This is a genomic window from Loigolactobacillus rennini DSM 20253 (assembly GCF_001436505.1).
Lineage (GTDB): Bacteria > Bacillota > Bacilli > Lactobacillales > Lactobacillaceae > Loigolactobacillus > Loigolactobacillus rennini.
In genome coordinates this window covers 1-57,671 of sequence record NZ_AYYI01000003.1, presented here as the reverse complement: position 1 = coordinate 57,671, position 57,671 = coordinate 1, and the positions used below count along the sequence as shown (strand labels likewise).

The 57,671-nt window shown below is 40.2% G+C and carries 57 protein-coding genes, 1 tRNA gene and 1 pseudogene (1 of these 59 running past the window's edge); 51 read left to right on the top strand and 8 right to left on the bottom strand.

Annotated elements, in window-relative coordinates:
* The 5 genes in view from rnz to FC24_RS00520 are tightly spaced (at most 57 nt apart) and all read left to right on the top strand, a layout consistent with a single transcriptional unit that may run on beyond the window.
* Window positions 1-127, top strand: the 3' end of a protein-coding gene (gene rnz / locus FC24_RS00540; RefSeq protein WP_057872919.1) for a ribonuclease Z. It extends 812 nt beyond the left edge of the window; the window shows 127 of its 939 coding nt (coding positions 813-939); its start codon lies off the left edge, out of view; the stop codon is at window positions 125-127.
* Between the two features lie 33 nt (window positions 128-160).
* Window positions 161-955, top strand: coding sequence for an SDR family NAD(P)-dependent oxidoreductase (locus tag FC24_RS00535; protein ID WP_057872918.1), 795 nt, complete (start codon window positions 161-163; stop codon window positions 953-955).
* A gap of 18 nt (window positions 956-973) precedes the next feature.
* Window positions 974-1,348: a LapA family protein gene (locus FC24_RS00530; RefSeq protein WP_083485580.1), complete on the top strand. Its 375-nt coding sequence runs from the start codon at window positions 974-976 to the stop codon at window positions 1,346-1,348.
* A 57-nt stretch (window positions 1,349-1,405) separates the two neighbouring features.
* Entirely contained in the window at window positions 1,406-3,742 is a 2,337-nt protein-coding gene (gene recJ / locus FC24_RS00525) for a single-stranded-DNA-specific exonuclease RecJ (protein ID WP_057872917.1), read from the top strand.
* Entirely contained in the window at window positions 3,732-4,250 is a 519-nt protein-coding gene (locus FC24_RS00520) for an adenine phosphoribosyltransferase (RefSeq protein ID WP_057872916.1), read from the top strand. The genes recJ and FC24_RS00520 overlap by 11 nt, the downstream gene beginning before the upstream one ends.
* Window positions 4,251-4,361: 111 nt before the next feature.
* Here FC24_RS00520 and FC24_RS00515 read toward each other — a convergent pair whose 3' ends face one another.
* Together FC24_RS00515 and FC24_RS00510 are read right to left on the bottom strand one after the other, a co-directional pair.
* Window positions 4,362-5,528: a hydroxymethylglutaryl-CoA synthase gene (locus tag FC24_RS00515; RefSeq protein ID WP_057872915.1), complete on the bottom strand. Its 1,167-nt coding sequence runs from the start codon at window positions 5,526-5,528 to the stop codon at window positions 4,362-4,364.
* 30 nt (window positions 5,529-5,558) lie between these two features.
* Entirely contained in the window at window positions 5,559-5,921 is a 363-nt protein-coding gene (locus FC24_RS00510; protein ID WP_057872914.1) for a hypothetical protein, read from the bottom strand.
* A gap of 162 nt (window positions 5,922-6,083) precedes the next feature.
* Between FC24_RS00510 and FC24_RS00505 the strand changes: the two genes are divergently transcribed.
* The 7 genes from FC24_RS00505 to FC24_RS00475 all read left to right on the top strand — a co-directional run bounded on the left by FC24_RS00505 (window position 6,084) and on the right by FC24_RS00475 (window position 10,521).
* Window positions 6,084-6,320: a cytochrome b5 domain-containing protein gene (locus FC24_RS00505; protein WP_057872913.1), complete on the top strand. Its 237-nt coding sequence runs from the start codon at window positions 6,084-6,086 to the stop codon at window positions 6,318-6,320.
* Window positions 6,321-6,393: 73 nt separating this feature from the next.
* Complete coding sequence (locus FC24_RS00500; RefSeq protein WP_057872912.1) at window positions 6,394-7,188, top strand: metallophosphoesterase; 795 nt, start codon at window positions 6,394-6,396, stop codon at window positions 7,186-7,188.
* On the top strand, window positions 7,172-7,693 hold the full coding sequence (locus FC24_RS00495) for an O-acetyl-ADP-ribose deacetylase (RefSeq protein ID WP_057872911.1): 522 nt from the start codon (window positions 7,172-7,174) through the stop codon (window positions 7,691-7,693). Before FC24_RS00500 ends, FC24_RS00495 begins: the two co-directional genes overlap by 17 nt.
* 128 nt (window positions 7,694-7,821) lie before the next feature.
* Entirely contained in the window at window positions 7,822-8,652 is an 831-nt protein-coding gene (locus FC24_RS00490; protein ID WP_057872910.1) for a glycosyltransferase family 8 protein, read from the top strand.
* 27 nt (window positions 8,653-8,679) lie between these two features.
* Entirely contained in the window at window positions 8,680-9,396 is a 717-nt protein-coding gene (locus FC24_RS00485) for a matrixin family metalloprotease (protein ID WP_235807280.1), read from the top strand.
* Between the two features lie 77 nt (window positions 9,397-9,473).
* Window positions 9,474-9,562 (top strand) — tRNA-Ser (locus FC24_RS00480).
* A 302-nt stretch (window positions 9,563-9,864) separates the two neighbouring features.
* The gene (locus FC24_RS00475; RefSeq protein ID WP_057872909.1) at window positions 9,865-10,521 is read left to right on the top strand and encodes an HAD family hydrolase; all 657 of its coding nucleotides are present in this window, start codon (window positions 9,865-9,867) and stop codon (window positions 10,519-10,521) included.
* Between the two features lie 58 nt (window positions 10,522-10,579).
* Here the strand turns inward: FC24_RS00475 and lexA are convergent, their stop codons facing one another.
* On the bottom strand, window positions 10,580-11,200 hold the full coding sequence (lexA, locus tag FC24_RS00470) for a transcriptional repressor LexA (RefSeq protein ID WP_057872908.1): 621 nt from the start codon (window positions 11,198-11,200) through the stop codon (window positions 10,580-10,582).
* A 143-nt stretch (window positions 11,201-11,343) separates the two neighbouring features.
* On the opposite strand from lexA, the gene FC24_RS00465 reads away from it, so the two are divergent.
* Window positions 11,344-11,583: a DUF896 domain-containing protein gene (locus tag FC24_RS00465; protein WP_057872907.1), complete on the top strand. Its 240-nt coding sequence runs from the start codon at window positions 11,344-11,346 to the stop codon at window positions 11,581-11,583.
* 81 nt (window positions 11,584-11,664) lie between these two features.
* Complete coding sequence (locus tag FC24_RS00460) at window positions 11,665-11,883, top strand: YneF family protein (RefSeq protein WP_057872924.1); 219 nt, start codon at window positions 11,665-11,667, stop codon at window positions 11,881-11,883.
* 21 nt (window positions 11,884-11,904) lie between these two features.
* On the opposite strand, the gene FC24_RS00455 is transcribed toward FC24_RS00460, so the two are convergent.
* Window positions 11,905-12,534 carry a lysophospholipid acyltransferase family protein gene (locus FC24_RS00455; protein WP_057872906.1) on the bottom strand — a complete coding sequence of 210 codons (630 nt, stop codon included), beginning with the start codon at window positions 12,532-12,534 and terminating at the stop codon, window positions 11,905-11,907.
* Window positions 12,535-12,663: 129 nt separating this feature from the next.
* On the opposite strand from FC24_RS00455, the pseudogene FC24_RS00450 reads away from it, so the two are divergent.
* The 33 genes and pseudogenes from FC24_RS00450 (at window position 12,664) to FC24_RS00290 (ending at window position 51,324) form a co-directional block, all read left to right on the top strand.
* Window positions 12,664-13,391, top strand: a pseudogene (locus FC24_RS00450) (tRNA1(Val) (adenine(37)-N6)-methyltransferase).
* On the top strand, window positions 13,378-13,659 hold the full coding sequence (locus tag FC24_RS00445; RefSeq protein ID WP_057872905.1) for a GIY-YIG nuclease family protein: 282 nt from the start codon (window positions 13,378-13,380) through the stop codon (window positions 13,657-13,659). The pseudogene FC24_RS00450 and the gene FC24_RS00445 overlap by 14 nt, the downstream one beginning before the upstream one ends.
* Window positions 13,660-13,752: 93 nt before the next feature.
* A complete protein-coding gene (locus FC24_RS00440) occupies window positions 13,753-14,745 on the top strand; it encodes a D-2-hydroxyacid dehydrogenase (RefSeq protein ID WP_057872904.1) in 993 nt (330 codons plus the stop codon).
* Between the two features lie 228 nt (window positions 14,746-14,973).
* Complete coding sequence (rpsB, locus tag FC24_RS00435; RefSeq protein WP_057872903.1) at window positions 14,974-15,804, top strand: 30S ribosomal protein S2; 831 nt, start codon at window positions 14,974-14,976, stop codon at window positions 15,802-15,804.
* Window positions 15,805-15,919: 115 nt separating this feature from the next.
* Entirely contained in the window at window positions 15,920-16,804 is an 885-nt protein-coding gene (gene tsf / locus FC24_RS00430) for a translation elongation factor Ts (RefSeq protein ID WP_057872902.1), read from the top strand.
* Between the two features lie 235 nt (window positions 16,805-17,039).
* Window positions 17,040-17,765, top strand: a complete 726-nt coding sequence (gene pyrH, locus FC24_RS00425) for a UMP kinase (protein WP_057872901.1) — start codon at window positions 17,040-17,042, stop codon at window positions 17,763-17,765.
* Window positions 17,766-18,326, top strand: a complete 561-nt coding sequence (gene frr / locus FC24_RS00420; RefSeq protein ID WP_057872900.1) for a ribosome recycling factor — start codon at window positions 17,766-17,768, stop codon at window positions 18,324-18,326. It begins immediately after the preceding gene.
* A 198-nt stretch (window positions 18,327-18,524) separates the two neighbouring features.
* Window positions 18,525-19,289: an isoprenyl transferase gene (locus FC24_RS00415; RefSeq protein WP_057872899.1), complete on the top strand. Its 765-nt coding sequence runs from the start codon at window positions 18,525-18,527 to the stop codon at window positions 19,287-19,289.
* Window positions 19,290-19,356: 67 nt separating this feature from the next.
* Window positions 19,357-20,139, top strand: coding sequence for a phosphatidate cytidylyltransferase (locus tag FC24_RS00410; RefSeq protein WP_057872898.1), 783 nt, complete (start codon window positions 19,357-19,359; stop codon window positions 20,137-20,139).
* A gap of 40 nt (window positions 20,140-20,179) precedes the next feature.
* Window positions 20,180-21,454, top strand: coding sequence for an RIP metalloprotease RseP (gene rseP, locus FC24_RS00405; RefSeq protein WP_057872897.1), 1,275 nt, complete (start codon window positions 20,180-20,182; stop codon window positions 21,452-21,454).
* 56 nt (window positions 21,455-21,510) lie between these two features.
* Window positions 21,511-23,220, top strand: a complete 1,710-nt coding sequence (locus tag FC24_RS00400; protein WP_057872896.1) for a proline--tRNA ligase — start codon at window positions 21,511-21,513, stop codon at window positions 23,218-23,220.
* 107 nt (window positions 23,221-23,327) lie between these two features.
* The gene (locus FC24_RS00395; RefSeq protein ID WP_057872895.1) at window positions 23,328-27,677 is read left to right on the top strand and encodes a PolC-type DNA polymerase III; all 4,350 of its coding nucleotides are present in this window, start codon (window positions 23,328-23,330) and stop codon (window positions 27,675-27,677) included.
* A gap of 270 nt (window positions 27,678-27,947) precedes the next feature.
* Window positions 27,948-28,421: a ribosome maturation factor RimP gene (gene rimP / locus FC24_RS00390; RefSeq protein ID WP_057872894.1), complete on the top strand. Its 474-nt coding sequence runs from the start codon at window positions 27,948-27,950 to the stop codon at window positions 28,419-28,421.
* A gap of 22 nt (window positions 28,422-28,443) precedes the next feature.
* Complete coding sequence (gene nusA, locus FC24_RS00385) at window positions 28,444-29,655, top strand: transcription termination factor NusA (protein WP_057872893.1); 1,212 nt, start codon at window positions 28,444-28,446, stop codon at window positions 29,653-29,655.
* Between the two features lie 24 nt (window positions 29,656-29,679).
* Window positions 29,680-29,985, top strand: coding sequence for an RNase P modulator RnpM (rnpM, locus tag FC24_RS00380; protein ID WP_057872892.1), 306 nt, complete (start codon window positions 29,680-29,682; stop codon window positions 29,983-29,985).
* On the top strand, window positions 29,975-30,280 hold the full coding sequence (locus FC24_RS00375) for a L7Ae/L30e/S12e/Gadd45 family ribosomal protein (protein WP_057872891.1): 306 nt from the start codon (window positions 29,975-29,977) through the stop codon (window positions 30,278-30,280). Before rnpM ends, FC24_RS00375 begins: the two co-directional genes overlap by 11 nt.
* Window positions 30,281-30,293: 13 nt before the next feature.
* Complete coding sequence (gene infB / locus FC24_RS00370) at window positions 30,294-32,777, top strand: translation initiation factor IF-2 (protein ID WP_057872890.1); 2,484 nt, start codon at window positions 30,294-30,296, stop codon at window positions 32,775-32,777.
* Window positions 32,778-32,800: 23 nt separating this feature from the next.
* Window positions 32,801-33,154, top strand: a complete 354-nt coding sequence (gene rbfA, locus FC24_RS00365) for a 30S ribosome-binding factor RbfA (protein WP_057872889.1) — start codon at window positions 32,801-32,803, stop codon at window positions 33,152-33,154.
* 224 nt (window positions 33,155-33,378) lie between these two features.
* Window positions 33,379-34,293, top strand: coding sequence for a tRNA pseudouridine(55) synthase TruB (gene truB / locus FC24_RS00360; RefSeq protein WP_057872888.1), 915 nt, complete (start codon window positions 33,379-33,381; stop codon window positions 34,291-34,293).
* 25 nt (window positions 34,294-34,318) lie between these two features.
* The gene (gene ribF / locus FC24_RS00355; RefSeq protein ID WP_057872887.1) at window positions 34,319-35,275 is read left to right on the top strand and encodes a riboflavin biosynthesis protein RibF; all 957 of its coding nucleotides are present in this window, start codon (window positions 34,319-34,321) and stop codon (window positions 35,273-35,275) included.
* Complete coding sequence (hemW, locus tag FC24_RS00350; RefSeq protein WP_057872886.1) at window positions 35,272-36,417, top strand: radical SAM family heme chaperone HemW; 1,146 nt, start codon at window positions 35,272-35,274, stop codon at window positions 36,415-36,417. The genes ribF and hemW overlap by 4 nt, the downstream gene beginning before the upstream one ends.
* Window positions 36,418-36,592: 175 nt before the next feature.
* On the top strand, window positions 36,593-37,636 hold the full coding sequence (gene hrcA, locus FC24_RS00345; RefSeq protein ID WP_057872885.1) for a heat-inducible transcriptional repressor HrcA: 1,044 nt from the start codon (window positions 36,593-36,595) through the stop codon (window positions 37,634-37,636).
* A 92-nt stretch (window positions 37,637-37,728) separates the two neighbouring features.
* Complete coding sequence (grpE, locus tag FC24_RS00340) at window positions 37,729-38,328, top strand: nucleotide exchange factor GrpE (RefSeq protein ID WP_420805243.1); 600 nt, start codon at window positions 37,729-37,731, stop codon at window positions 38,326-38,328.
* Between the two features lie 31 nt (window positions 38,329-38,359).
* Window positions 38,360-40,228 carry a molecular chaperone DnaK gene (dnaK, locus tag FC24_RS00335; RefSeq protein ID WP_057872883.1) on the top strand — a complete coding sequence of 623 codons (1,869 nt, stop codon included), beginning with the start codon at window positions 38,360-38,362 and terminating at the stop codon, window positions 40,226-40,228.
* 144 nt (window positions 40,229-40,372) lie between these two features.
* The gene (gene dnaJ, locus FC24_RS00330; RefSeq protein WP_057872882.1) at window positions 40,373-41,521 is read left to right on the top strand and encodes a molecular chaperone DnaJ; all 1,149 of its coding nucleotides are present in this window, start codon (window positions 40,373-40,375) and stop codon (window positions 41,519-41,521) included.
* 178 nt (window positions 41,522-41,699) lie between these two features.
* Entirely contained in the window at window positions 41,700-43,538 is a 1,839-nt protein-coding gene (lepA, locus tag FC24_RS00325) for a translation elongation factor 4 (RefSeq protein ID WP_057872881.1), read from the top strand.
* 312 nt (window positions 43,539-43,850) lie between these two features.
* Window positions 43,851-44,885 carry a putrescine carbamoyltransferase gene (ptcA, locus tag FC24_RS00320; RefSeq protein WP_057872880.1) on the top strand — a complete coding sequence of 345 codons (1,035 nt, stop codon included), beginning with the start codon at window positions 43,851-43,853 and terminating at the stop codon, window positions 44,883-44,885.
* Between the two features lie 29 nt (window positions 44,886-44,914).
* On the top strand, window positions 44,915-46,285 hold the full coding sequence (locus tag FC24_RS00315) for an APC family permease (RefSeq protein ID WP_268872290.1): 1,371 nt from the start codon (window positions 44,915-44,917) through the stop codon (window positions 46,283-46,285).
* A 5-nt stretch (window positions 46,286-46,290) separates the two neighbouring features.
* The gene (gene aguA, locus FC24_RS00310) at window positions 46,291-47,385 is read left to right on the top strand and encodes an agmatine deiminase (RefSeq protein WP_057872879.1); all 1,095 of its coding nucleotides are present in this window, start codon (window positions 46,291-46,293) and stop codon (window positions 47,383-47,385) included.
* 101 nt (window positions 47,386-47,486) lie between these two features.
* Window positions 47,487-48,428, top strand: coding sequence for a carbamate kinase (gene arcC, locus FC24_RS00305; RefSeq protein WP_057872878.1), 942 nt, complete (start codon window positions 47,487-47,489; stop codon window positions 48,426-48,428).
* A gap of 34 nt (window positions 48,429-48,462) precedes the next feature.
* The gene (gene aguA, locus FC24_RS00300; protein WP_057872877.1) at window positions 48,463-49,551 is read left to right on the top strand and encodes an agmatine deiminase; all 1,089 of its coding nucleotides are present in this window, start codon (window positions 48,463-48,465) and stop codon (window positions 49,549-49,551) included.
* 8 nt (window positions 49,552-49,559) lie between these two features.
* Complete coding sequence (locus FC24_RS00295) at window positions 49,560-50,360, top strand: MurR/RpiR family transcriptional regulator (RefSeq protein ID WP_057872876.1); 801 nt, start codon at window positions 49,560-49,562, stop codon at window positions 50,358-50,360.
* A gap of 172 nt (window positions 50,361-50,532) precedes the next feature.
* On the top strand, window positions 50,533-51,324 hold the full coding sequence (locus FC24_RS00290; RefSeq protein WP_057872875.1) for an SDR family NAD(P)-dependent oxidoreductase: 792 nt from the start codon (window positions 50,533-50,535) through the stop codon (window positions 51,322-51,324).
* A gap of 8 nt (window positions 51,325-51,332) precedes the next feature.
* Here the strand turns inward: FC24_RS00290 and FC24_RS00285 are convergent, their stop codons facing one another.
* Window positions 51,333-51,698: a hypothetical protein gene (locus tag FC24_RS00285; RefSeq protein WP_057872874.1), complete on the bottom strand. Its 366-nt coding sequence runs from the start codon at window positions 51,696-51,698 to the stop codon at window positions 51,333-51,335.
* A 126-nt stretch (window positions 51,699-51,824) separates the two neighbouring features.
* Here FC24_RS00285 and FC24_RS00280 point away from each other — a divergent pair, with 126 nt between their 5' ends.
* The 3 genes from FC24_RS00280 (at window position 51,825) to mutY (ending at window position 54,947) form a co-directional block, all read left to right on the top strand.
* Window positions 51,825-52,697 carry an NAD(P)-dependent oxidoreductase gene (locus FC24_RS00280; RefSeq protein WP_057872873.1) on the top strand — a complete coding sequence of 291 codons (873 nt, stop codon included), beginning with the start codon at window positions 51,825-51,827 and terminating at the stop codon, window positions 52,695-52,697.
* A 157-nt stretch (window positions 52,698-52,854) separates the two neighbouring features.
* The gene (locus FC24_RS00275) at window positions 52,855-53,724 is read left to right on the top strand and encodes a CPBP family intramembrane glutamic endopeptidase (protein ID WP_057872872.1); all 870 of its coding nucleotides are present in this window, start codon (window positions 52,855-52,857) and stop codon (window positions 53,722-53,724) included.
* A 107-nt stretch (window positions 53,725-53,831) separates the two neighbouring features.
* Entirely contained in the window at window positions 53,832-54,947 is a 1,116-nt protein-coding gene (mutY, locus tag FC24_RS00270; RefSeq protein WP_057872871.1) for an A/G-specific adenine glycosylase, read from the top strand.
* A 63-nt stretch (window positions 54,948-55,010) separates the two neighbouring features.
* Here the strand turns inward: mutY and FC24_RS00265 are convergent, their stop codons facing one another.
* A complete protein-coding gene (locus FC24_RS00265) occupies window positions 55,011-55,214 on the bottom strand; it encodes a hypothetical protein (RefSeq protein ID WP_057872870.1) in 204 nt (67 codons plus the stop codon).
* 99 nt (window positions 55,215-55,313) lie between these two features.
* A complete protein-coding gene (gene thiD, locus FC24_RS00260) occupies window positions 55,314-56,120 on the bottom strand; it encodes a bifunctional hydroxymethylpyrimidine kinase/phosphomethylpyrimidine kinase (RefSeq protein ID WP_057872869.1) in 807 nt (268 codons plus the stop codon).
* Between the two features lie 251 nt (window positions 56,121-56,371).
* Between thiD and FC24_RS00255 the strand changes: the two genes are divergently transcribed.
* Window positions 56,372-57,265 carry an RluA family pseudouridine synthase gene (locus FC24_RS00255; protein WP_235807279.1) on the top strand — a complete coding sequence of 298 codons (894 nt, stop codon included), beginning with the start codon at window positions 56,372-56,374 and terminating at the stop codon, window positions 57,263-57,265.
* A gap of 5 nt (window positions 57,266-57,270) precedes the next feature.
* Here the strand turns inward: FC24_RS00255 and FC24_RS00250 are convergent, their stop codons facing one another.
* The gene (locus FC24_RS00250) at window positions 57,271-57,513 is read right to left on the bottom strand and encodes a hypothetical protein (RefSeq protein ID WP_057872868.1); all 243 of its coding nucleotides are present in this window, start codon (window positions 57,511-57,513) and stop codon (window positions 57,271-57,273) included.
* Window positions 57,514-57,671 lie beyond the last annotated feature (158 nt).

Sequence of the window (57,671 nt, the reverse complement as noted above, 5' to 3'; positions counted from 1 at the left end):
TTCTGCTCGCTATGTTGGTCACGCTGCCCATGAACTACAGACTGAAGCGCGGCAGATTTTTCCGCACACTCGCGTGATGAAAGATTTTGAGCAAGTGAACATTCCCTTACCAAATAAGAAAAAGTAATTTAGTATTACCGTGTTGGAAAGGTGATTTTTAATGCAGCATTTAACTAACAAAACAGTTTTAATTACTGGTGCTTCTAGTGGTTTAGGTCAGGCACTGGCTTATGCTGCTGCCGGTCGTGGTGCTAATTTAGTGTTGTGTGCACGCCGACAAGAAAAACTACAGCTGGTTGCAGCGCATGCCCGGGCAATTTCTGGGCGTCACGCTTATGCCGTACGCATTGATTTAACGCAACCAGCACAATTAAATGCCTTAATGGCATTTATAAAACGGCAGGTTGGACCGATTGATGTGTTGATTAATAATGCTGGCATCGGTTATTTTGAGCGGGCGTTAGATTTACCAGCAGCTAAACTAGAGGCGCTCTTTCAGCTAGATGTCATTAGCTTAATTCAATTAACGCAAAAAATTGGGTTAACCATGGCCGGTTTACGGCGGGGAACTATTGTGAATATCGCTTCGCAAGCAGGAAAATTAGTAACACCTAAGGCTAGTGCTTATGCAGCAGCTAAAGCGGCGGTCATTGCGTATTCCAATGGCCTGCGGATGGAGTTGCGCCCCTTGCACATTCACGTCTTAACTGTTAATCCTGGCCCAATTGCAACAGATTTTGCGACCATTGCTGATCCAAGTGGTCAGTACGCACGAGCAGTCGCAAACATTGCACTTGATCCGCATCGTTTGGCTGAACGCATTGTGCAGGCAATTGAACATCAACGCCGTGAGTTGAATGTGCCGTGGCCAATGACAGTTGCTGCGCAATTGCGCCAACTATTTCCTGCTATCGTTGATCGAATAATCATGAATCCCGTTTTTAATCGTAAATAAATTTTGGAGGTTAAATGAATGAAAAATCAATGGCGCTTAGTTATCATTTTATTATTAGCACTGTTAATTGTTATTTTTGCTGTTTTAAATGTCACCCCGGTTACTGTTAATTTTGGTTTTGGAACTGCAAAATGGCCGTTAATTATTGTTATTATCGTATCGCTACTTTTGGGAGCTTTAATTACTGTTTTAGCGTCAACTATGAATGCACTGAGTTTACGTCGTCAAGTTAAAGCTTTGAAAGCAGAACAAAAGCAACAAGAAACAGCGGTTGAACAGGCGGTAGCAGAGCAGACAGCTAAATTGAATTCACAATTAGCAGCAAAAGAAGATCAATTAAATGCATTGCGCCATTCAAATGCGACAACAGCTGCTGGCAGTCAAAAAAACTAGGGCTTTTAATCAGTGATGATTTTGTTATAATAGTTGGGTTGGGAGTGTGAACGTTTAATGAAATCCCGTTATGATTGGGAGTATTTACCAAAGCCCAATGGTACCTTGGTGAATGATTTAGCACAACAATGTCAGTTACAGCCTGAAGTTGTGCGTTTATTAATCAACCGGGGATTAACTGAACAAAAAACAATTGAAAAATTTTTGAATCCGCAAGTGGATCAGCTGCATGATCCACTTTTGTTATTTGATATGACTAAAGCAGTTAAACGTATCCGTCAAGCAATTGCAGAAAATGAGTTGATTGCGGTTTACGGCGACTATGATGCAGACGGGGTTACGAGTACCAGTTTAATGTTAGAAACTTTAGAATCATTAGGAGCGAATGTGACAACTTACATTCCAGATCGGTTTCAGGAAGGTTATGGACCACATGAATCCGCTTTCAAAAAATTGATTGATGCTGGGGTGAAATTAATTATCACTGTTGATAATGGCGTTGGTGGAAAACAGGCAATCACGTACGCCCAATCTCAACAAGTGGATGTGATTGTCACAGACCACCATGAATTGCCGCCAACTTTGCCGCCTGCTTATGCGATTATCCATCCCCGCCATCCTAAAGGACATTATCCGTTTGGAGATTTATCTGGTGTTGGGGTAGCATTTAAAGTCGCTAGTGCTTTGTTAGAAGCACCAGCAACTGATAGCTTTGATCTAGCTGCAATTGGAACTGTCTGTGATCTGGTTTCATTAACAGATGAAAATCGTGTTCTAGTCAGTTTAGGATTACAGCAATTACGACAATCCAGCCGCATTGGTATCGATGCGTTGTGCCAAGTGGCTGGTGTAAAGCAAAATAATCTTGACGAACAAATTATTGGTTTTGTGTTGGGACCACGGTTAAATTCATTAGGCCGTTTAGGTGATGCTAAGCCCGGAATTAAATTATTGACCACTTTTGATCCTGATGAAGCCACTGATTTGGCTAAGTTTGTGCAAACACAAAATAAACGGCGGCAGCAATACGTTCAAGAAATTGCTGCTACTGCCTTGGAAATGGCACAAACTCCAGAAAATCAACAACGACAAACATTGGTTTTGGCACATACTGGTTGGCATGAAGGGGTATTAGGCATTGTTGCTAGCCGTGTTGTAGAAGCAACGGGTAAACCAACTTTAATCTTAACTCAACGTGATGACCAAACGCTTAAGGGATCGGGTCGTAGTGTGACGGCTTTCCATTTATTTAAAGCTTTGGATCATTACCGACAATTGATGACATCGTTTGGTGGTCATCATATGGCGGTAGGCCTGTCTCTACCACAGAAAAATTTAACTGCATTGATGCAAGGACTAGAATTGCAAGCTGAGCAGGTTGATTTGCAGCATCAGAAACAAGCAGCATTAAAGATTGATTTACAATTACCAGTTACAGCCGCAACTAGCGATTTTTTGCATGCTTACCGGCAATTAGCGCCTTTTGGAACAGATAATCCTGCACCACTTTTTGCACTAACACCGCAACAAGTAACTCAGGTTAAAGCAATTGGCGCTGATCATAGTCATTTGAAGTTTAATTTAACTGATCAAGATGCCAAATTAGCGGTAATTGCCTTTCAGATGGGGCGTTATGCGTCCGACCTTCAAGCGGCCCAGCAAGTGACTGTAGTGGGCCAGCTCAATGAGCACGAGTGGCGTGGTAAGCGTCAATTGCAATTACAGTTGCTGGATTTTAAAATTACTGGCAAAATCATTATCGATCAGCGGACGGTACAACTGCACAAACCTTTATTTCAGCATGCAGCCACTTATGTTTTTTTCTCGGATAAGTTAAAACGTCAAATTCAAGGTAATTTATCCACGCAAGGACAAGCAGTAAGTGCAAATGAAGCTTTTAAGATGACTACCGAAACATTGGTGTTAGTTGACTTGCCACCAACGTTGGTAGCTTTAAAGACTTTATTACAGCAACATCAACAAGAATATGATAAACTGGTTACTTGCTTTTATTGTCAGCAGCCGGCTTCCTTGGTGGGAATGCCAACAAGATCGGACTTTATCCGGCTCTTTAAATTTGTTGCGACACATCAAGCTATTAATTTACGTAAGCAATTAACGCAATTAGCAGATTATTTAAATGTTCGACAACCGCTATTAGTTTTTATGGTAAAGGTTTTTGCCGAATTAGGGTTTATTAAAATTGTTGATGGCATGATGCAGCAAGTTACTCACCCAGCCAAGGCGGACTTGAAATCAGCGCCGAGTTACCAGCAACGACAGCAGCAATTACTAGTAGAACAAAAATTAATCCAAAGTGATTATTCAACGCTAAAACAATGGCTACATGCCCAAGTGGATCCAAATAAAGGAGCGAAAAAGAATGTCAGTTAATTTACATGATTATATTGCCAGCGTGCCAGATTTTCCTGAAAAGGGGATTATTTACCGTGATATTTCACCATTAATGGCAGATGGTACTGCATACCGGCAAGCAACGGATGAAATTGTTGCTTACGCTTGGAAAAAAGAAGTTGATATGATTGTTGGCCCTGAAGCTCGTGGCTTTATTGTGGGTTGTCCAGTTGCCTATAAATTAGGGATTGGTTTTGCACCTGCCCGGAAAAAAGGCAAATTACCGCGGCCAACTGTTTCTGCCAGCTATGGATTAGAATATGGTAAATCCACACTTTATTTACATAAAGATGCGATTAAACCAGGTCAAAAAGTTTTGGTAACTGATGATTTGCTAGCAACTGGTGGGACCATTGCAGCTACCATTCAATTAGTTGAAGATTTAGGTGGTATAGTTGTCGGAACCGCGTTTTTAATCGAATTAACAGATCTTAATGGACGTGACAAAATTAAAGGTTATGATATGTTAGCTTTAATGAAGTACTAGACATTTAAACTTTGTTCAATACTGTTTAATAATACTAAGAAAGCGGGCCCCTACATGGTATGTTAGCATGTGGGGACCCGTTTTGATTATTTGTAGTGTTCACTGTTGGAGTTAATGTTGTTGATACTGGCGTTGATGTGCTTTAATGCCAGCTAAAACGAACTTTGCTGGATCTTGGGTAGTATCTAAATCAATGGTGCTGCCATCTCTAGGTAATTGATACTGAAATAGTTTTTCGTAAGCTAAAATACTGACCTTTTGCCGTTGTGTAAGTTTTGTGTGTTGTTGTTTGGTGTGCAACATTGTTTGGAAACCAGCTTGCAAAACGCCACTATAAAATTCACTAACTGCGCCTGAGCCGTAACTGAATAAGCCAATCCGGTCACCTGCTTTTAAATCAGTTGCATTTTCTAACAATGATAACAAGCTTAAATATAATGAGCCCGTGTAAAGATTGCCCACAACTTGATTGTACTGATGGGAGGCGGCAAAATTTGCTGCTAAGCGTTGTTGTGTTTCTGGCTTTCCCTGTGGTAAAACAGATTTTAATGCCTTAAAACCCATTTTTGTGTAGGGAAGATGAAAGGCTAAAGCTGCAAATTGATCAAGCGTTAAGCCGGTTTGCTTACGGTAAGTGGAAAAAACATCATTAAAAAAGTCAACGTACATATGTCCAGAATAATGTCCGTTAACTAGCGCTTCTGTGGCATAATTTGGCCGCCAAAAATCCATAATGTTTTCAGTGTAAACCGCACTATCATCGTCAATCGCCAAAATCCTTGGTGAACGACTGATGATCATTGCGATTGCACCACCGCCTTGAGTTGGCTCACCAGCAGTGTGTAAACCATAGCGGGCAATATCGCTGGCAGTAATTAAGACTTTTTTGTCCGGATGCAAGGCGATGTAACCCCGTGCTAACTGTAGCGCAGCAGTTGCTGAATAGCAGGCTTGTTTAATTTCAACAGCACGAACGTGGGTAGGTAAGTTTAATAAACTTTGCAAATAGACAGCACCAGATTTTGATTGATCAACGCCAGATTCAGACGCAAATAAAATCGTATCGATTTGTTCGCGATTAGTGGGTGTTAAAAGTTGATCTGCTGCATTAGCGGCTAGTGTGACACTGTCTTGTGTCGGCGGCAGCACCGCCATCTTTTTTTGGCCAATACCGATTAAGTATTTACCTGGCGCTTCTTTACGTGCATTAGCCAGTTCAGCCATATCGATATATAAATTAGAAGTTGCAAAACTAATTTGATCAATACCAATTTTCATAAAAATCTCCTTTACTAATAAACAGCGCAATTATGCCTTTGTTTGCTGCACAACTTTTAAAGTTAAAAAAATTGCGCCTAGTAATAATACTACGGGTACTAGTAAAACTGAAGGCAATAACCAAAAAATTAAAAAGGCACCAATGCCTAAAATATTAGCAGTTAGCATTGCCGGAATGTGAAAAGAACGCCAATAAGAAATAATATGTAGCGCTAAGCCAACCCAAGTTAACACGGCTACATGTGATAATAGTGCTGTGCGAACTAACTTAAATTGGCTAAAATCAAGCCAAGGGGTTAAGCAAGCGGCGCCAATAAATAAGAAACTGATCATTAAAAATAAAAGAAATATTATATCGTATAGCCCTGGTAACTTGAGCCAAGAAATTTTCATATCACGTCACCTCGCTTACAGACAATTAATTACCATTTTAGTATAGCAGAGCAGGCGCTAACTTAAAACTGGCTTTAGTCACTTATATAGACGTATTTTAATGCGTAGTTAAGTCTAAATATGTTATACTTATTGTATTAATATTTGAATAGGAGTGAGTGCATGGCTGAAAAAGTATTTTCACAAGCTGAGTTAGCGCAATATGATGGTAGTGATGGTAAAAAAGCTTATGTTGCCATAGATGGCGTCGTCTACGATGTTAGCGATGTTGATGCATGGCAAGGTGGCAAGCATCACGGCCAAACAGCTGGTAAAGATTTATCTCAAATTATTGTCAAAGCACCCCACAAAAAATCTGTTTTAGGCAAATTGCCTGTTGTTGGTAAATACGCAGGCTAGTAAACTTTAAAATCTACGCCATTCAATGGGGTAGATTTTTTATTTTTTAATGTGGGTGTGATCGGAGGCAAACATGAAGACAACATTTATTGGCGATATTCATGCGGCTGCGACTGATTTAGCCGTTTTATTAACGGCACCTAATTTGGCACAGCAACAGTTAGTTTTCTTAGGAAACTACATTGACAGTGCAGTCTCTTCTGCGTCGGCGCCATTGCGCGTTTTAGAGCTTGTCAGACAGCAAGTTATCACCAAACATGCGGTAGCATTGTTAGGCAATCACGATGATTTTTGGGTTCAAACGGCTGCTGGTAATGAGCTTGCATATGAAACTTGGAAGTTAAATCATGGTCGAGCGACTTGGCAGCAATTAGGCATCACGGCCACTGATTTAACCACAGTTCAAGCGCAGTTAAATCAGCCGCCACTAGCTAAGTATACGCAATTTTTAAAGCATTTACCTTTGATGTGGCAAAATCAACATTTTTTGGCTGTACATGCGGGGATTAATTGGCAGCTTACTTTGCAACAGCAAACACGGCATGATCTCACTTGGATCCAAGATAGTTATTTTTTTGATGATCCAGCAAATCCAACAAACTGGCACCGTAATCAATCCAAAAAGATTATGGTCACAGGGCACACACCGGTACAAACTTTAACAACTGGACACCGGCACTATTTAAAAATGCAGGCTGATGCGACAGATTTGCCTCGTTATAATATTGATGCGGGTAGTGGTTCAGATTTGCCTGAAAGTGGCATTCTTGGTTTAACGCTAACTGCTACAGGGGCTGAGTCAGCGTTGGATTTTGTCACTAAAGGACAATTACAGCACCAAGGAGATGGGCATGGTGAGCAAGATTGAAATTAAGCAAGGGGATATCACGCAAGAGCGAGTTGATGCGATTGTTAATGCTGCTAATCCAACCTTACTAGGTGGTGGTGGCGTTGATGGTGCCATTCACCGAGCAGCGGGACCCGAGTTATTGGCGGCTTGCAAAAAGCTAAATGGCTGTCCAACAGGTGAAGCAAAGATAACGCTAGGGTACCAGTTACCAGCCAAATACGTTATTCATACACCAGGACCCGTTTGGCACGGTGGGCAACGGCAAGAAGCACACCTATTACAGAATTCTTATGCTAACAGTTTAACTTTAGCTGCTGAAAAGCATTGCCAAACGATAGCTTTTCCATCAATTAGTACTGGTGTTTATGGCTACCCTTTAGCCCAAGCAGCACCGATTGCGCTAAAGACGACCAGCCATTTTTTAGCAACTGCTTCAAGCATTAAAAATGTTCGGTTTATTTGTTTTGACGTTAAAACATTGGCTGCTTATCAGCAAGCTGCGCAACAATTAGGAATTAGTTAAATTTTAAAAATAAAGTATAGTTGGTGACTAACTAGGTAAGCAAATGAATGCCTAGTTTTTTTATTTCAAGAACGGGCCATGTTAAAATAGGCATAACGCCATTGCTGCATAGGGGAGAATGATACCAGATGAACTTGTTATTTGCATTAGATGATCGTATGACAACGCCACTGCTGACTACATTATATTCAATTGTTCGCAATAGTACGGCAACACGTTATGATATTTATGTTATTCAAAAAAAACAGCTGCAAGAGACAGCTCGGATCACAGCCTTTTGTGCCGCATTAGGCGTACATTATCATCCTTTGATTATCGGTGATACAGTTTTTTCAAAAGCACCGATCACGGATCGTTATCCGGATATCATTTATTACCGGCTGTTAGCACAGCAATATTTACCTACTACCTTAGAGCGAATCTTATATTTAGATGTGGATACTTTGATCATTAATGATCTGCAGCCGCTATACCAATTGGATTTAGGCACTAATTTGTACGCTGCGGCAAGTCACACTGCGATCACTGATAATGTTCGTGATTCATTTAATCAACTACGCTTAGGCAATTATGAAGCAGAAAGTTATTATAATTCCGGCGTATTGCTGTACAATTTACCCTTAATTAGGCAACAGGTTAAGCCTACAGCAATTAAAGATTACATTGCTGCAAAAAAATTAACCTTGCTGTTACCGGACCAAGACATTCTAAATGGTTTATACGGTCATCAGATTAAAAAAATTGCAGATGAGCGCTATAATTTTGATGCGCGGCGCAGCGCAATTTATTTTGCATTGAGTAATGGGGTGTGGGATTTAGATTGGGTAATTACACACACCGTTGTTTTACATTTTTGCGGTCGGGATAAACCTTGGAAAAAAGATTACCATAATCGCTATGCGGGTTTATATAAGCATTATGCACACCGCACACAATTATTATTACAAAGTCAACTTTAACCTCAGGTGAAGAAAGGAAGAGTGGCAGTGCGTTTTTTTAAATGGCTTGTTGAGATTATTCTATTATTGACCGCTGGCTGGTTATTGCTCAACACTTCTTTTATCCAAAGTGCCAGTCAAACTGCAATCAGCTTTTGGCAGCAAGCCACGCCAACGGCAACTTCTAGGAAAAGGACCAGCTCACATTCATCATCTGCGCTGTCATTAAAGATTCCACTAAAAAGTTCAGTTGTGTCGCAACAAGAAACAACAACCAGCACACCGACAGAAAGCAACGTTGCTGGTAAACAGTTAGCAGCGACTTATTATTATCATTTTGCAGCGGATGTGCCAACTTCTGTGAAATCTGTCTTTACTGCCGCGGTAGCCGTTTATAACCAAACGGGAATTGTTCACCTGACCCCCGGAGAAGGTACGGCTAAACAAAATCAAATTACATTTTATGTCTATCAAAAAAAGATGCCAGAAAATCAGCAACAACAGCAATTAATTGAATTAGGCGCAGGTGGCCCTGAAATTATTCAACGTGTGGGTTGGAATGCATTTACGGTAAACCATGCACGTGCTGGTCTCAATGTTACTTACCATCAGGCAATTCAGCGCTCGGTGGCGATTCATGAGCTTGGTCATGCATTAGGCTTGGACCACAGCTCACGGTTAGATTCCGTTATGTACCCGGTTGATCAAGGCAAAACTGTTTTAACACCAGCTGATCGCAAAGGTTTGCGGGAAATTTATCCTTAGTTTGTTTGTCATTTCAGTGGGGTCAAGCGAAAAAAATTTGCAATGCAACTAAGTTTTGCTATAATATATCTTGTTGTGGAGAGTTGGCAGAGTGGTAATGCACCGGACTCGAAATCCGGCGAACCGCCTTATAAGCGGCGCGCAGGTTCAAATCCTGTACTCTCCTTAATAGGTACTATTAAATAATATTTAGCGGACAGAAATACTATTGTGTAGGTATTTCTGTCTTTTTATTTTTAGAAAAAACATTAAAAAAGACTAAAAGAGAAATGATTTTGCACAAATTTTGCACGGCGACCAAGGAATCTGATAATACCAATATTTTAGTGTGTTCACGCTTTATCATTGCGTGTTGATTTTCGATCGGATTTTTTTCATTGTTTGTGGGCTAAGAATATAATGTTTAAGGTAGGCTTATACGGTTATTCAGTCTATAATAGATGTATCAATATTTTAAGGGTGAAGTCAATGCGTTATCAATGCTTAATTTTAGATCATGATGATACCGCGGTGGATAGTACCGGGTACATTCATTATCCGTCATTTGTTCAAGCATTAAAGGAATTGCGGCCAAATGAGCCAGTTTTAACCTTGGAACAGTTTGTTGACTATTGTTTTAATCCGGGTTTTACTGCATTATGTCAGGATATCGAACACTTTAGTCAATCAGAAATGCAACGTCAGCAAACCATTTGGCGACAGTATAACCAGGCGCTAACCGCGCAATTTTTTTCTGGTTTTCCACAGTTAGTCCGTGCGTTTAAACAGCGTGGTGGCAAAGTAACCGTAATTTCACAGTCAGATGCTAGCAAGATCGAATCAGATTACTTAACGACTTGTCACTTTAAGCCGGATATTGTTTATGGCTGGGATGCTGGTCCTGGGAAACGAAAACCTGCTACTTATCCGGTTAAGCAGATTTTACAACGTTTGCAGTTAGCTCCAGAAGCAGCACTAGTAGTAGATGACTTACGTCCAGGTTTAGAAATGGCAGCTAAATGCGGCGTACCGTTTGCGGCGGCTGGCTGGGCGCCTAAAACACCGCGGATTAAAGCTTGGATGCAAAGTCACGCGGATATGTATTTTTCGCAAGTTGATCAATTAGCTGCTTTTTTATTGGCGTAATAAATAACAAAAAAACGCCAACTAAGTAGTTGGCGTTATTGCTTGAATGATTTAATGATTAAATAAAGTTGCGGTACAAGCCAACAACTTTACCTAAAATAGTGACTTGATGTAAGATGATTGGGCTGAAAGTGTCATTTTCTGGTTGTAGGCGAATATGATCGCTTTCCTTAAAGAATCGTTTACAGGTAGCTTCGTTTTCTGCGGTCATTGCAATGACGATATCACCGTTATCTGCGGCGGCCTGTTTACGTACAATGACTTGGTCACCGTTTAAAATGCCAGCCTTGATCATACTTTCGCCACGGATCGTCAACATAAATAAATTATGTTCACTATCATCTAAATCTGGCGGAATCGGGAAAAAGTCGGTGGCTTCTTCAACCGCCAAAATTGGTTCACCGGCAGTGACTGTCCCTAAAACCGGAATTTTTGCTGGTTTAATGCCCAGTGCATTTAAGCCGGCGCGGGTGAGTTCAATTGCGCGGGGTTTGGTCGGATCTTTTTGTAAATAGCCTTTCTTTTCTAGGCGGGCTAAATGACCATGAACCGTAGATGTTGAGGATAGTGAAACTGCTGCACCGATCTCACGGACAGTTGGTGGGTATCCCTTTTCAGCTACGCGTTCATGAATGAAACGTAGAACTTCCAGTTGTTTAGATTCATGCGCTTTAATCATGGTTGACACCTCAGTCATATTAATTATGTTTAGTGTAGCATATTCAATCTATCATTTCAAACAAATGTTCGGTTCAAAAAGCCTAGTTTGAATGGGGTTTAGAACTTATTTTGATCAAAACTTAAATTAAAAGGGAGCCTTAAATGATGGAAAATAAATATTTAAAGCGAATTAACCAATTAGTACGCAAAAGTAAGGCAGACGGATTAAGTGCGGCAGAACAGCAGGAACAAAAGCAGCTACGCCAAGCTTACATCAAAGAATTTCGCAAGGGGTTACGGCAGCAAATTGAACAGACGCAGGTTTTTGATAAGCAAGGACATGAAATTACACCAAAAAAAGTGCGCCACATTCAGCGTAAAAAAGGTTGGCGGCAAGATTAATCTTAAGTAAACTTTTCATTTGGTGTTTATTTGTGTAAAATAAAGTATGAAGTTGTTTTGAAAGGAGAAAAAATCTTGGGAATGTATATTTTGATCTTCGTGATTGGCGCTGCCCTAGGTGTTATCGGTGGTTTCTTCGGCGCACGCCAATACATGAAGAAATATTTACAAGAAAATCCGCCGATTTCTGAAGACATGATGCGCACCATGATGATGCAAATGGGGCAAAAACCATCCGAGAGAAAATTAAATCAGATGATGACCTCAATGAAAGCACAGGCACGTAAAGCAGGTAAATAAAAAAGATCGCCATTTTGGCGGTCATTTTTTATTATCTGGGTTTGGTACATATTTAAAATGTGGGTCAATTTCTTGATCCAGTTGACTAAAAGCACGTTGCATCTGGTCATCTAAAGCTGCCATAGCCGGCTTATCCAATTTTTGGCGGCGGTCAATGTAAATTGGCTGGCCAAAACGCACGGTAACGGGTTTACGCGTGAACAAACGTTTGAAAGTTAGCGGGCCTTGATAAACCGTTGGGACTAAGGGAACACCACTCATTTTGGCAATCACTAAGGCGCCACCTTTTAGTTGGGCTGAATGGCGCGTGCCTGAAGGGAACATAATTAACGAGAGTTCACCCTTTTTCAACGTCTTAACCGGGGTCTTAATTGCCGATGGCCCAGGGTGGGCTCGGTTGACGGGAAAAGCGTTTGAATGTTTTAAAATAAAACGAATGATCGGATTTTTAAACAATTCTTCCTTGGCCATAAACGAAAACTTGCGCGGACTGGCCGCTAATGCGTAGTAAATTGGATCAAACCAAGTTCGGTGCGGTCCAACTAAGATATAAGCGCCCTTTGGGAGTGCCTTTTTATTTTCATAATGTGCATTGCCGTTAATCAGCCAAACTAAACCACGAACAACGGCGCGAATAAACGTATAAAACATGGTATAATTCCTTTCCGTATGATAACTTATTCTTATTATAGCAAATCATGTAAAATACGGGTATTTTTCTTGTATTTTTAAATTTGGCTGTTTAGCCTAGTGAGAGAAAGAAGTGAAAGTGTGTTAAAAATGGGTGAACGGGTTGATCAGCTTTATAGCCAGTCCGTTAAAATTATTCAAAGCGCACAAGTTTTTTCCTTTTCTTTAGATGCGGTACTGCTAGCTGATTTTGCTATGGTCCATCGGCGTAGTAAAGTCGTCGACCTGTGTGCAGGCAACGGTGCAGTGGGACTTTTTTAAGTGCTAAAACAACTGGTCCCATTGCGGCAGTTGAATTACAGCCGCGGCTGGCTGATATGGCACAACGCTCAGTTATTTTAAACCATTTGCAGCAACAAATGACTGTTTATCAACTAGATTTAAAACAAACATTTACACAAATTGCTAAAGATAGTGTTGATGTTGTCGTCTGTAATCCACCATATTTTCCAGGTCACACTGCCAGCAAGAAAAATCCCAATCCATACCTTGCAGTTGCACGCCATGAAATTACGACTTCATTAGCAGAAGTTTTAAAAGTGGCAAGTGGGTTACTTAAAATGAACGGAAAAGCTTTTTTTGTCTATCGGCCTGACCGGCTCAGTGAATTTATTATGAAAGCTACAGCTTTGCGATTACAGGTTAAGCGTATTCGGTTTGTTTATCCTAAAGCCGGCCGTGAGGCGAATATGGTGTTAATTGAATTGATTAAAGACGGCCGTCCCGGCGGGCAACGAATTTTACCGCCTTTAACAGTCTATGATCAAAATAATCAGTATCTACCAGACGTTAGGCGGTTGTTATATGGTGCTGGCTAAACAGTATTATTTTTATGTGTTGTTATGTGCAGATCAAACACTTTATGGAGGTTTTTCGACTGATGTTGCTAAGCGGGTTGCGACACACAATGCAGGTAAAGGTGCAAAGTATACACGACCTAAGACCCGCCGTCCTGTTAAATTAATTTGGCAGCAAGCCTTTAACACTAAGCATGGGGCCTTAAGTGCGGAATGGCAATTTAAGCATCAATCACGAGCCGCTAAACTTGTATTTTTGAAACAACATGGTGTAAAGTTGCACTGGTAAAGAAATTTTCTGAAAAATAAGTAATTTATCCTTTACCTATTTTCAGTAAATGCTTATAATGTAAGATGATGATGAAGGGAGCAATCACATATTATGAAATTTATTATTTATGGTGTTCGTAAAGATGAAGAAGGCTACGCGCAAAACTGGTCTAAAGAAAATAATGTCAGCGTTAAGTTAGTCACTGACTTATTAAATAAGAAAACTGTTAAGTTAGCTAAAGGCTATGATGCCATTATTGCTTATCAACAGTTGCCTTATGATAAAGAAATTTTTACTTCCATGAAGGAATATGGAATTAAAGACTTATCAATCCGGAATGTTGGGGTTGATAACATTCCAACCGATGTTGCTAAAGCAAATGGCGTTCGGATCACGAACGTTCCTAGCTATTCACCGAATGCAATTGCTGAATTAGCCATCACTGGTTTAATGCAGTTATTGCGGCGGACTCCTGAATTTAACGAAAAAATGGCAAAAGGCGATTTGACTTGGGAACCAGATATTGCCCATGAATTACACACAATGACAGTTGGTGTAGTTGGTACTGGTCGGATTGGCCGTGCCGGTATTAACATTTACCGTGGTTTTGGTGCTAAAGTTCTTGGCTACGATATTTTCCGTAACCCTGATTTGGATGCACAAGGTATTTATGTTGATTCAGCGGATGAATTATTTGCTAAATCAGATATTATTACTTTACATGCACCGGCTACCAAAGAAAATTACCACATGATTAATAAAGATTCCATCGCAAAGATGAAGGATGGTGTCTACATTATTAACACTGCTCGTGGTGATTTAGTTAACTCTAAAGATCTATTAGCAGGTTACAAATCTGGTAAAGTTGCTGGTGCAGTATTGGATGTTTACGAAAATGAAGTTGGTATTTTCAACAATGATTTCACTGGTAAACAAATCCCTGATCCAACGCTGCGTGAATTAATGGCACAACGTGATATTTTGGTTACACCTCATGTTGCTTTCTATACAAGACCAGCTGTTCGTAATATGGTTGACGTTGCTCTCAATTCAGCTAAAGATATGGTTGAAAAAGGCGAAAGCCAAAATGAAGTTAAGTTTTAATTATTGACAACATGATGAATAAAAGTCGTCCTGAGGGGCGGCTTTTTATTTTTGCAGTGCACTTTTATAAGCAAAAAATAGTTGCATCAAGACTAGATTTACGATAAACTAATAAACGATGTTAAACATCAATTCACACCTTGCGTGATAATAAATGTGGTGCTTGATTGAGCAAGTTCATTTATTAATTGAGTGCAGGGGCGGAAAAACCAAGGAGGAACATAATTTATGGCAGTTGTAACAATGAAGCAATTACTTGAAGCTGGTGTTCATTTCGGACACCAAACACGGCGTTGGAACCCGAAAATGAAACCGTATATTTTTACTGAAAGAAACGGTATTTACATTATTGACTTACAAAAGACTTTGAAGTTAGTTGATAATGCTTATGACTTCATGAAAAATACAGCAGCAGCTGGTGGCATCGTCCTATTCGTCGGGACTAAGAAGCAGGCACAAGATTCAATTGCTGAAGAAGCAACCCGTGCGGGCCAATTTTACGTCAACCATCGTTGGTTAGGTGGTACGTTAACTAACTGGCAAACCATTCAAAAGCGGATTAACCATTTGAAGGAAATTAAGACCTGGGCGGAAGATGGTACCTTTGAAAAATTACCTAAGAAAGAAGTTTCACAATTAAATAAAGAACGTGAAAAACTTGAGAAATTCTTAGGTGGTATTGAAGATATGCCACGGATTCCAGATGTGTTATTCATTGTTGATCCGCGCAAAGAAAAAATTGCGGTTAAAGAAGCACAAAAATTAAACATCCCGATTGTGGCAATGGTTGATACTAATACTGATCCAGATGATATTGACGTTATTATTCCATCTAATGATGACGCAATTCGTGCCGTTCGCTTGTTGACTTCGAAAATGGCAGACGCTATTGTTGAAGGTCGTCAAGGCGAAGAAGGCGAAGCTGAAGCACAAGAACAAGCAGCACCAACAGAAGAAAATGCACCAGCTGATTCTGCTGCTCCTGACAGCGAAGCACCAAGTCACGAGAGTTTAAAAGATCTTCAAAAGACTGTCGAAGGTAAAAACGCGAACAAATAAGTTAAAAATCAATTTTAAATAAGTGATTTGGGGCTGTCTCAAAGGTTAGGCACAATCTGCAAGCCTTATTTATGAGGCGGCCCTTTTTTCACGACTAATTTAGGAGGATTACATTATGGCAACAAAGATTACAGCAGCACAAGTTAAAGCATTACGGGATAAATCTGGTGCAGGGATGATGGCAGCTAAGAAAGCCTTAGTTGCAGCTGATGGTGACGTTGATAAAGCAATGAAATCATTACGTGAAAAAGGGGTTAAAACTGCAGCCAAAAAGAGTGGTCGTGTGGCTGCTGAAGGATTAGCTGACATTGCAATTAAGGGTAATACTGCTGCAATTGTAGAAGTTAATGCTGAAACTGATTTTGTCGCTGGCAATAAGGATTTCCGTGCGTTAGTACAAGAAATTGCAGATGCTATTGCAGCTAATCAGCCAGCGGACATGGATGCTGCAAACGCAACTAAGATGGCTGATGGTCAGACCATTGCAGATGCAATTATTAACGCAACTGCAACAATTGGCGAGAAGATTAGTTTCCGCCGCTTTGCTGTTTTGACTAAATCAGATAATGATAACTTTGGCTCATACCAGCATATGGGTGGTAAGATTGCAGCTTTAACAGTCTTAGCTGGTGGTAATGAAGAAGTTGCGCGTAACATTGCAATGCATGTTGCCGCAATTAATCCACGCTACACTGCAAGTGAAGATGTACCTGCTGATGTCATGAGTGCAGAAAAAGCTAAATTAGTCGAAGAAGCTAAAAAAGAAGGTAAGCCAGAAAAGATCGTTGAAAAGATTGTCACTGGTCGTTTAAATAAATTCTTAGCTGAAATCTGTTTGAATGATCAAGAATATGTTAAAGATTCTGATCAAACAGTTGGCCAATATGCAAAAACAAATGGTGGTAAGGTCACAAAATTTGTCCGTTATGAAGTTGGCCAAGGGATTGAAAAAGCTAACAAAGATTTTGCAGCTGAAATTCAAGCTGAATTAAATAAATAAAGTTAAATAATAGTGATTTAGTTCATGTGCGGTAGCGGGTAATTCTTTTTAGATTACCCGCTATTTGTTAAGCGGTCAGCTTGTGCAGCATTAAAAATCCTTTTTCATTAGTGGGTTTATAGGCAAACTTGAATTAAGTTAGGCAGTTAGCAGTAGATATGCTAAAATAAAGGGGAAAACCCAGAGTAGCTAATAAGCTAGATGAACAATTAGGGTGAAGTGGAGGATCGTATTCATGTCCAAAATTAAGTATAAACGGATTGTCCTTAAAGTCAGTGGTGAAGCATTAGCTGGTCAAGAAGGCTTTGGGATCAAACCGCCAATTATTGTCAATGTTGCCAAAGAAATTAAAGAGGTTTATGCATTAGGCGTCCAAATTGCAATTGTTGTCGGTGGCGGCAATATTTGGCGCGGCCAAACTGGTGCTGAAATGGGAATGGAACGTGCCCAAGCAGATTATATGGGGATGTTAGCCACGGTGATGAACGCTTTAGCCTTGCAGGATAATCTAGAACAATTAGATGTTCCTACACGCGTTCAAACTTCCATTGAGATGCGTCAAATTGCAGAGCCTTACATTCGACGGAAAGCAATCCGTCATTTGGAAAAAAATCGGGTCGTGATTTTTGCCGCTGGCACTGGGAACCCGTATTTCTCAACGGACACTACAGCAGCTTTACGAGCAGCAGAAATTGATGCAGATGTGATTTTAATGGCTAAAAATAACGTTGATGGGGTTTATTCAGCTGATCCTAATAAAGATGTTCACGCCACTAAATTTCATGAATTAACACATTTGGACATTATTGACAAAGGCTTAAATGTCATGGATACTACTGCAAGTTCTTTGTCGATGGACAATAATATTCCGTTAGTTGTTTTTAATTTAAATGAAGCAGGTAATATCAAGCGTGTTGTTCAAGGAGAACAAATTGGTACTACCATTAAGGGGGATAAGTAAATGACAAAAGATGTCACAATTAAAGAAGCACAAGTCAAAATGGGTAAAGCAGAACAAGCACTGCAACGTGAACTAGGTCAAATTCGGGCTGGACGCGCCAATGCGAGTCTTTTAAACCGCGTTAATGTTGAATATTATGGTGTTCCGACACCAATTAATCAGTTAGCAACCATCACCATCCCAGAAGCTCGAGTATTGATGGTTACGCCCTACGATAAATCAACGTTAAAGGAAATTGAGCGGGCGTTGTTAGCTTCTGATTTAGGTTTGACGCCAGCTAATGATGGGTCAGTAATTCGTCTTGTTATTCCGCAATTGACCCAGGATCGGCGTGAAGAATTAGCTAAAAACGTTAAAAAAGAAGCGGAGACAGCTAAGGTTGCAGTTCGCAATGTCCGGCGTGATGCGATTGATGAATTGCGTAAACGTGAAAAGAATAATGATTTAACCGAAGATGATTTGCATAATTTAGAAGATGAAGTCCAAAAAGTGACGGACACGGCAACTAATAAGATCGATGAGATTGCTGCTGCCAAGGATAAAGAAATTATGGCGGATTAATTAAGCACGAATATGATCGTTTAAGTTGAATCAACAAGTTATTAACTGGTCGCGGCTTGAGTCGCGGCTTTTTTACTTGTGGTTACCTTGGATTAATTTATTGCGAAACACTTAATTCCTTGGGATTTAATAGTCAGTTTCTTTCTTTTTTGATACAATAAACTTTAGTTTTAAATTTACATATGGAGGCGCTAATCTTTGTTCTCATTTGGAAAAAAGCCACAGCAGGATGGCGTTCGATTAGATCCTGATCGAATTCCAGCACATGTGGCGATCATTATGGATGGCAATGGCCGGTGGGCACAGCAAAAACATCGTCCACGGGTATTTGGCCATCGTGAAGGAATGGAGACCGTTAAGCGTGTTACCAAATATGCCAGTCAACTGGGAATCAAAGTACTAACGCTTTATGCTTTTTCAACCGAAAATTGGAAACGGCCGACTGGCGAAGTCAATTATTTAATGCAACTGCCAGTTGATTTTTTCGATACGTTTGTGCCTGATTTGGTGAAACAAAACGTCCGTGTTCAAGTGATGGGTTATACGCAACAATTGCCAGAAAAAACGCAAAAGGCAGTGCAAGATGCCATTAAAGCAACTGAAAAAAATGACGGTATGATTTTGAATTTCGCGTTAAATTATGGCAGTCGCGCTGAAATTGTATCGGCGGTCAAGAAAATTGCATTACAAGTACAGGCAGGACAGTTGTCTGTGGATGCAATCGATGAACAGTCTGTTGCACAAGCCTTAATGACTGCACCATTAGCGCAATATTCGGATCCTGATTTGCTAATCCGGACTAGTGGTGAGGAACGGCTGTCAAATTTCTTGTTATGGCAACTTGCCTATAGTGAATTGGTGTTTACGGATGCGCTTTGGCCAGATTTTGGTGCCGCTGAACTTAAGGCTGCTATTTATACTTACCAGCAACGTGACCGCCGTTTTGGTGGTTTGAAAAAATAATTATCGTTTTTGTGAGCTATTTTAATAGGTTAATGATCGTTTAATTTTAAAAAGGAGTGTTATATCAATGCGCCAGCGTGTTATTACTGCGGTTATTGCATTAATATTGTTCATCCCCATCGTCTTTTTAGGGGGATTGCCATTTGAAATTATGGCTGTTTTGTTGGGTCTTATTGCCTTGTCAGAAATCTTTATCATGCGAAAAAAAATTATTGTTTCTCTGGAAGCCTTATTAGGTGCATTAGCAGTATTGGTGCTGATGGTTCCTGCTCACTGGCTACCACAAGGAACTAATCGCAGTTTTCTTTTTTACTTATTGGTGATGCTATTATTGATCAATATGGTGTTTTCCAAAAACCGGGTTAATTTTGATGATGTTGGTGTAACTGTTTTGGCAACGGCTTATATTGGTGCTGGTTTTCATTACTTCATTACAGCACGTCAGACAGGCCTATTGATGTTGTTTTACATTCTGTTCACCATTTGGGCAACGGATATCGGTGCTTATCAAATTGGGCGGAAATTTGGCAAGCATAAATTAGCACCACAGATCAGTCCTAATAAGACTTGGGAAGGATCAATTGGCGGGACACTTTGTGCTGTAATTATCGGTAGTGTTTTTGTTGCTTTTGCCCATGAAGTTCAGCTGTATTCAATGCCGACGATGGTACTGTTCACTTTAATCTTTTCGATTTGCGGGCAATTAGGTGATTTAGTTGAATCTGCTTATAAACGGTATTATGGTGTAAAAGATTCTGGTAAAATTTTACCTGGACACGGTGGCATCCTAGATCGTTTTGACAGTTTATTGTTCGTTTTACCGGTGTTGCATTTATTTACTTTAATTTAATTTGCGTTGCCAATGCCGTTATTGAGAAAGGGGCAATTTTGTGGAGACATTAATCGTATTTATTCTGATTTTCGGTGCGATTGTCATCGTGCACGAGTTTGGTCATTTTTATTTTGCCAAACGTGCAGGTGTTTTAGTCCGCGAATTTTCAATCGGTATGGGGCCGAAGTTGCTTGCTAAACGTTACCATGAAACGACTTATACTTTACGGTTGCTACCTTTAGGCGGCTATGTTCGAATGGCCGGTTTACAAGATGATGAGGAAGATGAATTGAAGGCCGGTACACCAGTGAGTTTAACGCTAAATGATAAACAGCAAGTGACAAGAATTAATGCCAGTCAGAAAGTGTTGTTAAATGATGGCATTCCGTTTGAAGTAGCAAACAGCGACTTGCAGGAGGCACTGGTGATCAGTGGTTACGAAAATGGTGATGATTCCCAATTAAAGCAGTACCACGTTGTTCACGATGCAACAATTATTGAAAAAGATGGGACTGAAGTACAAATTGCACCAGTAGATGTACAATTTCAATCTGTTTCTATTTTTAAACGGATGTTAATCAACATTGCTGGTGTGATGAATAATTTTATTTTAGGAATCTTAACATTTATTTTAGTTGCTTTTTTAGCTGGTGGGGTTGCGCGTTCTGATTCAAATCAAATTGGGACAATACAGGCCAATTCTGTTGCCCAGCAAGCAGGTCTAAAAAGTGGGGATCGCATTACTGCAGTTAATGGACAAAAGACAGCTGACTTTATTGCCATTGCGCAGGCCATTAACCAGCACCCCAAACAAAAGGTTAATTTAACTGTTAGCCAAGGTGATGCGCAAAAAAAGATTGCGGTAACGCCTAAAGCCACGACTAATAATGGCAAAAAAATCGGTGTTATTGGGATTGGCGTTAAAATGGACCAATCCTTTAAAGCAAAAATTGCACATGGATTTACCTATACTTGGCAAATTTTTTCCGCTACTTTAAAAGTACTAGGTGGTATGCTGGTTCATGGTTTTGACATCAATAATTTTGGTGGTCCGGTTGCCATGTACTCACTGACTTCACAAGCAACTAAAATGGGTGCTAGTACAATCTTGAATTTAATGGGCTTGTTGTCAATTAGTATTGCCATTATGAACTTACTTCCCATTCCCGCTTTAGATGGTGGTAAGTTATTGTTGAATATTCTTGAAGCCATCCGGCACAAACCGTTAGCGCCGGAAAAAGAGGGTATGATTACCTTAGTTGGTTTTGCGTTAATGCTATTATTATTAGTGGCGGTTACGTGGAATGACTTTCAACGCTTCTTTATGCGCTAAATTGATGTTAAATGCATGGTTAAACCCGTTTATCGTGAATGAAAAAGGAGATCACAATGAAACAATCGAAAATCTTTATTCCAACTTTAAAAGAAACGCCCAATGATGCGGATTCAAAATCACATCAAATGATGTTGCGTGCAGGCTACATTCGGCAAATCTCTGCCGGAATATACAGTTATTTACCTTTAGCTTATAAAGTGTTGAAAAAAATAAATCGAATCATTGAAACAGAAATGGACAAAATTGATGCGGTGGAAATGCTGATGCCAGAAGTGATCCCAGCAGAATTGTGGCAAGAATCAGGGCGTTATGATACTTATGGACCTGAGCTCTTTAAACTAGAAGATCGTCATGAACGGCATTTTATTTTAGGGCCGACTCACGAAGAAACTTTTACTGAATTAGTGCGGCATGATTTAAATTCATATAAAAAATTGCCACAGATTTTGTACCAAATTCAACCTAAATACCGGGATGAAAAGCGCCCGCGTGCAGGTTTGCTACGTGGTCGCGAATTTATTATGAAAGATGCTTATTCTTTTACTGCTAATCGGACAGATCTCGACCATATTTTTCGGCAAATGGAAGCTGCTTACCGTAAAATCTTTGATCGGTGTGGATTAGTTTACCGTGGCATCATTGGTGATGCAGGTGCAATGGGAGGTAAGGATTCGGTTGAATTCTCTGCGTTAGCAGATATTGGTGAAGACACGATTGTTTATTCTGATTCTGGCGATTATGCTGCCAACTTAGATATGGCAACTAGTTTGCAATTAAATAAAAAAACTACCGCTACCCAAAAGCCGCTGGAAAAAGTAGCGACACCTGGGGCAAAAACGATTGCGGAAGTGGCAGCTTTACTAAAAGTTCCTGCTAGTCAAACTGCTAAAAGCATGCTTTTTATTGCTGACGAGCAGCCTGTCTTAGTGTTGATTCGGGGTGACTATGAAGTTAACCCAGTTAAGCTGAAAAATTATTTGGAAGCTGATTCGTTGGTTATGGCGACTGATGAGCAAGCCTTAGCTTATATGGGTGCGGATTTTGGTTCCTTAGGGCCAGTTAAGTTAACGGATAAAGTTCGGTTGATTGCGGATTTGAGCGTTAAAAATGCGGCTAATCTGGTGGTCGGAGCTAGTGAAAATGGTTATCATTATGTCAATGTTAATCCACAGCGCGATTACCAGCCAGAAGCATATGCAGATGTGCGCTACGTTAAAGAAGGAGAAATGTCGCCTGATGGTGAAGGAGTTTTAAAGTTCACTAAAGGCATTGAAATCGGACATGTATTTAAATTAGGAACACGTTATTCAGAAAGTATGCACGCAACCTTTTTGGACGAAAACGGGCGGCAACAGCCGTTAATTATGGGATCCTATGGTATTGGCGTCAGCCGGTTATTGACGGCGATTGCTGAACAGCAAGCCGATGACCGGGGATTAGTTTGGCCACAGGCAATTGCACCTTATGATGTCCATGTCATTCCGATCAACCTGAAAAAACCGGAACAGGCAAAATTAGCTACTGCAGTGACAACGGCACTGGAGGAAGCGGGTTACAGTGTATTATTAGATGATCGCAAAGAACGTGCTGGCGTTAAATTTGCTGATTCAGATTTAATTGGTCTACCAGTTCGGATTACGATTGGAAAAAAGGCAGCAGATGGGATTGTTGAAGTTAAGCTACGCAAGACTGGCGAAACCATCGAAGTGCAAGAATCAGAATTAGTGGATAGTTTAAAAATTTTGTTAAAACAATTAGCTTAATCAATTAGGATTAGGCTGGTGAGTAAATAAATGTTAAGAGTGGGAACTGATGAATTTTGAATCAAGGTCCGACTCTTTTCTTGATTTAATTAGGAAGGATGGCCGCGTTGAGTTTAAGTGGGACTGAATTATTTAATCAATTACGTGAACAAATTAAGTTGACTGTCACGCCAGAAAATGAACCTTTTTTTGAAGCTGCTAAGATCAATAAAGTCGTAGTGCATCAAAAATCACAAGTTTGGCAGTTTTACTTTGAATTTGCAGACATTTTACCTTATCCACTTTATATGGATTTAGGTCAGCATTTACAACAAGCTTTTCGTGACATTGCTCAGGTTAAGATGACCATTCAGACTAGAAAACCACAAATAACGAACCAAAAATTAGGAGATTACTGGCAGTTTGTGGTTAAAACTAGTGGCATTCACTCTTCGTTAATCCAAGAACTATGTGAAAAAGAACAACCGTATTTGGATGATGGTCGTGTCATGCTGTTAGCAGATAACAGCATTGTTAAAAATTTTCTAACTTCCCAGGCGTTAGGGCCGATCGAGTCAACTTATGCCATCGTCGGATTTCCCAAATTTGCCATTCATGTCTTAATTGATGAATCTGCCTCACAAGCTAAAATCGACGCTTTTAAAGCGGCTAAAGAAAAAAAGGACGCCGCTATTATGGCACAGCAAGCTGCTGCGGCAATCCAGCAAGCCGAAAATGAACATCAAAAGCAAGCGGACACTAATGGCCAAAATGGCCCGGTAAGTATTGGCCGGCCAATCCGACAAAGTGATGAAGTTCGTCAGATGAGTGAGATTCAAGAAGAAGAAAATGCGGTTGTCATCCAAGGCTATGTCTTTGATGCAGAAATTCGTACCCTACGTTCTAAAAGACAATTACTGATTTTTAAAATGACGGATTATTCATCGTCATTCACAGTTAAAAAATTCTCGCGTAACCACACGGATGAACAGGCATTTGCTAGTGTTAAAAAGGGCATTTGGGTCAAAGTAAAAGGTAGCGTACAAGAAGATAATTTTATGCGTGACTTAGTTGTTAATGCGCGAGATGTTCAAGAAATTAAACATCAGGAGCGGCAAGATACTGCCCCGGCCGGGGAAAAGCGGGTTGAACTACATCTACACACAAACATGAGTCAAATGGATGCCACAAACAGTATTTCAGATTATGTACAGCAAGCCGCAAAGTGGGGACAAAAAGCAGTGGCCATTACTGACCATGCGGCAGTTCAAGGTTTTCCGGAGGCTCACACTGCAGGTGAAAAAAATGGCGTTAAAATTTTATACGGTGTTGAAGCTAATCTAGTTGATGATGGGGTGCCGATTGCCTATAATTTAACGCACCAGCCATTGGATAAAGATACTGTTTACGTGGTGTTTGATACTGAAACCACTGGTTTGTCAGCTGTTTATGATTCTGTTATCGAATTGGCTGCTGTTAAGATGAAAAACGGCCAAGTAATCGATGAATTTGAAGAATTCATCGATCCTGGACATCCGTTATCCGAGACCACCACAAATTTAACTAGTATTACCGACGAGATGGTACGTGGGCAAAATAAAGAAGAAGAGGCTTTTGCCAAATTTCAAAAATTTTACGCCGGGACCATTTTAGTTGGGCACAATGTGACTTTTGATGTGGGTTTTTTAAATGCGGGTTACGCACGGCACAATATGGGTCAAATTGAGGTACCGGTCATTGATACGCTTGAATTAGCCCGGATGCTACACCCAGAATTTAAGAACCATAAGTTAGATTCACTTGCCAAACGCTTTAAAGTTAGTTTGGAACACCATCACCGGGCTAATGCTGATGCGGAATCTACCGGTCATTTACTGTATATCTTTTTAAAAGAAGCCAAAGAAAAATACCAGATGGACTATGTCGATCAATTAAATAACCGTGTTGGTCAAAATGAAGCCTATAAACAGGCACGACCATTCCATGCAGTACTGCTAGCGCAAACGCAAGCAGGCTTGAAAAATTTATTCAAGTTGGTTTCCATGTCGATGGTTAGTTATTACTATCGCATGCCGCGTTTGCCACGGAGTGTGGTCAACCAATATCGTGAAGGGATTTTGATTGGTTCAGCTTGCTCAAGTGGTGAAGTATTCACCGCAATGATGCAAAAAGGGTATCAAGCAGCTTTAGATAAAGCTAAATTCTATGATTACATTGAAGTAATGCCTAAACCAGTTTATGCACCGCTATTGGAACGGAATTTAATTAACAATAACCGTGATTTAGAAGACATTTTACGTCAACTAGTTAAAATTGGAGAAGAATTGCATAAGCCTGTGGTAGCCACTGGAGATGTCCATTATTTAAACCCCCAAGATAAAATATACCGTAAGATTTTAATCAACTCGCAAGGGGGCGCTAATCCGTTAAATCGGATTAATTTACCGGATGTTCATTTTCGTTCGACTGATGAAATGCTAAAAGCATTTCAATTTTTAGGTCAGGAAGAAGCAGAGCGGATTGTGGTGACTAATCCCAATAAGTTAGCTGATCATATTGATGCCATTTCACCAGTCAAAACAAAACTGTATACGCCTAAAATGCCTGGCGCCGCTGATGACATTAAAAATATGACTTATACGGCAGCACATCAGCTATATGGTGAAGAGCTCCCTAAGATTGTGGCAGAGCGGATAGCCCAAGAATTGAAAAGCATTATTGGAAATGGTTTTGCAGTGCATTACTTAATTGCCCAAAAATTGGTTTATAAAAGCAATAAAGATGGGTATTTAGTAGGCTCACGGGGATCTGTGGGCTCTAGTTTAGTAGCTTATTTAGCTGGAATTACTGAAATTAACGCGTTGCCACCTCACTATCGATGCCCACAATGTCATTACACAAAATTTTATACTAAAGGTGAATATGGTTCTGGCTATGATTTACCAGATAAAACTTGTCCAAACTGTGGTGCTGAGCTAGCAAAAGATGGGCATGATATTCCCTTTGAAACTTTTCTTGGTTTTACGGGGAATAAGGTGCCAGATATCGACCTGAACTTTTCTGGTGATTATCAGCCAATTGCGCATAATTACATGAAGGTTTTATTCGGTGAAAATAATGTTTTCCGGGCTGGCACGATTGGAACGGTTGCTGATAAAACCGGCTATGGTCATGTGAAAGCTTACGAGCGGGATACTGGCAAAACTTATCGCGGTGCTGAAATTGATCGGTTAGCTCAAGGTACTACTGGTGTTAAGCGAACTACTGGGCAGCACCCTGCTGGTATTTTGATTGTGCCAGATTATATGGATATTTATGACTTTACACCAATTCAGTATCCGGCAGATGATCAAAGTGCACCTTGGCGGACCAGTCATTTTGATTTCCATTCGATTCATGATAATATTTTAAAAATGGATATCTTAGGTCATGATGATCCAACAATGATTCGGAAATTACAAGATTTATCTGGAATTGAGCCCAAATCAATTCCGCCTGTAGATCCACAAGTAATGACGCTATTTTCTAGCACTAAAGCGTTGGGCGTCACACCAGAACAAATTGGCTCAGAAACCGGTACGCTGGGTATTCCTGAGTTTGGAACTCGTTTTGTTCGGGGAATGTTGGAAGAAACACATCCCACAACCTTTGCCGAACTACTTCAAATTTCTGGTTTATCGCATGGAACCGACGTTTGGCTGGGAAATGCGGAAGAATTAATTCAAAAAGGTGTCGTCACGTTAAAAGACGTTATCGGCTGTCGGGACAACATCATGCTGGACCTCATTCATTATGGTATGGATGCCTCACTTGCCTTTAACATTATGGAACATGTGCGTAAGGGCCGTGGCATTCCAGATGATTGGCAAAAAACCATGCGGGCTAATAAACAGGTGCCTGATTGGTACATTGATTCTTGCTTGAAGATTAAGTACATGTTTCCTAAAGCGCACGCAGCTGCTTACATTTTAATGGCCTTACGCGTTGCTTATTTTAAAGTGTACTATCCGATTTTATATTACGCAGCTTACTTCACGGTTCGTGCAGAGGATTTTGACCTTGTTGCGATGGCACATGGTAAATCTGCAGTTAAGGCAGCCATGAAAGCCATTAAGGATAAGGGCATGGATGCGACGGCTAAGGAAAAGAATTTATTGACTGTCCTAGAAATTGCCAATGAAATGCTAGAGAGAGGCTTTAAGTTTGAAATGGTTGATATTAACCGTTCAGATGCTTCTGAATTTGTCATTGAAGATGATGGTAAAACCTTACTAGCACCTTTCCGGGCAGTACCCAGTCTGGGCATGAATGTGGCTAAGCAAATTGTTTCCGCACGGGAAGAAAAGCCATTTTTGTCGAAAGAAGATTTAAGTAAGCGGGGTAAAGTTTCTAAATCATTGATTGATTATTTGACTGAAAATCATGTTTTAGAAGGCTTGCCAGATGAAAATCAACTTTCATTATTTGATATGCTTTAAAAATTTTGAAGCTTCAATTAATCGCGGTTTAAGAAATGAAACTGGCGCTGTCTAGCAAGGCTGCTGGTTGCTTATACACATGATTTGTGCTATTATAATGATTGTATTTAGAGACTTTGGTCGAGTGAGCAGCGATGCTCACTCTTTTTATTGGATAAATCAGGTCATTAAATAAATCAATCCATAACGGTGTGTAATTTAGCCGTTATTGAGCAGCAATTGTTTTACAGTTAGTAAAATAAATTATAATTGCGAAAGGGAGGCCGTGATTTGAGCTCGGTTGTTGAAAAAGTCCAAGATGTTATCCAGCCCATTGTGGATAGTTATCATTTTGAATTAGTTGATATGGAATTTGTTAAAGAAGGTAAGAGTTGGTATTTGCGGGTTTACATCGATAAACCTGCAGGCATTCAGCTTGAAGATTGTGCGATGATCAGCGAAAAAATCAGTGAAAAGCTGGATGCAATGGATCCAGACCCGATTCCGCAAGCTTATTATTTGGAAGTTTCATCACCTGGCGCTGAGCGGCCGTTAAAAAAAGAACGTGATTATCAGCGGGCATTAAACCAGTATATTCACATCTCGCTTTATCAGCCGGTCAATGGTGCAAAGGCTTTTGAAGGCACATTGATTAAATTAACCGCGGATGAATTAACATTGTCAGTCAAGGATAAAACGCGGCGTAAATCGTTGGTGTTTGCACGTCAGCAAATTGCGCATGCGCGATTGGCGATTGAATTTTAATCGGGAAAGGAACAATATTACCATGAGCAAGGAAATGCTAAGTGCATTGGATGCACTGGAAAAAGAAAAAGGTGTCAAAAAAGAAATTGTGATTGAGGCGCTGGAAGCTGCTTTAGTTTCAGCTTATAAACGGAATTACGGCCAAGCACAAAATGTGGAGGTTGAATTTGACCCTAAAAAAGGAGATATCCACGTTTATGCAGTTAAAGAAGTTACTGAGGAAGTCTTTGACTCACGTTTGGAAGTCAGTTTAAAAGAAGCTTTAACCATCAACGAAGCTTATGAAGTCGGGGACAAAATCCGTTTTGAAGTGACACCTAAAGATTTTGGCCGAATTGCGGCACAAACCGCTAAACAAGTCATTATGCAACGTGTTCGGGAAGCTGAACGCAGCATTATTTATGACCAGTACATTAAGTATGAAAATGAAATTATGCAAGGTGTAGTTGAACGCCGCGACAATCGGTTTATTTACGTTAATTTAGGCAAAATCGAAGCATTATTATCACGTAATGATCAAATGCCTAATGAACATTATGAACCGCATGATCGGATTAAGGTTTATGTGACTAAAGTCGAAAATACACCTAAAGGGCCCCAGGTTCATGTCAGCCGCACACATCCAGATTTAGTGAAACGGTTGTTTGAACAAGAAGTACCAGAAATTTATGATGGAACAGTGGAAATTGTTTCAATTGCCCGTGAGGCTGGTGATCGGACAAAAATTGCAGTGCGTAGCCGGGATGAAAATATTGATTCAGTCGGAACCTGTGTTGGTCCTCGGGGGCAACGCGTTCAGGCCATTGTCAATGAACTATCTGGTGAAAACATGGATATTATTGAATGGGTAGATGATCCAGCAGAATACATCGCTAACGCATTGAATCCAGCTGAGGTTGTCGATGTCATCTTTGATGAAGAGAATGAAAAGGCTGCTACAGTGATTGTGCCTGATTATCAACTTTCTTTAGCAATTGGAAAACGTGGACAAAATGCACGTTTAGCTGCTAAGTTGACGGGTTATAAAATTGACATTAAGTCTGAGACTGAAGCGGATGACATTGCAGCACAATCTGAACCTGAAGCTGAAGAATCCAGTGAAGCGCCAGAAATCACCGATTCACTAGAAGCTGATTCAACGGTATCAGCTGAGGAGACGGAAACGTCTGAAGTGGCAAACAATAATGATTCTCCAGCGGCAGATGCGCCAGACGATAGTGCTGATAACGACTAATTCACGATAAGGAGTGGCAAAGTGATGAAGCAAAAAAAAATTCCGATGCGTAAAGATGTCGTCAGTAATGAAATGAAACCTAAAAAAGAAATGGTGCGGATTGTCCGGGATAAAGCTGGCCGAGTTGCAATTGATCCCACAGGCAAAAAATCTGGCCGTGGTGCGTATGTATCGCTTGAACCAGATGCTGTTGAGCTAGCTTCTCGTAAGCACATTTTGGATCAAGCGTTAAACGTTACGGTAGCTGCAGATTTCTACCAGGAATTGTTGGCCTACGTCAAGCATCAAAAGGCCCGCAAAGAACTTTTTGGCGATAAAAATGGAAAATAAACAAAAAGCGCTGAACTTACTTGGTTTAAGTTTACGTGCTGGAAAATTAATTATGGGTGAAGGTCTGGTTTTAAAAGCATTACAGCAGCAAAAATTAGCTTTGGTGCTAGTTGCGGCTGATGCTAGCCAAGCGACACGGGATAAATTTACTGCAAAAACGCAGTTTTACCAAGTTCCGTTGAAAATCGCCTTTACTAAACAAGCAATGAGCCAAATGCTAGGACGCCCACGAACTATTGTCGGCCTTACCGAGCCAGGTTTTGCCCACCGGCTCATTGCCTTACTGAAAACGTAGGGAGCGTGAAGATATGGGTAAAAAACGAATCTACGAATTAGCAAAAGAACTTAATGTACAATCTAAAGTGGTGATTGAACAAGCTAAAAATGCTGGTTTTAAGATTAAAAATCACATGTCAACGATTGATGAAGCACAGGAAAAAACACTACGTGCAGCGATGAAAGGGACTAAGATAAACACGGCAACTACCAAGCCAACATCAGCAGCACAAACTAAAAAGACTGATGCTAATCAAGCGACAACGACGCAAGCTAAGCCAGCGACGCAGCAAACGACGGCTAAATCGCATGCACAACATGACCATCATGATCATCATGAACCAAGACAGTCTTTTCACCAGTCGCATCATCCACATAATGGTCAAAATCCGCATAGCCGCAATAATCGGCCACAAAATCGCAATGACCATTATAATAACCACAATCACCATCATAATCGGCCGCGAATTTCCCAAAGCAATAATCGAGTAGCACCTAATCCACAAAGTCGGACGCTTAACCGTGCACCAGTTAATGCGGCAAAACCAATTAGCAGTGCAAAAGCGACGGTTAGAAGCAATAATAACCGTAATCAAAACAATGCTAATGGTAACCGCGGTAGTCGCTTTGGTGGCAATCGGAATCATGCTGGCAATCGGTTTAAGGGTGGCCGTTTTAACCGGCGGCGCAATAATCGACGGAATAAACGGCAAAACCGTTCAACTACGCCAGTAACGACTCGTAAAGATCGCGCATTGCCAAAAGTGTTGCAATACACTGAGGGAATGAACGTTCAAGACATTGCCAAATTGATCCACCGTGAACCGGCTGAAATCATTAAAAAATTATTTATGATGGGGGTTATGGTTAACCAGAATCAATCTTTGGATAAAGACACCATTGAGCTTTTAGCAGTTGATTATGGCATTAAACCAGAAGAAAAAGTTGAAGAAGATATTTCTGACTTAGATAAATATTTTGAAAAAGAAGCAGCTAATACCAGCTATCAAGAAAACCGCTCGCCAGTTGTAACCATTATGGGGCACGTTGACCATGGTAAAACAACATTATTAGATAAATTGCGGCATACTAGTGTCACTGAAGGTGAAGCTGGTGGCATTACCCAGGCAATTGGGGCTTATCAAGTTCATACTAATAATCGTTCGATTACGTTCTTAGATACGCCAGGGCATGCGGCCTTTACAGATATGCGTGCGCGTGGCGCAGATGTAACGGACATTATTGTGCTGGTTGTAGCTGCTGATGATGGCGTGATGCCACAAACTGTTGAAGCGATCAATCATGCTAAAGCTGCTAAGGCGCCAATCATTGTTGCTGTCAATAAAGTGGATAAGCCTAACGCAAATCCTAATCATGTCATGGAACAACTGACTCAATATGGTTTGATTCCAGAAGATTGGGGTGGCGATACGATTTTTGTTCAGATTTCTGCTAAATTTGGTAAAAATCTTGATGAATTATTAGAAATGATTTTACTAGAAGCAGATGTTTTGGAATTAAAAGCTAACCCGAAACAAAAAGGGGCCGGTACCGTTATTGAAGCACGTTTAGATAAAGGTAAAGGTGCGGTTGCATCATTATTGGTTCAACAAGGTACTTTGAGAACTGGTGATCCAATTGTTGTTGGCAATACGTTTGGCCGGGTCCGGGTAATGACTAATGATCGTGGTCGGCGGATTAAAGCGGCTAAGCCATCGATGCCAGTTGAAATTACCGGGTTAAATGATGTACCGGAGTCAGCAGATAAATTTATTGTCTTTGATGATGAAAAAACAGCGCGGGCAGCTGGTGAAGAACGGGCACAACAGGCCGTTTTGAAGCAGCGGCAACAAACTAAACACGTTACGTTAGACAATCTGTTTGAAACAATGAAGGAAGGCAAACTGAAAGAAGTCGACCTAATTATTAAAGCCGACGTTCAAGGTTCAGTTGAAGCTTTGGTCAATAGTTTACAAAAGATCAATGTCAAAGGCGTACGAGTTAATATCATTCACGAAGCAGTGGGTGCCATCAATGAAAGTGATGTTACGTTAGCTGCGGCAAGTAATGCGATTATCATCGGGTTTAATGTTCGGCCAACTGCACGTGCTAAAGATCAAGCGGATGCAGATAATGTTGATATTCGCTTGCATAATGTCATCTATCAGGCAATTGATGAAGTTGAAACGGCAATGAAAGGTATGCTGGAGCCAACTTATAAAGAAAAAGTCATTGGCCAATTAGATGTTCGCCAAACTTATAAAGTATCGAAGATAGGGACTATTGCTGGCTTCTTTGTCACTTCAGGTTTAGTTCAACGTGATTCCGGTGTTCGCTTAATTCGCGATGGCATCGTGGTTTATGAAGGCAAAATTGCCAGTTTAAAACACTTGAAAGACGATGTTAAAGAAGTTCGGCAAGGATTTGAAGGTGGCTTAGTGATCGAAAATTATAATGACATTAAAGTCGGCGATCAAATCGAAGTCTACACAATGGAAAAAGTTCCCGTTAAATAGATTTCGCATAAGGAGGCAGTGCAATGGCACATTATCGGATTGGCCGAGTTTCACAAGAAATTCAAAAAGAAACAACGGATATTCTGATGAAGCGTGTCCGTGATCCGCGTGTTGCTGGGGTGACGATTACCGGTGTTGATGTTACCGGTGATTTACAGCAAGCAACCATTTATTACAGCATCTTGTCAGAAAAAGCCCATGATGGCGAAAAAACTCAGCAAGGTCTGGATAAAGCTACTGGTTTAATTCGGCGGGAATTAGGACAACGACTCCGGATATTTAAAGTACCAGAATTAACTTTTGAGCGAGATAAATCAGTTCAATATGGTGAACGGATTGATGAATTAATCAAAGAAATTCACCAAGAAGATCAATAATATGTTTGGCGGGTGGATTTTCCGGCACTTGTCGACTAGTTGAAAAGCCAGTAAGCAGTGAACAAAACTGTTTGCTGGTTTTTTGTTGCTATCTTTATTTAAATATCATGATTAAGTCACTGCGTTGTCTGAAGGGGTGTGCTATAATGATTGCGTTTGTAAAATCGGATTTACTAGGCAAATCTATCAGGAAATCTTGGAATTTCACTAAAGGAGGTCAAGCGATGAATGGGATTTTACCGTTGTATAAGCCCCGGGGAATGACCAGTCAGGCTTGCGATGCAAAGTTGCGGTATTTGCTGCACACCCGGCGTGTCGGTCACGGTGGGACGTTGGATCCAAATGTTGATGGAGTTTTACCAATTTGTATTGGGCCAGCCACTAAAGTTGTTGATTATTTAGTTGCCGGTGGTAAAACCTATCAAGGAGAAGTCACTCTAGGATTTGCAACGACAACGGAGGACTTAGATGGTGAGGTAGTGGCTACAACACCATTATCAAGCAAATTCACTGATGAGCAGATTGATAATCAAATGCAACTGTTAACAGGAGATTTAGTGCAAACGCCGCCCAAATATTCGGCGGTTAAGGTTAATGGACGTCGATTATATGATTATGCTCGGGCTGGTGAAAGTGTTAAACGTCCGCAACGTCAAGTGACGATCACAAAATTCAAACGGTTAGATCAACCAAAATTTGATGCGGAAAAGGGAATTCAAAAATTTCATTTTGAAGTGTGCTGTTCTAAAGGGACCTACATTCGAACTTTAGCAGTTGATTTAGGCCGTAAGCTCGGCGTGGCAGCTGTCATGTCAGAGTTAACGCGAACTATAAGTGGTGGTTTTACTTTGGCAGACACGGTTGATTTAGCAACGGTTGCCCAGTTAAGCGCAACGCAACAAATCGGTAAAGTATTACAACCATTGGAAATAGCACTTGCTGATTTTCCTAAAATTAATTTAACGCAGCAACAATGGGAAAAAGTGCAGCATGGTGCATTTTTAGAACGACAACGTTTGACAGCTTTAAATCAAACGGTTGCATTAGTGTATGCTGGAAAGGTTAAAGCGTTATATCAACCGCATCAACGTTATCCCCATTTGCTACGACCAGTTAAGATGTTTTTGCAAAATGTGTGATTTTTATTAGATAGGAGTTTCAGTTATGCAGATTATTCGGATCCACCATCCTTATTCCCAACAACAGATTATTGCGCAGCCCCTAGTTTTAGCATTGGGTTTTTTTGATGGTGTTCACCGTGGACATCAAGCAGTGATTAAACAGGCGGCAGCAATTGCCCATCAACGCCAATTACCGCTGGCGGTGATGACGTTTAATCAGCACCCAGGAATTGTTTTTCGGCGTTTGGATAGCGAGCAGATGAAATATTTAACGCTTCAGCAAACTAAAGCAGAATTAATGGCAGATCTAGGGGTGGATTACCTTTACATAGTTGAGTTCACATCAGCGTTTGGTGCGTTGTCACCACAAGAATTTGTTGAACAATACATTGTCGGTTTACATGCGAAAGTAGTTGTTGCTGGTTTTGATTATACATTTGGACCAGAGAAGGCGACGATGCAAGATTTGCCGCATTATGCTAATCACCGGTTCGAAGTGGTTAAAGTGGCCAAACAGCAAAAAGATGCTAGTAAAATTAGTTCAACTCGGATTCGGCAAGCAGTGACTGCAGGGGATGTTGATCTAGCTAAAGCGTTGTTGGGCTATCCTTACCGGATTTCTGGTGTCGTGGTTCATGGTGAAGCGCGGGGAAGAAAAATTGGTTTTCCGACTTTGAATCTCCATGTTAATCCAGCACTACGAATTCCTGGGATTGGTGTTTATGCGGTAAAGGTTAAATTGATGGGACAATGGTATGCCGCAATGGCTTCTGTCGGCCGCAATGTCACTTTTGGGGCTGACCGCGCGGTAACTTTAGAGATTTATCTACTAGATTTTTCACAGATGGTGTACGGGGAACACGTTGAAGTTGCTTGGTTTTCCCGTTTACGTGGTGAAATCAGATTTGCCAATGCTGCTGGCTTAGTGAACCAGTTAAAACAAGATAAACAGCACACACGTGATTATTTTGCAACTCATAGCGGGCAGGTGGCACTATGACTACCGGCGCTTACGTTCACATTCCATTTTGCCAGCACATTTGTTATTACTGTAATTTCAACAAAGTATTTTTAGCAGGGCAACCAGTCGATGATTACATTACTTGTTTATTAAAGGAAATGAGGCTAGTTACAGCAGCTTATCCCGAGAAAAAGTTGAATACACTTTATATTGGTGGTGGTACGCCAAGCGCATTAACAGTTAAGCAATTAGAGCGATTGCTCAGTGGTATGCGCGAAATTCTCCCCTTTTCTGGCGGTGAATTTACCTTTGAAGCAAATCCTAATGATCTGTTGACAACAGACAAACTAAAAGTTTTATTTGCCAATGGTGTTAACCGATTAAGTATTGGGGTACAGTCCTTTAATGATGATATTTTAAAGCGAATTGGTCGGACACATCGTAGTGCAGATGTTTATCAAGCAATTGCTAATGCGCGGAAAGTTGGTTTTGATAATATCAGCATTGATCTAATTTTTAAATTGCCTAAACAAACCCAAGCAGATTTTGCGGCTAGTTTAGATCAAGCTATAGCCTTAGATTTACCCCACTATTCAACTTATTCATTAATTTTAGAACGGCAAACAGTTTTTTATAATTTAATGCGCCGAGGAAGATTGCCATTGCCTTCCCAAGATACTGAAGCGGATATGTACGCGTTGGCTTTAAATAAATTTAGCGCTGCTGGCCGGCAGCAATATGAAATTAGTAATTTTGCGCAACCGGGGTATGAATCTCAGCATAATCTAATTTATTGGCGCAACCAGCAATATTTTGGTTTTGGTGCTGGTGCTAGTGGTTACTTAGGCAAAACGCGTTATCAAAATTTTGGTCCAATTCAACAGTATTTAACACCATTACACGCTGGGCGCGTACCGGTTTTTCGACGTCATGTATTGCCACGCAGCGAACAAATTGAAGAGCAACTATTTTTAGGCTTGAGGATGAAGGCTGGTGTTAATAAGCAACAGTTTGCAACTAAGTTTGGCTTTTCGATGGCTAGTTTATATGGTAATGTCATTCGTCGCTTAGTCGCTCGTGGTTTGTTAGCAGAGGACCATCAGCACATTTGGTTAACTCGGCGCGGTGAGTTTCTCGGTAATGAAGTTTTCCAAGCATTTTTGTTAGATAGTGATACTTAAAGTTTGTTGGTTAGGACGTAATGGTCAAACAAAATACGCAAATTGGTCAATTTAGGCTGACTACCTTGTTTTTAATGGAAAAAGGGACTGTTATCTTGACTTAAAGCAGTGAACTTGTTATATTAATAATTGTGTTAGCACTCAAATGCATTAAGTGCTAAAAGAGGTGGTTCGCATGCTGACCAAGCGCCAACTGGTTATCTTGAAAGAGATCATTCGTTTGTATACAGAAAATGGTCAGCCTGTCGGTTCAAAAAAGTTATTAATTCAACTGCCAATGCACGTTAGCTCAGCGACAGTGCGTAATGAAATGGCTCATTTAGAAGAATTAGGGTTAATTGAAAAAACGCATTTGTCTTCTGGGCGGGTCCCATCTACTAAAGGGTACCGTTATTATTTAGATCATCTAGTGGAACCAAGTAGTGTTGATGCCAATGATTTAGCGGTAATTGAGGCTTCTTTTAATCAAAGTTACCTGCAGATCGATCAAATCATTGCCCAATCAGCTAAAATACTTTCTAGTTTGACTAGTTATACGGCAATTTCACTAGGACCCGAATTACGTGATACGCGTTTGACTGGTTTTCGTCTAGTTCCTTTAGGTGACCATCAAGTCATCGCCATTTTGGTGACAGATAGCGGGACGGTTGAAAACCAAATCTTCAATGTACCGCGTGAGTTGGATAGTGACAGTTTGGAAAAAGCGATTCACATCATTAATGACCAATTAGTTGGATTACCTTTGACGGAAGTCATTAAAAAATTACACAGTGATATTCCGCAACTATTAGCTCATTACATGATTACGCCGACCGGCTTTCTGAATATCTTCGGCAATGTTTTGAAAAAAGCGGCTCGTGAGCGTTTTTATGTTGATGGGAAAATGAATCTAATCAATCCAGCCACAGTTAAAAATGTTGATCAGTTAAAATCACTTTATGCATTAATTGATCAGGATGCAGACTTAGCCAAGTTGATTGGTGTCCCAGATCAAGCGATTGAAGTCCGCTTAGGTGATGAACTAACAACCAGCAATTTATTGCGTAATTTTAGTTTAATCACTGCCACTTATGATGTTGGTGAACATGGCAAAGGCACAATCGCATTATTAGGGCCCACAAGCATGCCGTACTCACGAATGATCGGTTTACTTGATGTTTTTCGTGAAGAATTGGCAAAAAAAATAACTGATTATTATGCCCATCGCGGGGAAGAGTAATCATGTGGAGGTGAATTTGTTTGGCTAAAAAGAAACAGACAGCAGCTGATGAATCATTAGCGCAGAATCCAGAATATCCATCAGAAAAGGATCTGGATGCTGGAAAAAGTACAGCAAAGTCTGCGGCAGCAAAATCGACCGATAGTGCAAAGCAGACAACTGCTTCAGCAACAACAGATTCTAATGATCAGGCAGCAGCTAGTACGCAAGCTAAAGCAAAACCAGCTACTGATGAACAAGCTGAACAGATTAAAAAGTTGAAAGCGCAGGCTGAAGCGACTGAGGATAAATATCTTCGGGCGGAAGCAGAAATTCAAAATATGAATGCGCGTTTCAAAAAAGAGCGGGAACAATTGTTAAAGTATGAAGGGCAAGATTTAGCAAAAAGCATTTTGCCAGTGATGGATAATTTAGAACGTGCTTTAGCAGTTGAAGCTAGCGATCAAAATGGTAAACAATTGAAAAAAGGTGTGGAAATGGTTTATGATCATTTAGAGCGTGCTTTAAAAGATCATCAAATCATTGAAATCACCGCGATGAATCAAACCTTTGATCCGACCATCCACCAAGCTGTGCAAACAGTTGCTGTGGAAGGTGATCAAAAGCCTGAAACTGTAGTCAAAGTATTGCAAAAGGGCTACAAGCTTAAAGATCGCGTCTTACGCCCAGCGATGGTCGTTGTCGCACAATAAAATTAAAAATAAGTAAAAGAGGTTAGAATCTATGGCAAAAGTTATTGGTATTGACTTAGGGACAACTAACTCAGCGGTTGCTGTTCTTGAAGGTAAAGAACCAAAAATTATTACAAACCCAGAAGGCAATCGGACAACACCGTCTGTTGTTGCTTTTAAAAATGGTGAAGTACAAGTTGGGGAAGTTGCTAAGCGGCAAGCTATCACGAACCCAAATACTGTTGCATCCATTAAGCGGCACATTGGTGAACCAGGATATAAAGTAAAAGTTGGCGATAAATCTTATACTCCTCAAGAAATCTCAGCGATGATTTTACAATACATCAAGAAATTCTCTGAAGATTACTTGGGTGAAGAAGTTAAAGACGCTGTTATTACAGTTCCAGCTTACTTTAATGATGGTCAACGGCAAGCCACTAAAGATGCTGGTAAAATTGCTGGTTTAAATGTAAAACGGATTATCAACGAACCAACTGCATCTTCATTAGCTTACGGTTTGGATAAAGGCGATGCTGATGAAAAAATCTTGGTTTATGACCTTGGCGGTGGGACATTTGATGTTTCTGTCCTTGAATTAGGCGATGGTGTTTTTGAAGTGTTATCGACTAATGGTGATACTAGCCTAGGTGGCGATGACTTTGACCAAAAGATCATTGATTGGTTAGTTGCTGAATTTAAGAAGGATAATGGCATTGACTTGTCTAAAGATAAAATGGCATTGCAACGCTTGAAGGATGCTGCAGAAAAAGCTAAGAAAGACCTATCAGGTGTTTCTGAAGCACAAATCAGTTTACCATTTATCTCTGCCGGTGATAATGGTCCATTACATTTGGAAAAAACATTAACACGAGCACAATTTGATGAAATGACAGCTGACTTAGTTGCTAAAACTAAGGGACCATTGGACAATGCGTTAAGTGATGCAAAATTAAGCATTGACGACATTGACAAAGTTATTTTAAATGGTGGTTCTACCCGGACACCGGCAGTTCAAGAAGCTGTTAAGAAATGGACTGGCAAGGAACCTGATCATTCCATTAACCCTGACGAAGCGGTTGCCTTAGGTGCTGCTGTGCAAGGTGGTGTTATTTCTGGTGATGTTAAGGATGTCGTCTTGTTAGACGTTACGCCATTATCATTAGGAATTGAAACCATGGGTGGTGTCTTCACTAAGTTAATTGACCGGAATACAACTATTCCAACTAGCAAATCCCAAGTTTTCTCAACTGCTGCGGATAACCAACCAGCTGTTGACATTCACGTTTTGCAAGGTGAACGGCCAATGGCAGCAGATGACAAAACACTTGGTCGTTTCCAATTAACGGATATTCCACCGGCACCACGTGGCGTTCCACAGATCGAAGTTAAGTTCGATATTGATAAAAATGGGATCGTTAATGTTTCTGCTAAGGATATGGGTACTAAGAAAGAACAAAAGATCACGATCAAGAGTTCTTCTGGCCTTTCTGATGAAGAAATCGAAAAGATGCGTAAAGAAGCCGAAGAAAATGCGGATGCGGATAAGAAGAAGAAAGAGGAAGTTGACTTACGTAATGAAGTAGAGCAACTACTCTTTACAACTGATAAGACCTTAAAAGAATTAAAGGGTAAAGTTTCCGAAGACGAAATCAAGAAGGCACAAGATGCCAAGGATGCTTTGAAGAAAGCACAACAAGAAGATAACTTAGAGGAAATGAAGTCCAAACGCGATGCGCTAAATAAGATTGTTCAGGACTTATCCGTTAAGATGTATGAACAAGCTGCTAAAGACCAAAAGGCAAATGGTGGCGCAAAAGGCGGTCAATCAGGTGCTGATAACAATGGTAGTGCCAACAAAGATGATGGCAAGACCGTTGACGGTGACTTTGAAGAAGTTGATCCTGATAAAGATAAAAAGTAATTAAATTTTTACCTTGAGTTAAACAAAAAGCCAAAGCCATTGCGGCTTTTGGCTTTTTATTTAATCTATGGTATGCTTGATGAAGCTTTTTAAGGCAACGGAGCGTCGTGATTGACGCTAATTTCTAGGAGGTTCTTAACACGCATGGCGGATAGTAAAGATTATTATAAAGTTTTGGGGGTCAGTCGTGATGCCTCACAAGACGAAATTAAACACGCCTACCGTAAGCTGTCAAAAAAATACCATCCCGACTTAAACAAAGCGCCTGGCGCGGAAGAAAAGTTTAAGGAGATCTCGCAAGCTTATGAAGTTTTAGGCGATAAAGATAAACGTGCGCAGTATGATCAATTTGGTTCAGCCGGTCCCCAAGGCCAAGGTGGTTTTGGTAGCTTCGGTGGCCAAGATTTTGGTGGCTTTGGTGGTGGTCAAAGTTTCGGTGGCTTTGATGATATTTTCAGCCAATTCTTTGGCGGCGGCCGGCAACAAGCTAATCCTAATGCACCGCGGCAAGGCTCAGATTTACAATATCAAATGGATTTGACTTTCAAAGAAGCAATTTTTGGTAAAGAAACAACCATTTCTTATACGCGTGAGGCAACTTGCCATACTTGTAATGGTACTGGTGCTAAACCAGGAACTTCGCCGGAGACTTGTCATAAATGTCACGGTTCTGGATACATTCAGATCACACGGCAAACGCCGTTAGGTCGGATGCAAACACGTGAAGTTTGTGATGTATGTCATGGTACTGGTAAAGAAATTAAACAAAAATGCCCAACTTGCCATGGTTCAGGTCATGAAGAAGAACGGCATAGCGTTAAAGTAAAAGTACCGGCCGGTGTTGAAGACGGTCAGCAGATGCGGCTTTCTGAACAAGGTGAAGCCGGGGAAAATGGTGGCCCGTATGGGGACTTATTCATTGTTTTCCGGGTTGCACCGAGCAAAAAATTCCAGCGTGATGGTCCAGAGATCTATCTAGAAGTACCGATCAGCTTTGTCCAAGCGGCTTTAGGGGACGAGTTACAAGTTGATACGGTTAGTGGTAAAGTTAAGTTGAAGGTCCCTGCTGGAACGCAAACCAACACAACTTTCCGATTACGTGGCCAAGGCGCACCGCGCTTGCGGGGTAATGGTCGCGGCGACCAACACGTCAAAGTAAAAGTTGTGACGCCAAAACATTTAAATGGTAAACAAAAAGAAGCACTAAAAGCTTTTGCAACAGCTAGTGGGCAGAGCATGTCAGAAACAGAAGGTAGTTTATTCGATAAATTGTTTGGCAAGCATAAGAAGTAAATTGCTAACGCGCGTTACTTAATTTGTAGCGTGCGTTTTTTTAGTTTAAATCGTGAATTTATGAGCAATTAGCTGGCTAGTCATATTACTAGTCAACGATAATTGCACGGAGCCAAAGAGCTTGCTATAATTTAAGGCAGTGGCTTGTTTCGGCAAGCATGAGAAAGTAGGCAAGATAATGGATATTAAAGCAATGCAGGAAAGACAAAAGCATATTCGGAATTTTTCAATTGTTGCCCACATCGATCATGGCAAATCAACTTTAGCGGATCGAATATTAGAATTAACGCATACCGTTGCTAAGCGCAATATGGAAGCACAAATATTAGATACTATGGATTTAGAGCGGGAACGCGGGATTACCATTAAGTTAAATGCCGTTGAGTTGGCTTATCATGCAAAAAATGGGCAGACTTATACGTTTCACTTAATTGATACTCCTGGTCACGTGGACTTTTCCTATGAAGTTTCCCGCAGTTTAGCTGCCTGCGAAGGGGCAATTTTGGTGGTTGACGCTGCGCAAGGTGTGGAAGCACAAACACTAGCTAACGTTTACCTCGCAATTGATAATGATTTAGAAATTATTCCAGTAATCAATAAAATTGATTTACCAGCGGCGGATCCAGATCGGGTTAAAGCTGAAATCGAAAATGATATCGGTATTGAAGCAGATGATGCCGTTTTAGCTAGCGCTAAGCAGGGTATTGGGATTGAAGACATGCTGGAACGTATTATTACTGATATTCCTGCACCTAGTGGCGATTTAACTGCGCCGTTAAAGGCATTAATTTTTGATTCTGTTTATGATAGTTACCGTGGCGTTGTTTTGAGCATCCGTGTTTTTGAAGGGGTTGTAAAACCTGGCGATCAAATCAAATTGATGCAAAACGGTAAGACTTTTGAAGTGACAGAAGTCGGCGTGATGTCACCTAAAGCTGTAAAACGGGATTATTTAATGGCTGGAGACGTTGGCTATTTAACCGCTAGTATTAAAACTATCCAAGACACTGAAGTGGGTGATACGCTAACTTTAGTGGATAATCCTGCGCAAAAGGCGGTTCGCGGCTACCGGAAAATGAAACCAATGGTGTACTGTGGCCTGTATCCTGTAGATTCTTCAAAATACAATGAACTGCGGGAGTCTTTGGAAAAATTGCGCTTAAACGATGCCGCTTTGACGTTTGAACCAGAAACCTCAGAAGCTTTGGGATTTGGTTTTCGTTGTGGCTTTTTAGGGTTATTGCACATGGATGTTATTCAAGAACGTTTAGAGCGAGAGTTTGACCTTGATTTAATCACCACAGCACCATCAGTGATTTACCATGCCAATTTAGCCGACGGTACGCAAAAAGAGGTTGCTAATCCATCAGAAATGCCGGATCCAGGGACCATTGATAGCATTGAAGAACCATTTGTTCATGCATCAATTATGGTCCCCAGTGAGTTCGTGGGGGCTGTCATGGAACTAGCTCAGGCAAAACGTGGTGAGTTTGATACTATGGAATATTTAAACAACAACCGGGTGAATGTGATTTATCATTTACCATTATCTGAAATTGTTTATGATTTTTTTGATAAATTAAAATCCAGCACTAAAGGCTACGCTTCGTTAGATTATGAAATCGAAGGGTACCGGCAAAGTAAATTAGTTAAAATGGATATTTTATTAAATGGGGAGTCAGTGGATGCTTTAAGCAGCATTGTTCACCAAGATTTTGCCGCTGAGCGAGGACGTGAAATTGTCGATAAACTACGGAAATTGATTCCGCGCCAACAATTTGAAGTACCGGTGCAAGCGGCAATTGGCAATAAAATTATTGCGCGGGCCAACATTAAAGCACTGCGGAAAAACGTACTGGCTAAATGTTATGGCGGTGACATTTCGCGTAAACGTAAATTACTGGAAAAACAGAAAAAAGGTAAAAAGCGTATGAAACAAATTGGTTCTGTAGAAGTGCCCCAAGAAGCTTTCATGGCTGTTTTACGCACGGATGAAACTGAGACCCATAAGAAGTAACGGACTGTAAGTACAATAGTTTCTAGTACAGCTTTGCTACTTGGCAATTATTGGTTTTTCTCAATTTATTACTAATCTATTCAGCTTTATTTTTATAAAAACAACTAGGGATTTAAACCTAGTTGTTTTTTTATTGTGGGCATTTTTATGCTTAAAAAGCACAATGTAATAAATTCCATAAAATGTAACAAAATACAACGTGTGCGTTCGGACTTCAGAAGCGCTAAAAAGCATTCCCAAATTAATACAGATGAACTATATTGCATCTGTAAGCATTACTCGAGTAATCAATTAAAAATGGAGATGTTAAAGATGAAAAAAGATTTTATTGACACTAATCAGTATACTAAGCGAGAAATTCAATATTTAATTAACTTAGGGATCCAAATTAAAACAGAAATTAAGCGTGGTAATTATCCGCAGTTATTGAAACATAAAACGCTAGGGATGATTTTTGAAGAATCATCTACTAGAACACGAGTTTCTTTTGAAACCGCGATGACACAATTAGGTGGTCACGCTCAGTATTTGGCACCTGGACAAATTCACCTTGGCAGTTCAGAAAGTGAATCACTAGGGGATACTGCAATTGTTTTATCTCGACTGGTTGATATTTTGATGGCGCGAGTTGCCAAACATGCCATGGTAAAAAGATTGGCTGAAACTGCAACTGTTCCTGTATTAAACGGTATGAGTGATTATAATCATCCAACACAAGAAATGGGCGACATTATTACTATGACTGAGCATTTACCTTCTGGCAAAAGACTTAGTGACTGTAAAATTGTTTTTATGGGTGATGCCACTCAGGTTTGTGTATCAACCATGTTTATGGCAGCAAAAATGGGAATGAAATTTGTCCAGTTCGGTCCAAAAGGTCACCAAGTTCCTAAAAAGCAATTGGCGATTGCAACAGCTAGTGCTAAGTTTTCTGGCGGCAGTGTTGAGATCACTGATGATGCTCAAAAAGCTTTAGCTGGTGCAGACTTCATTTATACAGATGTTTGGTATGGCTTATACGAAAGCCCATTATCTTATGATGAACGCATGAAACTATTTTATCCGAAGTATCAGGTTAACACGAAATTAATGCAATTAGCTGGTGCTAACACTAGATTTATGCATTGCTTACCCGCTAATCGTGGTGAAGAAGTGACAGACGAGGTTCTTGATTCTCCAGCTTCAATTGCGTGGGACCAAGCAGAAAATCGTTTGACCGCAATGAGAGCGCTATTAGTTTATTTACTGGCACCAGCGATTGATTATAATGAAAAGGCTTTAGATGCATTAAATAGTCCGAGGTTGAAAAGACTGATTTTGAACTTAACTGATGACGCAACTGATTAACTAATAAATTGAATTCGAGGTGTTCAAAATTGAAGAAAAAAGGGTTTCATTTATTTGACGCCGTTTTAATGTCAGTTGTTGTTATCATGGTAGTCGAGTCTGCAGCACCTGCTGCGGCGATTGGCCCATCGCAGTTCTTTTGGTGGATCTTTTTATTAGTTTTCTTTTTCTTACCATATGGCTTAATTTCATCTGAATTAGGAACCACTTATACTGGTGATGGTGGTTTATATGATTGGGTAAAAGAAGCTTTTGGAACACGTTGGGGTGGCCGGTTAGCTTGGTTATACTGGATTAATTATCCAATTTGGATGGCAAGCTTGGCAGTTTTGTTTTCTCAGGTAATTGGTACGATTTTCCAGATGAAGTTAAGTATTTGGGGTTCGATGCTAATTCAATTGGCTTTTGTTTGGTTAGTGGTGATACTAGGTAATAAACCAGTGGCAGAAAGCAAATTCATTATTGATTTAGCAGCTTTTGCTAAAATCTTTATTATCGCATCACTGACTTGTTTAGGTATTTATGTTGCTGCTACTAAAGGCGTTGCAAACGATTTAAGCGGGGCAAACTTATTGCCACATTTAAATGGCTCAAGTTTAAGCAATTTGTCTGTGATTATTTTTAACTTCTTGGGTTTTGAAGTTGTGGCGACAATGTCTGGCAACATGGATAATCCACAAAAACAAATTCCTAAAGCCATGATTTTTGGCGGTGTTTTAATTGCGTTATTATATTTATTAGCTGCGTTTAGTATGGGTGTTGCCATACCAGCAGCTAAATTATCACCTTCAAGTGGTTTGTTAGATAGTTTTATTTTGTTGCTTGGTAAAATGAATTGGTTCGTTATTTTGATTGGTGTTTTTTTCTTGTATACGTTAGCTTCCGAAATGGTTTCTTGGGCATTAGGTGTCAACATTGTATCTGATTACGCAGCTAAAGACGGCGCACTTCCGCAGATTTTTGGTAAAGAAGATAAAAATAAGATGCCAGTTGGTACAGGTTATTTAAATGGTATAGTTGCAACGATTTTAGTTATTATCGCGCCATTTATTCCCAACCAAGATATTTTTTGGGCCTTTTTCTCGCTAAATGTTGTGGCGTTGCTATTGTCTTACACTTTAATGTTTCCGGCATTTATCAAGTTACGGCAATTGCAGCCAGAAAAAAAGCGTCCCTTTAAAGTTTCTGGGAATAAATTAATGATTAATTTGGTCACTTGGGTACCAGAATTGTTGCTCATTACAACAATTATCATGACCATTGTGCCACTGAATGGCAGTCATGCGGAAATAACAAGTAAACTGCCCATTTTAATTGGAACCATTATCACAATTATTTTAGGTGAAGTTATTGTCCGTTTTGCGGAAAAACGGGCGCAACGATCTGTTAAGAAAGGATGATAAAAATGAAAACACTAAACAGTACACCGAAAAAAGATGGCTTCAGAATGCCAGGTGAGTTTGAAGCGCATAAAGGTGTTTATATTCTATGGCCACAGCGACCAGATAACTGGCGTGATGGCGGTAAACCGGCACAAAAAACATTTGCTAAAGTTGCAGCTACAATTTCACAATTTGAACACGTTACGGTTGGTGTTAATGATGATCAATATGACAACGCTTGCCAAATGTTGCCAGGTAATGTAGAAGTTGTTGAATTATCTAATGATGATGCTTGGATCCGGGATTGTGGGGCTACGTTTGTTAAAAATGATCAAGGGACACTACGGGCCATCGACTGGACTTTCAATGCATGGGGAGGCCTAGTAGACGGTTTGTATTTTCCTTGGGATAAAGATGATCGGATTGCGCATAAAATGGCGGAATTAGAACATGTTGACCGCTACCGGTTAAATAATTTTGTTTTAGAAGGCGGTTCCATTCATGTAGATGGGGAAGGAACATTAATAACAACTGAAGAATGTTTATTGTCAAAGGGACGCAACCTACAATTATCTAAAGCGCAAATAGAAGAGGTTTTAAAAGCACAATTAAATCTAGATAAAATTATTTGGCTCAAACAAGGAATTTATAATGATGAAACCAACGGCCACGTGGATAATATTGCTAATTTTGTTAAGCCAGGTGTTGTCGTGTTAGCTTGGACAGATGATAAAACAGATCCCCAATATCAAATTTCAAAAGAAAATCTAAATATTCTTGAAAATGCCACTGATGCTAAGGGAAGAAAATTAAAAGTAATTAAATTAAATGTCCCTAAACCAGTACTGATTACAGAGCAGGAAAGTCATGGTGTTGATGCAGTTGCTGGCACTTTACCTCGCCAACAAGGTGATCGCTTAGCTGCTAGTTACGTTAATTATTACACCGCAAACGGTGGTATTGTTTTTCCAACTTTTGGTGATCCCATGGATGAAAATGCACAAAAGGTATTGGCCTCGCTTTATCCGAAACGCAAAGTTGTTGGTGTACCAGCACGAGAAATTTTACTGGGTGGCGGTAACATTCACTGCATTACTCAGCAAGTACCGATTAACTAGGTTAAGATTACGGTATAAGTAGAATAAGTTAAGTTGATTCACGAAAGGAGAGTATTGTTTGCAAACACTCTCCTTTCTATTATTTAAAAGTAGGTGGAAAGATGACAAATCAAAAAATTTTAGTTGCTTTAGGTGGCAACGCAATTTTAACGACAGATGCTTCTGCGGCAGCGCAACAAAAAGCAGTTCAGAAAACAGCCGCTGCTTTGGTTCAATTTGTTCTTAATGGCGATCAGTTAGTGGTCACGCACGGAAATGGACCGCAAGTTGGTAATCTGCTTTTACAACAGCTTTATACAAATAGTAAAAGTAATCCTGCAATGCCACTAGATACTGTAGGTGCGATGACTGAAGGCAGTATTGGCTATTGGTTTCAAAATGCCCTACAGATGGCGTTATTAGCACACGGTTTCAATCGCACTGTCGTGACTTTAGTGACTCAAGTACTTGTTGCCGAAAATGATCCTGCATTTAACCATCCGTCTAAGCCAATTGGACCTTTTTATTCAACATCACAGTTGGATCAGTTACAAAAAGTACATCCTGATTGGCAGTTTGTTGCGGATGCTGGTCGTGGTTATCGCAGAGTAGTACCATCCCCCAAACCCATTGCAATTCAGGAATATCCAGCGATTAAAACGTTGTTGGATAATCAAGTTATTCCGATCGTGGCAGGCGGTGGTGGTGTACCAGTCGTTAAAAAACAACAAAAATTAGTCGGGCAAGAAGCTGTTATTGATAAAGATTTTAGTGCTGCAAAAATTGCGGAATTAATTAATGCGGATAAATTAATTATCTTAACTTCAGTTGCTGGTGTTTTTTATCATTTTGGCACACCCAATCAAATTAAGGTTAAACGCGTAACGGTGAAAGAAATCGAACAGCACATTGCAGACCAAAGTTTCGCGGCTGGCAGTATGCTGCCCAAAGTAGAAGCTGCAATCAGTTTTGTAAAACGGACAAAGCGGCCAGCTATCATTGGTGCATTAGCGGATGTCAATGCGATTATCAAAGGTGAACAGGGCACTGTCATTGTACCGTGATGGAAGACAAACATTAAGAATTTGGAGTCATGAGATGCAAAAATTAAACTCTTTACCAAGAAATGATGATTTTCATTTAGTGCCAGATTGGTATCGACACACTAAAGCTTACATGATGTGGCCAGAACGGGCGGATAATTGGCGCAATGGTGCTAAACCGGCTCAAGCCGTATTTGCTGAGATTGCTAGTAAATTAAGCCAGTATGAACCAGTCACCATGTTGGTTTCGCAAAAACAGTACCAAAATGCACGCGCCAGTTTACCTCCTTCGGTAAAAGTATTAGAAATGAGTTTTGATGACGTGTGGATTCGTGATACCGGGCCTGCTTATTTAATGAATCAACAGGCAAAAATTAGATTAGTGGATTGGCAATTTAATGCTTGGGGCGGCCTAGTTGATGGTTTATATTTTCCCTGGGATCAGGATTTACTAATTACCAAGAAATTAGCTGATTTAGATGATTTTGATTATTATCAGGCCAATTTAGTTTTAGAGGGTTGTGGCTATCAAACAGATGGTGAAGGAACATTGTTAGCCGTGGAAGCATCTGTTTTATCTGAAGGTAGGAATGGCCAAATAAGAAAAGATAAAGTAGAAACGTACTTTCAACGCTACTTCAATGTCACTAAGATCATTTGGCTTAGATACGGTTATTATATGGATGAAACCAACGGTGATGTTGATAATCTAGCAGTATTTATTAAACCGGGGGTAGTTGCGTTGTCTTGGACAGAGGATAAGACTGATCCAATGTTTGCAGTTTGTCATAACGCGTACCACATTCTTAGTCAAGCATTCGACGCTCAAGGCAGGCAGTTAAAAATTCATAAGGTATTATTGCCCCGGCCGTTATACGCTACCCAAGAAGAAAGTAACGGTGTAGATGCTGTCAATGGACTTTTACCGCGCTATCCTAGTGATCGTTTAACAGCTAGCTATGTGAATGCATATGTGGCAAACTCGGCAGTTTTTTTACCTATTTTTCATGATGAACAAGATGATGCTGCCATTGCATTATATACAAAGTTATATCCTGATCATGCTATTGAACCAATTTATGCGCGAGAATTATTATTGGGTGGTGGCAACCTTCATTCACTAATACTTGGCGTTCCAAGTTAGGAGTATTTATGAATTTTTATAAAATAATAGAACCCCACGTTGATGCTTTAAATAAAACAGAGTATAAATTATTAAATTTTGTCATTCAGCACATGAGTGAAATTAACAATAAAAGTATTCGTGAAGTTTCATCATTATGCTATGTTTCCACAACCACTTTTTTGCGTTTTGTCCGGAAGATTGGTTTTTCTGGCTACAGTGAATTTACCACTGTTCTAAAGTTTACGGAGATTGAAGAAAAGAGTGATGGTGCTAAACAAATGATGGTTCAACGTCAGGAGCAATATCGAACTGAATATTTAAAAAATATTGAAGAGACAGTTCGCGTTTTAGACGCACATAAATTCCGGCAAATTTCGCATTTACTAATTAAAAAGCCAAAATTATTCTTCTTTGCTAAGGGATTTAGTAAATTCGCCGCAAAATACATTAACTATCTTTACACAATTAATGGGTTTTTAGTTGTTTTTCCGGAGAATTATGAAGAACGTTTATTGGCTTATCAAATGATTAAAAAAGACGATTTGATCTTTGTTTTCGATTATTCTGGAGAGGATACGGAATTAATTGAAAATTTATATACAATTAAACGAGAATGCCAGTATGCGGCCATCATTTCAATTACATCTGCGGATAAAAATGCTATTCAAAATATGAGTGATCACAATCTTTATTATTTTAGTGACGAATTAAAAATGAATAATGTGAATATGGGGTCACAAGTTTCCTTGATTATCATTATGGAACTTTTATTATACCAATTTCTGGAAGAAAATCATTCGCCACAAATGACAGTTGAAAATAAATAAAGAACGACTGCAACAATCTTAATACGTTTGTTGCAGTCGCTTTTTACTTATGAATGTTATCTGAAAATGAATTAACACCTGATGACGTACATTTATTTATTACTGCAATTTTTCAACAATTCAATGGCAGATCATGCTACACTTTGATTATCATAGAAAAGGAGGGACGATGATGGTTCGTTTAGCATTGATTACTGGGGCATCAGCGGGTCTAGGTGAACAGTTAGCCTATGAATTTGCTCGGCGGCATTTGAATTTAGTGTTAGTCGGTCGGCAGCGGACAAAATTAGAGCGGGTTGCCCGGCAAGCGGCGCGGTTAACCAGGGGAAAAGTTGCGATTTTAGCCGTTGATTTATTGGAAGAAGGGCAAGCACAATTCGTTTGGCAACGTTGTGTGCAGCATTGTGGCGTACCAGATGTTTTGGTTAATAGCGCGGCGTTATCCGGCTTTGGTACAGTTGCACAGCAGCCACAAACTGCCGGCCAACGGATTTTACGGCTTAATACGTTAGTGCCGTTAACGTTAAGTCAATATTTTATTCGTATGCATCAACATGATCCGGCGGCTAGTTTTCTGATTAACATTGCGTCTGCTGGCGCTGAGTTAACGTTGCCCTATAGTGCCTTTCATTCAGCTAGCAAAGCGGCATTATTGGGTTTTGCTCGTGGCAGCCAATTCGAATTAGCAAGAACACGCATTCATTTAGTGACTGTTTTGCCCACATTATTAAATACGGGGCATTTCGCGCAGGTGATAGCACCTGATTTAAAGCCGTGGCCGTTACTGGTAAAATTAGTCGCAAAACAACAATTAGCACCAAAAAAAGTCGCCAGAAAAATTGTCCGGCGAACTTTTCATGATGCTAAAATCTTACGATTACCGTTACCCTATCAAATGGTAGCTAATGTTAATCAAATATTACCAGATTTGAGTTACCGTTTAAGTCGTTTAATTTACCAATAATCAATTAGCTACCAAAATTTAAATTGGAGTACACCAACTTCGTGTTGGCCTTCTGAAACTAATTCCAGATTAATGACAATTCGACTTTGGTTTGTGATGTTATCTTGGTAAGCTTGTTTTGCAGCTGAACTTGTTTTTTGGAACATTGTTGTAAAAAATTGCGGCACCTCATCGATTGGGACACTTGCAGTGGCAGGATCAGGATCCGCATAAACTTTAATTAAATCAAACACATTACTGTCGATGATCAAGTCGTCAATAAAAAGCGGTTGGGCTGCAAATTTGTATTCTAGTACATTAGGTTGTGCCAGCTTGTCACTGCTATCGCCGTGATCTTCAATCACTTGGAGTAAGTTGCGTAATTTTCTTTTCACAAGATCGTCCCTTTCTTCAGTAATTGAGTTTAATATAGCAGTTTTTCTAAATTTTGCAACTATTACCTAGGCCTGATGTTAAACTGATAGTAGTGTTATGTTTGATCATTTAAAGGAGTGAAAAAGATGAAGAAAATTGGCTTTATTGGTACAGGGGTCATGGGTACTGGTATTATTAATAATCTATTGAAAGCGGGTTACCCCGTTACGGTTTTTAATCGGACTAAGGCACACGCAAAAACGGTTCTAGAAAATGGTGCAACTTGGGCAAAAACGCCTAGTGCTGTCGCGCAAAACAATGATATTATCTTATCGATGGTAGGCTACCCTCAAGACGTTGAAGCTATTTACTATGGTGAAGAAGGCATTTTTGCCGGTATCAGTGCCGGAAAAATTGTCGTTGACATGACCACAAGTACGCCAACATTGGCAGAAAAAATTGCTACCACAGCAGCAGCTAAAAAGTGTTATGCCTTAGATGCACCAGTTTCCGGTGGTGATATTGGCGCAAAAAATGGGACGTTGACCATCATGGTTGGGGGTCAACAAGAAACATATCAGCAATTACTGCCATTGTTTGACGTTATTGGCCAAAGTAATCATTTATTTGGTAATGCCGGTAAAGGTCAGCATGCTAAAATGGCTAACCAAATTATGATAGCAGGGACTATGACTGGGATGACAGAAATGTTAGTGTATGCTAAAGAAGTTGGCTTAGCGTTACCTGCGATCATCAAAACAGTTGGTGCTGGTAGCGCGGCTAATTGGAGCTTATCCAATTATGCACCGAGAATTTTAGCACAGGATTACACGCCTGGATTTTTTGCAAAACATTTTTTGAAAGATTTACGTATTGCGTTGGAAGAAGCTGACAAACACCAATTAAATTTACCAGCTACCAAAGCAGCAGCCGAATTATACCGGCAGTTAGTCGATGATCAAAAACAAGGAAATGCAGGAACACAGGCCTTGGTGAAGTTGTGGTGGCAAGAAAGTTGAGTTTAACTAATTGAAATTTCTAAAGATAAAAAAGAGATTGGTCATTGCCAATCTCTTTTTTAGTTTTTTTACACCAATAGTCTGAAAAATAATCCACCGTAGGCTGCATTAGAATTAGTGGCGAAACAGGTAACATATTAGTTAAGGGGGCGGTTTCATGGTTGCAGTTAAAAAAAGGGTGGGTTTATTTTTAGGGCTAAGCTTATTATTTTTGTTACTGGTTAGTTATTTTTATGCGCAGAAAAAAGCTGTTGGTTGGTTAGTATTATTGATGTTTACCCCGCTGGTTAGTGTGTTGCTAACGCGTTTTTTTACTCATGAGGGACGACAGAATCTAGCATTGGCTTTTAAGTTCAAGCAACATTGGCGTGCCTATTTGTTTGCCTGGTTAGGAATCATTGGTTTGGCGTTTATTGGCAGTTTAATTTATTTTTTGATTTATCCAGATGATTTTCAACCTTTGGCTAGTGCGGTCGCACAACAAGAAGGCATACATCATTTTTCAGCTTATCGCCAATTTTTAGTAACTACCATCCCTTTAGCCATTGTGTTGAATCCGTTGGGTGGCTTATTACAATGTTTTGGTGAAGAATTTGCATGGCGCGGTTATTTACTGCCGAAATTAAGAATCATTTATTCGCCGCGTCAAGCGACTTTATTCACTAATTTGATTTGGGGTTTGTGGCATGCTCCTGTTATTTGGCTGGGATTTAATTATCAGCAAGCGCACGCTTTATTACCAGTATTGGCACAATTGTTAGTATGTTTCACGGTTGGGACGATTTTAAGTCTGCTATATTTCAGTACACAGTCACTATGGCCGGTAATTTTAGCACACGCAACTTTAAATGCCATTGATAAATTTTCTCCGCAATTTTTATTTAGTGATGCAGCTGTACCAGTCAATTCATTGCTTGGACCTAACTTAACTGGTGTGATTGGTGGGTTAGGCTTATTAATTGCGGCGATTGTCTGTTGGTTGATACTGCCATCACCAAGTCGGCACCAGGTAATTTCTGAAAATTAAAAAATTTATTTCTAATTAAGGTAAATGATGTATCGGATAATTGCGAACAGACATTAATTTAGCTATAGTTAAGGCTAGTAGTTCAATGTTAGTGAAGGGGTGGGCGCATGCAACAGTGGTCACGGGAAAAAATTGTTGCCTTTCGACAGGCATTATTAGACTGGTATGATCGTGAAAAACGGGATTTGCCTTGGCGTAAAGATAAAGAGCCGTATCACATTTGGGTGTCTGAAATTATGTTGCAGCAAACTCAGGTGAATACGGTGATTCCTTATTACCAGCGCTTTATGGCGGCTTTTCCCACTGTAGCTGATTTGGCAGCAGCACCGGAAGCAAAATTATTACAATTATGGGCTGGTTTAGGTTATTATTCGCGGGCACGTAATATGCAAAAAGCGGCACAGCAAATTATGATTGATTATCAAGGAAAATGGCCCCAAACTGCAAAAGAATTAACTAAATTAGCAGGAATCGGTCCTTATACAGCTGGCGCGATTGCAAGCATTGCGTTTAATCAACCGGAACCAGCAATTGATGGGAATGCTTTTCGTGTTTTTTCCCGATTGTTTGAAATTGAGGCAGACATTACCAAGCCACAGAGCAGAAAAATTTTTTATGATGTGATTAAAGAAGTGATTTCACCGGAGCGACCAGGTGATTTTAACCAAGCCATTATGGATTTAGGTTCAAGCTATATGACGGCTAAAAATCCGGATACTGCCAATTCGCCTGTTCGTGATTTTAACCAAGCTTATTTAGATGGTAAAGAAATGGCCTATCCGGTACGGACTAAAAAGAAACCGCCTGTTCCGATAGATTATTTTGCCTTAGTGATTCAAACACCTGCTGGCTATCTAATGGAGCAGCGGCCAGCAAAAGGGATGCTGGCGGATTTATGGACGGTGCCGTTATTGAAATGGACTGATTTAGCAGATCAAGAAACACCGCCGTTATTGTCGCAATTAGTAACGTTAGCAACTAAACGTTTTACTGCTGAAACTCAAATTCCGTTAACGTTAGCACCATTGGGTGGCAAGCCGGTTACCCATACATTCACTCACCAAAAATGGGTACTGACGTTGTTATATGCAGAATTACCAAGTATACCTGATCTTAGTTATTTTCGCGGCAACATTGTTAAGCCAACAGATTTTACTCATCTTGCTCAGCCTAAGGTTCAGCTAAAAATTTGGCGGCGTTACCAGCAGTTGCGAGAGCAATAAAATATTCATATCCTTAAATAAAAACGAACGCTTCACTGATGTGAAACGTTCGTTAGTTGGCACTTACCTATGATTGTTTTTAGGCTGATCCGTTAATAGCCCGGCGCGGTCTTCAAAGTAGAAGATACTAGTCAGTAGAACTAAACCAGCTAGGCTGGTTACAATAATTTTGAATAACGCAATTTGCCAGGTTAATTCAATAATGGGTAAAATAAAGAGGAATAAAATTGCGCTGATCGCAACGTTACGCCAAAATTTCCAACACACGTTGAAGACCTCTCTTTATGCAAAAATTAAAGTGCTATGTACTTCATAAGGAGCAATCATAGCAGATAATTTTAGTAACTGCAAGACTTAGTTAAACATTTAATCTTGGTAAGCCCAATGGTTGATTGGTCCGAACTTATGGCCAACGGCAATTTCGTTAGCAATCGCAGCATTGACAAATTTTTTCGCAGTTTTAATTGCACTTTCAATGCTGTTGCCTTTACCAATTTCTGCGGTGATACAAGCTGATAGTGAATCGCCTGTACCATTCACATGTTCTGTATTAACGTACGGTGCGCTGAGCCAGAATGATTTACCGGATTCTAAAAGGGCAAAGTCACGGACTTCAGTTTGATTTTGGTCATGGTGCTGACCTTTAATCATCACGTTTTTGGCTCCCATTTTTTGTAGCTTATGAGCAGCTGTTTCCATGTCCGCATCATTTTTAATTGTCATTTCAGCTAACTTTTCTGCTTCAAAAAAGTTAGGGGTCAAAACAGTGGCTAGCGGCAATAATTGGCTGCGCAAAGTGGCATAAGCACTTTCTTCTAGTAACATCGCACCATGTTTTGTCATAATAACAGGGTCAAGTACTAGTGGGCCTAAATCATATTTCTTGTAATTTTTAACCACGCAGTTGATTAGTTCACTGTCTGCTAACATGCCGGTTTTGCAAGCTAACACTTTAAAATCATCGGCAATGTCTTTGAATTCTTGATCGATAAAATCAACAGGCAAAGGGTGACTAGCGTGGATGCCATAAGAATTACCAGCGACGCAGGCAGTGACAACTGCCATACCGTAGACATGCCGTACAAAAAAGGTATGCAGGTCCGCTTCCATCCCCGCGCTGCCATCACTATCAGAGCCAGCGATCGTTAAAACTTGTGGGAATTCATTTGCCATTTTATTCACTCACCTTTTTTATAAATTGCCTTCATTATACTGAAACTTTTCTTGGCTGTATAGGGAAAAGAAAGCATTCTCATTCTTGGGAAAACGCCTCTAATCTGATTGAGCTTAAAGGGAATTAATGTGTTGTGCTGACTAGGATGGACGCTCTGCTTTTTTCTGAGCGTTTCTTAATAATTGCGCTATTTTTAATGTTGGTTTAGACAAAATCAAATAGGTGTAAAATCATATCAAAGGATGGGTAGGTGCTAATTTTGAAATTTACTTGGGATAAACAAGATGCAACGCCGGAAAAAGTACGCTATTTTTTGCAACGCCATGGCGTCAGTGGACGTTTATTTAAGCAAGTGACGCACACTGGTAAAATTTTAATTAACCAGCAATTTGCGGCTTCAACTGGTGCAAGGGTTCAACAAGGTGATCAGATTACTATTGAGCTGCCACCGGAAAAGCGTGCAACCCCGCTTAAAGCTAGTTCAGGTCCGCTAACCGTAATCTACGCGGATGCTAATTGGCTAATTATTGATAAACCGGCTGGATTAGCTAGTATTCCTGGACCAACCAATCAGACAGATACGTTGTTAAATCGGATTCAAGGTTGGTTGTTGGCACAAAACGCTGTAGAAACGTTACCACACATTGTGACACGTCTAGATCGTTTTACCAGTGGCCTTGTATTAGTTGCCCGCCACCGTTTTGCGCATAGTTTATTAGCGCGGCAACTGGCTGATCAAAAATTGGATAAACGGTATTATGCAATTATTGCAGGTCATTTAGCAACTGCTCATGGCTTAATGACACAACCAATTGGCCGAGTAGACCATGCCATTTATCGCCAAGTTATGGCTACAGGCAAACCAGCAAAGACGGAATATTGGCAAGTGAGTGCGTTAAGGCAAGCTACTTTAGTTAGCGTTAAATTACTGACAGGGCGGACGCATCAAATTCGCGTTCATTTCAGTGCTAGCGGGCATCCGTTATTAGGAGATGAATTGTATGGTGGCCCGATGACACTTGGCATTCAGCGTCAAGCCTTGCATGCTTATCAGTTAACTTTTTATGATCCTTTTGCGCAAAAAAAGCGGCAATTTACTAGTAAATTGCCTGCCGATATGCAAACTATTTTAAACAATGGCTGACGGTGTTAATGAAATGTCGTTTTTGGCATTTGCTTTGCGATTTGGTAGCGATTAGTTTGAGCCGATGCATCAGTTTGAGCGTCAGTGGCATTAAAAACAGCGTAAGTTTTGCCGTTTTCTTCTTTAACAATCATTAATTCATGTTGCTTTTGTTTACGGTGAAAGATTTCTGCACTACGCAAAGCTGCATTAAAATCGTGATCGCTGGCAATTGCATCACCTGGATTAAAAAAGACCATTTCACTCATTATTAAAACCTCCCATCTGTTTCCATTGTAAACTAAAAGGAACGTAATAGCAGTTTTACCGCTTTTTTATTGCAAAAATATGACGAGTTGTTCCTGTCTTTGTGGTAGCGTCAAGAATCTTGTGTAAATGAAATGCCTTCGTACATATAATATGTATC

Bases quoted from the DNA above. Each gene is read 5' to 3' on its own strand.
- FC24_RS00475 (WP_057872909.1), top strand. From the start codon at position 9,865: ATGCGTTATCAATGCTTAATTTTAGATCATGATGATACCGCGGTGGAT.
- FC24_RS00520 (WP_057872916.1), top strand. From the start codon at position 3,732: ATGTCAGTTAATTTACATGATTATATTGCCAGCGTGCCAGATTTTCCT.
- FC24_RS00510 (WP_057872914.1), bottom strand. From the start codon at position 5,921: ATGAAAATTTCTTGGCTCAAGTTACCAGGGCTATACGATATAATATTT.
- FC24_RS00505 (WP_057872913.1), top strand. From the start codon at position 6,084: ATGGCTGAAAAAGTATTTTCACAAGCTGAGTTAGCGCAATATGATGGT.
- FC24_RS00275 (WP_057872872.1), top strand. From the start codon at position 52,855: ATGGTTGCAGTTAAAAAAAGGGTGGGTTTATTTTTAGGGCTAAGCTTA.
- ptcA (WP_057872880.1), top strand. From the start codon at position 43,851: ATGAAAAAAGATTTTATTGACACTAATCAGTATACTAAGCGAGAAATT.
- infB (WP_057872890.1), top strand. From the start codon at position 30,294: ATGGGTAAAAAACGAATCTACGAATTAGCAAAAGAACTTAATGTACAA.
- tsf (WP_057872902.1), top strand. From the start codon at position 15,920: ATGGCAACAAAGATTACAGCAGCACAAGTTAAAGCATTACGGGATAAA.
- pyrH (WP_057872901.1), top strand. From the start codon at position 17,040: ATGTCCAAAATTAAGTATAAACGGATTGTCCTTAAAGTCAGTGGTGAA.
- FC24_RS00375 (WP_057872891.1), top strand. From the start codon at position 29,975: ATGGAAAATAAACAAAAAGCGCTGAACTTACTTGGTTTAAGTTTACGT.
- rnpM (WP_057872892.1), top strand. From the start codon at position 29,680: ATGAAGCAAAAAAAAATTCCGATGCGTAAAGATGTCGTCAGTAATGAA.
- dnaJ (WP_057872882.1), top strand. From the start codon at position 40,373: ATGGCGGATAGTAAAGATTATTATAAAGTTTTGGGGGTCAGTCGTGAT.
- FC24_RS00455 (WP_057872906.1), bottom strand. From the start codon at position 12,534: ATGTTTTATACGTTTATTCGCGCCGTTGTTCGTGGTTTAGTTTGGCTG.
- FC24_RS00490 (WP_057872910.1), top strand. From the start codon at position 7,822: ATGAACTTGTTATTTGCATTAGATGATCGTATGACAACGCCACTGCTG.
- FC24_RS00400 (WP_057872896.1), top strand. From the start codon at position 21,511: ATGAAACAATCGAAAATCTTTATTCCAACTTTAAAAGAAACGCCCAAT.
- ribF (WP_057872887.1), top strand. From the start codon at position 34,319: ATGCAGATTATTCGGATCCACCATCCTTATTCCCAACAACAGATTATT.
- FC24_RS00250 (WP_057872868.1), bottom strand. From the start codon at position 57,513: ATGAGTGAAATGGTCTTTTTTAATCCAGGTGATGCAATTGCCAGCGAT.
- arcC (WP_057872878.1), top strand. From the start codon at position 47,487: ATGACAAATCAAAAAATTTTAGTTGCTTTAGGTGGCAACGCAATTTTA.
- lexA (WP_057872908.1), bottom strand. From the start codon at position 11,200: ATGATTAAAGCGCATGAATCTAAACAACTGGAAGTTCTACGTTTCATT.
- aguA (WP_057872877.1), top strand. From the start codon at position 48,463: ATGCAAAAATTAAACTCTTTACCAAGAAATGATGATTTTCATTTAGTG.
- FC24_RS00445 (WP_057872905.1), top strand. From the start codon at position 13,378: ATGGTGCTGGCTAAACAGTATTATTTTTATGTGTTGTTATGTGCAGAT.
- frr (WP_057872900.1), top strand. From the start codon at position 17,766: ATGACAAAAGATGTCACAATTAAAGAAGCACAAGTCAAAATGGGTAAA.
- FC24_RS00280 (WP_057872873.1), top strand. From the start codon at position 51,825: ATGAAGAAAATTGGCTTTATTGGTACAGGGGTCATGGGTACTGGTATT.
- FC24_RS00500 (WP_057872912.1), top strand. From the start codon at position 6,394: ATGAAGACAACATTTATTGGCGATATTCATGCGGCTGCGACTGATTTA.
- aguA (WP_057872879.1), top strand. From the start codon at position 46,291: ATGAAAACACTAAACAGTACACCGAAAAAAGATGGCTTCAGAATGCCA.
- FC24_RS00465 (WP_057872907.1), top strand. From the start codon at position 11,344: ATGATGGAAAATAAATATTTAAAGCGAATTAACCAATTAGTACGCAAA.
- FC24_RS00530 (WP_083485580.1), top strand. From the start codon at position 974: ATGAAAAATCAATGGCGCTTAGTTATCATTTTATTATTAGCACTGTTA.
- hrcA (WP_057872885.1), top strand. From the start codon at position 36,593: ATGCTGACCAAGCGCCAACTGGTTATCTTGAAAGAGATCATTCGTTTG.
- FC24_RS00410 (WP_057872898.1), top strand. From the start codon at position 19,357: ATGCGCCAGCGTGTTATTACTGCGGTTATTGCATTAATATTGTTCATC.
- truB (WP_057872888.1), top strand. From the start codon at position 33,379: ATGAATGGGATTTTACCGTTGTATAAGCCCCGGGGAATGACCAGTCAG.
- lepA (WP_057872881.1), top strand. From the start codon at position 41,700: ATGGATATTAAAGCAATGCAGGAAAGACAAAAGCATATTCGGAATTTT.
- dnaK (WP_057872883.1), top strand. From the start codon at position 38,360: ATGGCAAAAGTTATTGGTATTGACTTAGGGACAACTAACTCAGCGGTT.
- FC24_RS00295 (WP_057872876.1), top strand. From the start codon at position 49,560: ATGAATTTTTATAAAATAATAGAACCCCACGTTGATGCTTTAAATAAA.
- FC24_RS00535 (WP_057872918.1), top strand. From the start codon at position 161: ATGCAGCATTTAACTAACAAAACAGTTTTAATTACTGGTGCTTCTAGT.
- FC24_RS00440 (WP_057872904.1), top strand. From the start codon at position 13,753: ATGAAATTTATTATTTATGGTGTTCGTAAAGATGAAGAAGGCTACGCG.
- FC24_RS00515 (WP_057872915.1), bottom strand. From the start codon at position 5,528: ATGAAAATTGGTATTGATCAAATTAGTTTTGCAACTTCTAATTTATAT.
- FC24_RS00460 (WP_057872924.1), top strand. From the start codon at position 11,665: ATGTATATTTTGATCTTCGTGATTGGCGCTGCCCTAGGTGTTATCGGT.
- mutY (WP_057872871.1), top strand. From the start codon at position 53,832: ATGCAACAGTGGTCACGGGAAAAAATTGTTGCCTTTCGACAGGCATTA.
- FC24_RS00495 (WP_057872911.1), top strand. From the start codon at position 7,172: ATGGTGAGCAAGATTGAAATTAAGCAAGGGGATATCACGCAAGAGCGA.
- thiD (WP_057872869.1), bottom strand. From the start codon at position 56,120: ATGGCAAATGAATTCCCACAAGTTTTAACGATCGCTGGCTCTGATAGT.
- hemW (WP_057872886.1), top strand. From the start codon at position 35,272: ATGACTACCGGCGCTTACGTTCACATTCCATTTTGCCAGCACATTTGT.
- rpsB (WP_057872903.1), top strand. From the start codon at position 14,974: ATGGCAGTTGTAACAATGAAGCAATTACTTGAAGCTGGTGTTCATTTC.
- nusA (WP_057872893.1), top strand. From the start codon at position 28,444: ATGAGCAAGGAAATGCTAAGTGCATTGGATGCACTGGAAAAAGAAAAA.
- FC24_RS00290 (WP_057872875.1), top strand. From the start codon at position 50,533: ATGGTTCGTTTAGCATTGATTACTGGGGCATCAGCGGGTCTAGGTGAA.
- rbfA (WP_057872889.1), top strand. From the start codon at position 32,801: ATGGCACATTATCGGATTGGCCGAGTTTCACAAGAAATTCAAAAAGAA.
- recJ (WP_057872917.1), top strand. From the start codon at position 1,406: ATGAAATCCCGTTATGATTGGGAGTATTTACCAAAGCCCAATGGTACC.